This window comes from Virgibacillus sediminis, from assembly GCF_042643265.1.
GTDB classification, from domain to species: domain Bacteria; phylum Bacillota; class Bacilli; order Bacillales; family Amphibacillaceae; genus Virgibacillus_O; species Virgibacillus_O sediminis.
Genome location: NZ_JBHRRZ010000014.1, coordinates 57,496 through 115,166, shown reverse-complemented (window position 1 = coordinate 115,166; position 57,671 = coordinate 57,496). Strand labels below are relative to the sequence as shown.

Sequence of the window (57,671 nt, the reverse complement as noted above, 5' to 3'; positions counted from 1 at the left end):
CATGAAGGAACTTGGACAGGAAACTGCCAGCGTTACCAAAACCTTGAACAACAACCCGGGCTCCTTTTACATCAAGCCCTTTCTTTTTAGCAGCCTCATTGATACAGATGGTAACACCCTTGGCTGTTGCAGATTCTCTTCCATGTGAACCTCCCAGCACAATAGGTTTACCCGTGATAAAGCCAGGATTATTGAATTCATCGATTCTGCTATATTCATCCATCATCCACGCCATAATCTGGGAGTTAGTGAAGACATCCGGCGCCGGAATATCTTTGGTTGGGCCGACGATCTGACTGATGGCCCGGACGTAACCTCTGCTTACTCCTTCTAATTCTCGGAAAGACATCTCCCGAGGGTCGCATACAATGCCGCCTTTACCCCCGCCATATGGGAGGTCTACAATCCCAGCCTTCAGACTCATCCATATAGATAGCGCTTTTACCTCTGTTTCCGTAACGTTAGGATGGAATCTTACTCCGCCTTTTGTGGGACCCACAGCATCGTTGTGCTGTGCCCGGTATCCGGTAAATATTTTAATTGAACCATCATCCATTCGAACCGGAATTCTGACCGTCATCATCCTTACTGGTTCTTTTAATAGTTCATAGACCTCCTCAGGGTAACCCAATTTTTCCAACGCGGTTCTAACAACAGTTCGTGTTGAACTTAGAACATCCATCGTTTTATTTTCTTGGGTAGAATCTGCTGTTTTATCGGCTACCATGAATTTACCTCCTAGAATATCCATACGTGTTTTAATATAGCTGTACTCAGAGATTAGTATACACCTTAGCCGTAAATATGCAATAAAATGTAACTGTTTACTTATACAAAAAATTGATCTTGGAACTCCATTTCCTTCATAATAACTGCTCTTACGTCCATCTCTTTTCAGCTAGATTATCTGCTTAATAAAAGACTTTGATGATCTCCTTCACTGCATCCGATTTGAATATCTCCTTTCCGTATTCTTTGAGCCTATGGGAAGTTATAATACTCGGTATTGAGAATTCAGACATCACAGCAATAACATTTTCTTTATCCTGCTGAGAGAGATCTTCTTCGCTCAGCAGCATATAGTACAAATCATCCATGAAATAGACTTGGCCTCCCTCAATTGACAAGGAAGATAGGTAGGAGGAAACCTGTATTATATCCTCAAAGGCATCAAAGGAAAATATCAACTCTTCACTTTCATCCAAAGTAACTTTCATCTCAATATAATCCTCTTCCCACTCCTGATTTTCGAAATTTTGAGTTACCATGACATGCATACCCTGTGCTTGCATTAAATAAACATGAACAAGAAGCATTCCTTCCAATTCAAATCCCAATTCGGAGCTTGCCTCATAAAGCATATCACTAAACAAATTCCGGACACTTAATGCATCGTGCCACAGCTCTTCCTTGGTAAACCCTCTTTCTACCAAGTCATCAAATGTTAAAAAAATCGCAAATTGATTTTCGGACATCCGTTCAATACGCATCCAGCGTCCCCCCTCTAAACTTACGATCCGGCTCAAGTCCATATTTAATCAGCGAACTGAATGGAGTATACAAAAATTACTTAATACACTATATGCTTATTATAGAATTGTTGAACTTACATAAGGTGATTATCATGCAGAAAACATAAAAATGGGGCAAATATGGTTAAATTATTCCCTCTCCCTCTGCCCAAAATAGGCCAGCAGACAAAACAAGGATCAGAAGTATCACCACGATCAACCTGATCAAGGGTGCACTCATTTTCCAGCGGGTCCTGCTTTTACCAGACCCATGCACCTCTCTCCTGGGAGGCAGTTCCAGAATATCCATATCCCTTTCCTGTTCTTCTGTTAGATCAGAATGCTCTTTCTGTTTATCTTTTATTTGCTCTTTATTAGCATGAACATTTTCACTCAATGTTAACAGCACCTCACTTTTGGAACCGGATAACCAATGCAAGCAAAAAATCCACAGTAAAATGAGCCGTAATGGAAACTGCAAGATTACCCGTAAGTTCGAACATATAGCCTATATAAAAACTTATAAATAGTACAGAAATAAGGAGTACTGGTTTATTTAAATACCTGATATGTACTACTGCAAATATAATACTAGCCGTGACATAACCGAAAGCTGTCTGAAGCACTCCCCTGAACAGCATTTCCTCAGCCAGTGCAATCAGTGCCACCAGGCCGATAATAGAAGTTAATGATTGCCCTTTGAAAATCCGTTCATTAATCCCGCCGTCATCATACCAGCTTTTAGGGAGAGCGTACATCAAAAGCAAATCAGCGATAACAATGATCAGCCCGGGTACCAACCCGTAAAGGAGAATTTCCCTGCCGTCCCATTGCCAATAAGCGAACCACTCAGCATAACTGTCATGAAAGAAGAAACTTAATATGATCCCTGCAGCCAAAAGGAGATATTGGGATATAAAAACCTGCTTTCTTAATTCCTTATCCGTCAACGCATTGGCAATCTCACTTTGTTTCATCTTGCCCAACCAACAGCAAATTCTTCAACCTATCCTCCCAGGCGCCTCTCTGGGTATCCTTTAGCCTCTTTTCTTCCGGTTTCCAGTCAGCAAAAGAAAAACCACAATTACTGCAACAATGATAGGCTGCTTCACTGAATGATGGCTGAAAACTCTTGTATAAATGTTTGCGCAGGCACTCGGTGGTATGGATCCAATGAATCATTTCCTTCAATTTATTCTCCTTCAAAGCTTTCCTCTCTCTTCGATGAGCATCTATTTGCAGAAAGCTGTTATAAAATTTTTCCTTCTCAAAAAGAATGGTATTATCTTTTAACACGCCATTCTTCTCTAATTGAAACCGTAAAAATCTCCATTGGCTTTCTGTCAATTGGAGGAGATTTTCCGCTTCTGTATCCTCTGTCGGCAACTGCCTATCCGCCTGAGATAAACTCTTTAATATGCTTGCGGCTGCCTTCAGTTCTTCCTCCGATGGAAGTTCTTTTTCGGCTATCCTTTTCGGCAAGAACATATCGTTCTCTCCATAAAGGAGCACACTGACAGAGGATTTTCCATCTCTTCCGGCTCTGCCCACCTCTTGAATAAATGACTCCATTTGCCCTGGCAGATGATAGTGGATGACCAGCCTGATATTATTCTTGTTAATTCCCATTCCGAACGCACTTGTACAACAAATGACATCCAGCTGCTCATTCATAAACTGCTGCTGAATGGCAACCCTGTCACTCTGCTCCATTCCGCCATGGTAAAAAGCAATATTCCTATCCTCCAGACTAGCTGACAAGATTTTAGCGGTATCCTCTGCAGCTTGTCTGCTTGAAAAATAGATTAGAGCCGGTACCCTGAATTCCTTTAACAGACGGATAATATGGGATTGCTTTTCCTTATCGTCCTGGACAGGCTCAATGCAGAAAGCAATATTATTCCGATCCATGGGATATATGTGTTTATGTATCCCCGTCTTACCTAGGGAGGAAATGATATCCTGTTGAACCTGTGGAGTTGCCGTGGCGCTTAAAGCAAGTACTGGAGGGCTGTTTAATTCTTTAATAATATCTCCAAGCTTAAGATAATCCGGCCTGAATTCGTGACCCCATTGGGAGATGCAGTGAGCTTCATCCACAACGAACAAATCTATGGCCAGCTGCCTCAATCGGCCGATTACTTCACCGCTTTGCAGGAGTTCAGGAGAAAGGTATATCAGTTTGTACTGGGAAAGATTCCGAAATACCCTCTTTCTCTCTATCGGACCCATAAAACTATTTAAAGCAACTACTTCCTTGAACTGCATGGCCTTTAATTGCTTGATTTGATCCATCATCAAGGATATTAAAGGGGAAACTACAATGGTTGTCCCATTTAGCATTTTAGCAGGAAGTTGATAGCAAATGGATTTACCAGAACCTGTCGGAAGGATGCCCAACACGCTATTACCCGACAATACATCCAAAATGATTTCTTTTTGGCCAGAGCGGAAGGACGCATAACCGAAATGATGATGCAAACTCTCTTCAAGTGTCACTGGCGATCCCTCCTTTCCAACGATTTTTCTCTTGCTATGAGCAGGCGTATCTGAAAATAGCTCACTTTTTCATTAACCAGCTGCTTTATTTCTTTTAGTTTATGGGTGCCGGCCTTATTCATGGCTTGGATAATTTCTTCCTTTTCTCCATGTGAGAAATAGGAATCAATTGAAAAACCCTCATCCTGTAGTGCTATTTCCACGATATGATCATAAATGGTATTAACTTTTAGTTTCCTCCGACCAGCAATCTGATCTATATCCAACCCCTTTTTCAACAGCTTGTAAGTTGTATTGGCTGAGAAGGATAATCCATAATCATCTTCCAAATCACGAAGCAGCAGCTTCATTAAGGGAAAGGCACCTGGATTATTACGTATCTGATCCATCATACTATGCGTCATAGCCGTGAGCCTTAAGTAAGTATCATCTATAGAAAGCTGGTATTTATCTGCGAGCTGTCCCACACTCATACCATACCTTTTATATCCGGTTAAGCGGTCGGTAAATATTCCTGCTTCATCGTCAGTGAAGTTCTTCAGCAGATGATGAAGCTCTTCATACATTTCTTGGAGTATAGCCCCTTCTTTATCCCGAGCTTTTTTATAGAAGCCTTTCACCCAGGACTCCGTGGGTCCATTATCTACGACCGGTATAAAAGAAAAATAGTTCATTCTGCTGTTGGTCAATGTTTGAATCAATAGAGTAAGCCGATCTGTAAATAAGACTCCAGTTTCATGATATTTTAAGCCGTTCAGTTTATCAAGGCCAAGAATCGGCTCTCGCTCATCCAGCCAACCCAATCCCTCCCTTGTCAGCTTCCAGATGGGCTGCAAATCGGATAATGATTGGATATACTTCATGTAAGACAGCTTGTCAACGATATCGTCAAACTGCCGTTTATCAAGCCGCTTATGAACCCCGAAATAAGGTTCCAACGAATAAATATGGGCGTCCTGCACGGTCTGAATAGATTTCTTCCCCTTTAGCAAATGATAGATAGAGGAAACAGTCCTCTCTCCTCTGAGTTGGTGAATGCTACGGAGTAAAAGGCCTTCAATAATCATTTACTCTCCCCCTATGAAGAGTCTCCTATATTGTTGGTTGCTATATAGTGATAATTTATGTTGAATTTATCAGTAAGACGGCCGAGGATGGTAAGAGCGGGATAAATATATGTACGGAACCTGTTATGGTTCTGATTCAATCATAAATTGCCATTCGGAAAAAGTCAAAATACCAGCAATTGAGAAGGCTGCCGCTATAGGCGGCAGCCTTCTGTTTTATTGATGAATGAGTCAGTGTTTTAAATGATTTTCTATAAATTTCTTGAAATATACACCTATTAAAGGATAGAAAATTAATATGAATATTCCATTTCCTAATGCATGTAACGTGTCAAACGGTAGACCAGCCAAATAATAAGGCAGGAATTGGCCAGTAATTTGATAGGTTGTCAGTGAAACAATGAACCCATATAAATAACCGCAAAATATTGCAAAACCCGCGAGAGCTGCCAATGGCATCCTTTTGAGAAGGTTTCCGATCAACCCGCTAAGCAGACCGATCAAGGACCACGATACCATCTGCCAGACCGTCCAAACCCCCATACCAAGCAGCATATTGGATAAAAATACTGTTACCAATGAAAGCAGTACCGCCGGAAGCGGCCCTAAGAAAATTCCGCATATTATAATGATGGAAGTTACCGGCTGAATATTTGGGAGAAAAGCGAATGCGGCCCTCCCTACAACCGCCAAAGCAGCGAGTAATGCAAGAAGTGTCAGTTTATATGTGCTCAACTAAATCATTCCCATGCCTGAAGATCAAAGGTTACCTCATCACCCGGCTCCAGTTCATATTCCTGAGCTCCTACCATTGCCATTTCTCCATTTACGTAGAACATCCATGACCTTTCTTCTCCTTCTTCCGGTCCAATGCCATTAATAGAAGTAATAAAGCCATTTTCCTCCTCAATATCAAAGTTTTCTTTCATTACATCCATAAGAATGGCATTTTCAGTGATAGTCACTTCTTCCTCGGCGATTATTTCTTCCCCTTCGTTTTCCGACAGAGTAATGTGAACCCTTTCCTCTTTTTCCTCTGCCTGCTGCGTGTTTTCCTGATCCGTGTCTGGAGCCGATTCCTGCTGAGTGGATTCTTCCCCTGTACACCCTGCGAGCAGCCCCATTGCCAACAGCAGGGCTCCCAGGTGCCACAAAATTCTTCTCTTCATCTCTAGTACCTCCCCAATATGTTTTGTAATTTTGAAATATGAGCGATGAACGTCCAACACTTAAAAAAAGCCATCCCTTTAGCAAGAGATGGCTTTTTTCGACAATCGAAACATAATTTTACCCATATAGCATCTATATGTATCCGGTTGTCTCAAACGCTCAAATCCCCGAAGCATTGAAACATCAGAATTTCGGCAGGTCTACTGACTTATGACAGCTTCTTACTCTAAGCCCCTTCCCATATGATGCCCATATAGTGGGTTATTGCTTATTTCATCCGTCAATTACAGTTGCGAGGACAGTTCCAGATTTACACTGGATTCCCTATTAAGCTAAAAGCACCGGAATTCCTTTTCATGTATTCAATTTAATTACTTATTAAATCATATCATATTTGGCTGCATGAGAAAAGATTATGTTTCCAGCGGAATATGGAAGCTGAAAGTAGTTCCTTGATTCTCTATACTTTTGACCTTAATACTACCATTATGGGCCTCTATGATATTCTCTGCAATGGCAAGGCCAAGGCCTGTGCCCTTCTTCTCTTTATTTCTGGTCCTTGATTTATCTGCTTTATAAAACCTCTCAAATACAAATGGAAGGTCCTGTTCAGGTATGCCGGTGCCACTATCTTCTACTTCAGCAGCAAGGCCGCTTTCCGTGCAATCCACGTACACCCGGACAACCCCATTCTCACTTGTATGGCGAATAGCATTGTCAATTAAGTTTGTGAAAACCTGCTCTATGCGGTCTGGATCAAAATAAGCCTGGTTACGGCTGATATTTTTTTCCAGCCTCAATTCGATATGGTTCTCTTCTGCTAGGCCACTAAATTTTTTGATGATCCGGTCAGCATACGTTCCGACGTTGACTTTACTCTTATTAAGCTCGATATGGCCAGCTTCCATCCTCGCCAAATCAAGGAGTTCATTTACTAGTCTTCCCATGCGCAATGATTCTTCATGAATAATTTGGGCCAGCTCATTCTTATCTTCCTTCGACTCTGCTACATCGTCTACGATTGCCTCACTATACCCCTGCATTAAAGAAATTGGGGTACGTAGTTCATGCGAGACATTGGCAATAAAATCCTTTCTTAATTTATCGGAGCGTCTCTCATCCGTCATATCCCTAATAACGGCGACAGCTCCTCTAACATGTGTCTGGTCATATAAAGGGGTCATCAGCATAACCCAATTTCTACCCTGCAGGCTCGTCTCATACAGTTCTTCCCTCTCCCTTTGAACCACTTCTTGAAGGATCTCATGTAATTCATCGGGAAGTCTCCCGTCTTCCTCTTCCGGGCTGCTCCCTTTCTCAAAATACCAGTCTTCCAGGAATTTCTCTGCCGGCGGGTTAATAACAATCATTTCACCATTGCGGCTTAAAGTGATCACACCATCTGCCATCGAGCTTACTATACTGGAGAATTGCTCTTTTTCCTGCCGCAGAGCATTTATATGGAATTTCAGCTGTCTCCCCATGCGGTTAAACGCAATAGCCAGCTCTCCAATCTCATCATGAGTCAATATAGGAACCTTAGTATTAAATTCCCCTCTGGTTAGATCGAAAGCAGCTTCCCTCATTTTTATCAGAGGAGAGGTTATCCGTGACGAAAGGAACACGGCGAATACGATGGTCAATATAATTGCAATACCTGCCGCCAAAAGGATAATCTGGGTTGTCTCTTTTTTTGTCTGTTCAATGACATCTAAAGATTGATAAACAAACACGCCTGCCTGAGTAGTGGATACAGGCGCCCCTGCAATCATTGCTTCAATGCCACTCTCAGGAAGCACCATTTGCTGTTTAATTTCGGCGTCATCAGTAATCACCCTGGCAAGCTTGTTATCCATATCGAGCCAAGACATTTTGAACTCTGACAATTCTTCATTGGAACTGTCCGACACCCAGACCTCTCCATCCCCAAAAACAATAGCAATTCTTGTATCCAAGTCAGCGATTCGTTCCGTTGTTTCCTTAATTAGTGCCCGGTCCGGGTGCTGTTCCACAAGCACGGAAACTTTCGTGGCCGTCTGCATCATTGCCTTTTCAGCTTCCTGGATATGGAAGTTTTCAAAAAACTGGAGAAGCAGTATGGTTAATATAAATAATACAAAAGAAACCAACAGCAGGATAGTTGCCGCCAGCTTCCCTACTACGCTGCGCCAAAACATTATGCGTCATCTACCTCGAATTTATAGCCGACACCCCAAACGGTGACAATCATTTTCGCTGCCTCTTGGGAAACATTGTTTAACTTCTCCCTTAATCGTTTCACATGTGTATCCACGGTTCTCAGGTCCCCAAAAAATTCATATTCCCATACTTCCTTCAACAGCTGCTCCCTAGTGAAAACTTTGTCAGGTGACTTGGCCAAAAAACAGAGCAGCTCATACTCTTTAGGAGTAAGGGTCACTTCCTTACCATCCGCAGTCACTCTGTGTGCATCATGGTCAATGGTTAGATTTGGAAACACCAATACGTTTTTAGAAGTCTCTTCTTTATGATTGAAATCAGAAGTAGACACCCTGCGGAGCAATGCTTTTACCCGAAGAACGACTTCCCTCGGACTGAAAGGCTTTACTACATAGTCATCAGCTCCCGCCTCGAACCCTTGAACTCTGTTTGCCTCTTCTCCTTTTGCTGTCAACATGATAATGGGTGTGGTTTTCTCCTTGCGCAGCTCCTGGCTGAACTCTATTCCATCCATTTCCGGCATCATAATATCAAGCAATATAACATCATAATGGTTATTCAAGGCTTTATCCAATGCATCTTTACCATTCTCAGCTTCATCCACTACGTAATTTTCTCTCTCTAGGTACATACGGGTTAGCCGTCGGATCCTTTCTTCATCATCGACAACTAGTATGATAGCTTCTTTATCCATATCAATTCCCCCTTCTCACGAATATATTTTGAGTATAAACCAACATTCTTAAAATGTGTAAGAAAAGAAGACACCGTGTAAAGTTTACACCAGTGCCTTTTATATTAAATGTCCTTATGCATAAGAATGCAGGCCTGCCAAGACTAGATTGACTACAATCAGGTTAAACATAATAATTGCAAACCCGATTACAGCGAGCCACGCAGATTTCTCACCATGCCAGCCTCTCGAAAGCCGCAGATGCAAGAAGGCAGCGTAGAAAAACCATGTAATTAGGGCCCATACTTCTTTCGGATCCCATCCCCAGAAACGATCCCAGGCAATCTGTGCCCAAATGGCTGCGAAAATAAGCCCTCCAAGTGTAAAGAGAGGAAATCCGATTGCTACTGCCCGGTAATTGATTTCGTCCACCAGATCCGGTTTCACATTTTTAAGATATGGCTGGATGAATGCACCTATTCTTTTACGGAGGAGGAGACGGACAAGACCATAAAGAATGGTTCCTGTTAATACCGACCAAATAACGGTATTGAATTTCCTTCCAGCATCCGCTCCGTGCATCCATTCTGGTGCCTCGAACCATGGCTCCATTACATCCTCCGAAATAAGCGTTCCTTCATTAGGGGCAGCAATGGCAGGCAGATGGTATTCAGTTGTTACATTGGCTCCTTGTTCGGTATATTCAAACGTTGCACTGTAGTCCATTAAATTGAATACGGTCGTACTAACAATAAAACCGACAAACAGAAATAAGGAATAAAGTACAATTTCCAGCCATATATTACTTTTATTCCGGACAGTTTGATCAACCTGTCGGATTAAATAGATCAGCCCAGCAACAAAGCTGATAGAGAGGATCCCTTGTGCAAGTGATACAGTGGTCACATGAATATATAACCAATGGCTTTGCAGGGATGGCACTAATGGAGCCACTTCAGTAGGGAACATACTGGCATAGGCAATGATGATCATTGCTACAGGCAGGGCGAAAAGCCCAAGCACTGTCACTTTGTATATAAAGTAGATCACAATAAAACCAAACACCAGACACATGCCCAAGAAAGTCATGAATTCGAACATATTGCTTACAGGTGCATGCCCGCTTGCCATCCACCTTGTTATAAAGTAAATGGTTTGGGCGGCAAAGCCAATGATTGTTATTGTAATGCCTATTACCCCGGCCCTTCCTTTTGCCGTGGAAGTCCTTTTATCCCTGATGGTAAACCCAAAAAAGAAGGTTGCAACCAAATAAAGGATAAACGCCGTGTACAGCATGGTACTGCTTACTTCAATTAAACTCATATATTACCCTCCGTATTGTTAGATGGCACAGGTTGGAGAAGAGGAAATTCCATCATCCTTCATCCAATTCCTGCTGGTCAGTCACCATTGTGATATTTGTGCCTTCTATTGCTTTTTCGATGTCTTTTTGGACACCAAACCAGTTTTTATTAGTATGGGCAGCCATGAGGATACCATCATCTTTAGGGTGGAGCCAGATCCTTCTGTGATGCCAGTACATTCCCTGAATCACACCGATCATAAATATAGCAGCACCCAGTCCAAAAAATGGAAGAGTATGGTCCACTCTTACCGTTAAACCACTGACATCTCTTGTATCAAAGTCCGTAATCCCGATATTGTAGTCATTTTCGCCTGTAGGATCCAAATTTCGTCCAATCCCAAGGAAGCTTACTTCAGGTTCTTCTCCGTCTGGCGGATGGACAACCATTACAAAGGCTGGGTTTCGGGGATAATTTGTCTCCGATGCTGGTTCGCCGTCATCGCCCAGATAATAATCAGGAAAATATTCGGCTATTTCCACACGGAAGCCATTTTCCAATTGATACTCACTTTCCGGGGAGGTTAAGTCCACCTCGAAATTGGCAAGGGCTTCTTCTTCCGGATCATCCACTTCATGAATCTTGAAGCTCATAGAAGAAAATTCATTCGTCTGATAACCTGCCTGATATAGGGAATATTCGTCGAATTTAGCCGGATGGTTCAATCGGATTTCCTCTTCCTGGATAGGCTCCAGTTCCGGCTCTTCTCCTGCAACTGAAGATTCTTTTGCCCGATAGATGACTGCATTGGTCTGAAAATTACTGAACACTTCCCCTTGTTCAGCGATAGCCTCTTTGAATCTTTCATCATTCTCATCATGGGTTTCAATCAGCAATTCTTTATTTTCAATATAATATTCACTATTAGTTCCGGGAATTACTGTGGTCTCTCCTTCTCTAACCCATACATATTCATCCAAGTACAGGACATCAGAGAACCTGAGGATTGCTGCCACCAGGATAATAATAAGACCGATATGATTTACATATGGCCCCCATCTGGAGAACCTATTTTTCTCAGCCAGGATATGGCCGTCTTCTTCTCTGATACGATACCTCTGTTTTTTCAGCCGTTCTTTTACTGTATCGATTTCTTCCCCTGTCACGTGATCTGTTTCACTATACAGCCGCTGCCGGCTGATAAACGATTTATGCCTCTTTGGTTTCTGAATCTTCAAAGCCTTGTACAATGGGACAACCCTATCAATACTGCAAATCACCAAGGAAATTCCTATTAAGGCAATCAACAGCATGTACCACCAGGAACTGTACAAATTATGTAAACCTAACTGATAATAAATCAACCCTAGAATGCCGTATCGATCCTCATAGAAGACGGACGGATCGCGGTTTTCAGCATCAGCAGGAATATACATCTCCTGCGGGAAGATAGAGCCGATCGCCGAAGCTATAAGTGTAATGACGATCAGCCATACACCCACTTTTACTGAAGAAAAGAAACTCCAAGTTTTATCAATGATTGTTTTGTTATACGTCTGAGATCTGCGGGCACTGCCATCGTAACGCATATTCAATAATTTCTTATTATCGTTTCCTTCAATATGCTGGTTCTTTTCGATGGGTTTCCCGCAAGCTTCACACAGTACTGTTCCTTCCGGGTTAACGTGTCCGCATTCACATTTTATTTTGTTCATTCCTATCCCTCTCAGTTATGGCTTGTTCATGTCTGCGGCTGTATGCTTTGCAAATGCCCCTCGATACTTTCCAGTGTCAAACCGCCTTCAACTACCTCTTCTATCTCCCCGTCCGGATTAATAAAGAAAGTGGTCGGCAAGGGGCCGACTTTATAAAGGTCCATTACCTCTCCAGTAGTATCGTGGGGAACAGGAAAAGTAAGGTCATATTTATCAATGAACCGGTGAACAACCAGTTCAGTGGCATCCAGACTTACCGCTACAATTTCCACACCTTTTTCCTTATATTCCGGGTACAAATCTTCCATGTATGGCATTTCCTTCTCACAAGGAGGACACCAGGTACCCCAGAAGTTAAGCATGACTCCCTTTCCTCGAAGATCGCTGAGCTGGACCGTTTCCATTTCATTATTTTTGTTTATTTGAGTTAATTGGAAATCAGGTGCCTCGTCTCCCTCACCGTAGACGGTGTTGTCACTTGTCAGGTTGGAAACTAGGGCATATGCGACAGCAGCCAGTAAAACTCCGATAGTAGCTGTTCTGAAGATGAGTCGCTTCTTCTTTTTATTGCTTTTTTTCTTTTTGGCTTCTTCCAAACTCATATGGTAATCACTCCCCATTGAAGTATATCATCAAACCAAACGCCAGAATTTGACTATTTTTCAACATTCTTTACGGCTAGATTCCTCATTTGTTTAACTTCCTTGGGGTTTAATGGGCGGAAGCCGCCGGGCTGAAGGCCTTCCAAGGTCAATACACCATACCTCTCCCTTTTCAACTTCTGCACCGGGTAACCGAGAACATCCATCATCCTTCTGACATGTCTATTTTTACCCTCGTTCAGTGTCAGTTCAAGCAGCATGGAATTTTTCTTCCTGTCCACGGAAAGAATTTTATACCTTAGTGCTTTGAGAACATCATTCTCCGACTCGACGCCCTTCCTCAACCTTCCAAGTTCCATCTTATCGGGTATACCTTCCAGTTTTGCGACATATACTTTTTCCACCCCATATCGGGGATGCATTAATTGATTAGCAAATTCTCCATCGTTGGTCAGCAGGAGGATTCCAGAGGTGTCATAGTCGAGCCTCCCTACTGGATAGACACGTTCTTCAATCTCTCCAATCAAATCGGTTACAACTTTTCTGCCTTTATCATCTTTCAGGCTGGAAATTACACCCCTCGGTTTGTACAGCAGGTAGTATACCGGTTTTTCCTTTTCAAGAGGTACACCATCCACTTCAATCCTATCATTGGGAGAAACCTTTGTTCCTAATTCGGAAACCACTTTGTCATTCACTTTTACTTTTCCATCAGCAATCAGCTTTTCAGCCTTTCTTCTGGAAGTAACACCGCTTTGTGCGATTACTTTTTGAAGCCTGTCTAATTTATCGCTCATTTTATCATCCAATCCTGAATAGTTATTTTCATACATAATAATAGCGCTAACTATATGTTAACGCCACTAAACAGTTTATCCGAAAACTAGTGTTACAATAATTATTGAAGCAATTATACCAATAACATCTGCTATCAGTCCAACTTTCAACGCATAACTCATTTTCTTTATGCCAACAGCACCGAAATATACAGTCAGAATATATAGTGTTGTATCAGTGCTTCCCTGCATGGTGGACGCCAATCTTCCAATAAATGAATCAGGCCCGTGGCTGCTGATCAACTCGGTGGTCATCCCTAATGCTGCTGTTCCGGATATAGGACGGACGAGTGCCAATGGTATAATATCGGGAGGAACCCCAACCGCGATTAAAACAGGGGAAATTAACTGAATAAAGGCCTCCAGTGCGCCAGAACTCCGCAAGATGGAGATAGAAACAATCATCCCCACTAAAAAAGGAAGAAGGGAAAATGCCATTTTGACTCCTTCCTTCCCCCCTTCCACAAACATTTCATATGATGGAACTTTCCTCCATGTGGCAACAGACAGAACTAACAATATAAAGCACGGTATGAACCATGTGCTGACTGCAGTTATTACACTCATCTCAATTCCCCCGGATACTCTTATAATAGTAGAATCGATCCACCAATACGGCGCTGACCGAAGAAACCAATGTTGCAAGGATGGTAGTTCCTACAATTTCTGTAGGTGAGACGGAATCATATTGCATGCGGATTGCAATAACAGTGGTTGGTATGATAGTTAAACTGGAAGTATTTAAGGCTAAAAAGGTAATCATCGAACGAGAAGCTGTTTCATTACCACTAAGCTGTTTCATCTGTTCCATTGCCTTGATGCCCATCGGTGTAGCTGCGTTGCCCAAACCGAAGATATTTGCCGCCATATTGGATAAGATGTACCCCATTGCCGGATGATCTGGGGGGATTTCGGGGAATAATTTGCTGACCAGCGGACGCATAAGTCTGGTAAGCACTTTAAGAATCCCTGCTTCTTCAGCTACTTTCATGAGTCCGAGCCAGAATACTAGTACACTTATTAAGCCAATCGACAGAGTGACTGCTTCTGCCGCCCCTTCGAATACTGCCTCATTCACCTGATCCATCGTCCCATTGGCCATGGCGTACAAAATACCAATAACAGCCATAAAAGCCCAAATTAGATTAACCAACTTTAACGGCCCCCCAGAATCTGCCCGTATATAGACAAGGCTTGTGAAACGAGGCTCTCCGATTCTTCGCTTTTCCTCTCTGCATAGATAGCTGCCTCTGCAATCTGATCCCCTTTAAGGTGGAATATCGTTTTGCCGATTCTCCCATCCATGTCAGCATTACCACCTTCCAGTAGATATGTCTGCCTTTCCAATTGTTCATATTCTCCATCCCTAAGCGGGTATATCAAGTCATCATGCAAATAGCCTGACTGCAGGTCTCTTGTATTGTTTAAACGGTAAAGCTCCGATCCCTCTTCAGCTAGATTCGTCAGTTCATAGTTATCAAACCCCCATTCATAAAGGCTCATGTGGTCCCTCCAGTCATCGGGGGCATTCAATGTCACAGCAATAAGGGTCATTCCATTCTTTTCTGCAGATGATACCAATGTTCTTCCGGCTTTTTTTGTGAAGCCGGTTTTTCCACCTGTAGTATGTTCATAATACTCGGTGAGTAATTTGTTTTTGTTTCTCCAACTGTATGAACGGTTTTCGGACAAGTATGATGTTTCTCCTGTTATTTCCCTAAACACGGGATGGTTCATTGCATATCTCATTAGCAAAGCCATGTCATAAGCCGTCGAAAAATGATTGTCTGCATTCAGCCCGTGTGGGTTTGCAAAACTGCTATTGGTCATGCCGAGCCAATCCGCCTTTTCATTCATTAAATGAACAAACCCCTCTTCACTTCCTCCTATGTGTTCAGCGATTGCTACAGCTGCATCATTTCCTGAACGGAGCATCAGCCCATAGACGAGGTCTTTTATACTAATTTTCTCCCCCTGCTCTAAATAGATCGAAGAACCCTCCGTATAGACCGCTTTCCTACTGACCGTCGCCGTTTCGTTCATTTTGCCGGATTCCACAGCAATGATGGCTGTCAGGATTTTGGTAATGCTTGCAATCAATTCTTTCTCATGAGCCTGTTTCTCATAAAGGACCCTTCCTGTGGACTGCTCAATCAAAATGGCATTATTGGCAGATATTGATGGTGCAGCTTGTCCTGTTGCAGGATAAATAAAAAAACAACAGAGCAATATGCATAGTAGTGAGACCGCTCGTTTCATAGCATGCTTCCTCCCGCAGATTTTCTATCTCTAAAGCATATGCACCAAAAAAAGTGTTATGCCTGAAGAGCAACGGATCTGCAGGAGGAGCTGTTGGTCAAACCTTCAATTTAGCTGCTTTAAGCCGTTCATTTACATCTTGCCAGTTGACTATGTTCCACCAGTTATCTATATATTCATCTCTATCTGTTTGATATTGGAGATAATAAGCATGCTCCCAGACATCCAACACCAGCAATGGTATTCCTGCTGCCAATTGAAATAATTGATGTTTTTCAAACGATTGAACAGCAAGCCTGCCGCTAGCCGGCACCCAAAGCAGAACTGCCCAACCAACACCCTCGACAGAAGATGCTGCCTTCGAAAATAACGACTTGAATTCTTGCCATCCCCCGAAGTCTTTATCTATCTGTTGGAGAATCTCTCCTTCCGGTTTTCCAGATGAATCGGGTGTCATATTTTCCCAGAAAATGGAGTGCAGGTAGTGACCGGAACCATTAAAAGCCTGCTCCCGAAGCCAATGTTTTATCATATGATCCGTTGAATTTTTATTATAAAGTTCATTCTCCGCCTTATTCAGACCATCTACATAGGACTGATGATGGACCAGATGATGCAGCCGCATGATATCCTCACTGATATATGGTTCTAGTGCATGGTAGGCGTAGGGCAATGGCGGAAGTTCATGCTCTCCGAATGGTACTTCATTCCCTCCCATGTTTGCCTTCCACTTTTTTATATCTTGAAAAATTCGTTTCCCTTCTTCATTAATTTCGTCCATTTCCTTTGAGGTCAACTCTCTTTGCTCATGAAGCAGGTCTTGAATCTTCAACTGCCAATCATCCAGTTGATTGATCCATTGCTTCATTTCCGACTCAGGCAATGAAGAGGCTGAAAGAGACTCCTTTGTTTCTTCTCCCCAATAAATAAGATCCTCCAAGTATGATTTCCATTTATCATCCATTCGATCACCTCCACATCAGCCTATGCAAGCAATCAAATATTGGTGTAAACAAAGGAGATCAGGACCTGACAGCACTCACCCCCGACGCTTATAACGGATGGAATGTATGGACCTTTTTAAGGCAGCTAGCCATCATACTTCTATTGCTGATGGAAACTTTTGACATAATAAAACCCCAAAAATTAGAGTTTCCTCCAACTTTTGGGTTACACTTAAGTATTTCATTTCCTACTCCATTTCAAATCTTTCAAAGAACATATCCGCTTCTTGTTCAAATTCATCAGGATCTTCGGGAAGCGGTGGCAGTTCGTCTAAAGATGTCAGACCAAAATAAGTAAGAAATTCCTTTGTAGTAGAAAATAATACAGGGCGCCCAACACTGTCTCTCCGACCGGCTTCCTCTATTAGAGATCTGGCCAGCAGGGTTTGTACAGGCCGGTCGCTCTTCACCCCTCTTATTTCTTCGATCTCCGTCCTCGTAATAGGCTGCTGATAGGCAATGATGGCAAGAGTTTCCAGAGCTGCCTGCGACATTCTCGATGTCTTGGGAGTTTCCATCATTTTTTTATAATAATCACTATGCTCCGGTTTAGTTGTAAGGTGATACACCTCATGTGACTGCATCACCATGATCCCTCTATCTTCATTTTTCAAATCATCTTTTAACTCGATCAGTAAATTTTCCACCTGCCATTCAGGGATCTCCAAGATCTTGGATAAATGCTTGGCCGTTATTCCCTGCTCTCCACTAGCGAATAACAGCCCTTCAATTACAGGCTTCCATTTTTTTACTTCCACACTTATTCCTCCATGCTATAGATATATAACGTGTCAAAGTGTTTAGTTTGTTTACAGTACACTTGATTACTTTTCATCAGTTCCAGAAGGGCCATAAAAGTGACCACTAGCTGTGAACGGGAATGCGGGGTGAAAAGCTGATCAAACGCCAACCCTTCACCTGATTGCTCAACCATTCTCCGTATATCATCCATTCTTTTCTCAATTGGTATTTCTGTACGCTGCACTTTCGTTTCCAATGGTGTGTTCCATTTTTTTCTTCTCAGCATCTTTCCAAAGGCACCGAGAACATCATATAGGGTGACCTCTCCAGCAGCAAGCCGTTCTTCATTATCTTCATCTTCAAAATTGACGGGTTCCCTTGTAAAGATCTGGTTGGCATCCATTTCTTTTTCCTTTAACGTTTCGGCGGCTTCCTTGTATTTTCTATATTCGATCAACCGTTGCATCAATTCTTCTCTCGGATCTTCTGTATATTCCTCTTCTGGATCCAATTCCGGTTCCCGATTTGGCAGCAGCATTTGACTCTTAATCGCAACCAGGGTGGATGCCATTACCAGATATTCGCTAGCCATATTCAGTTCCAAGTGCTGCATGGCATGAATATAATTCATATACTGATCCGTTATTTGTGCAACCGGAATATCGTATATATCTATTTCATATCTGTTGATCAAGTGCAGTAATAAATCGAGAGGTCCTTCAAAGGCCTCCAGTTTCACCTGATATGGCTGATTCATGACTTATCTCCCCCTGGTCTGTGATGCATTTGCAGGATATCCTGGTTTCCCTTTTACTCTCTCCACTCTTAAAAAATCTCCCGTGTTGTGGCATAGATGCCCATACAGTGGACCACATTCTAACATAGGTTATTAACGTAAGATAAATGTTACCACAAAACATTTATGGAAAGTACAAAAAGGAGGCATGTCATCATGAGTGGTGGTTACAACGGAGGCTTTGCGTTACTTGTTGTATTGTTCATTCTCTTGATAATTGTAGGAGCTGCTTGGTACTAAATCATCAGAATAGTTCATCACCTTTAAAAAACCAGCCCCTTATCGGGCTGGTTTTTTTTATCCTTCTTCCACTTCTGCGCACCTTTGGTAAAACTCCTCTATCTCATCTATCGTGCTAACTACATATTTGGTTTGATACTGCTCTTTAACCTCATTGATCATCCTCTTGCCAATCCCACAATTCCGATAGGAGGGATTAACAGAAATATGCTGGATGATTGCATTGATTCCATCTTCCACTCTCAAGCCCACTGCACCAAGGATATCTTCTTCCTTCCACAGGTAGAGATGCCAATCCGGATTGGACTCATATTCTTTAATTGTTTCCTGAAGTTTCTTTACGTCCTTCTTTTCTTCCGGCATAAAAGAAAGAAGGCCCATTGCAATCTTTTCCAGCGATTTTTTATATCGAATTAACATAGTTACCCCTCATTAACAAAATCTACATCATAATTTTATGCTTCCCGAATACAATGTAAGTTTGTATATATATTTATGCAGTATAGATGCTGATATGTCAAACCCAGCATTTGCTGTAACAGCATGACCAACATTCTATGTAAACATACGGCTACTTATGCCTGAATTTAGAAAGGGCTCTGTGTTTTGCTATGGTTGTCCAGATAATATAGCCATCTGTCTCTTTCCCCCTAAACTTGAACGGAAGAATATTTACAGCAGCAAGCCATAAATTGAACAAAGCAAACAAGTGAAGATACTCATTGCTTCCGGTCATAGCAAGAAAGGCCAGGAATGCAGAAAAGGCACTCGCCAAAGGCCCTGCTAAAGAAATCAAAACTTTTTCCCGCCCCTTCAAAGTGTTATTTCCAACACTTTGGACGACACCGCCAAGGAAATAGCAGACATGGATGTTGATCCGGATTCCTGCCGCTTCCAGCGAACCGATTTCTTTCCCGGAACCAATCGATAAGCTTACATCATCCACTCTTAATAATCTTGCTGCTGCAGCATGGCCGAGCTCATGAATCATTGTACTTAAAGGCGCAGCCGCAAAAATCAGATATAGAAGTAAGTTAATATTCTGCACAGTTTATTTCCGTAACAGATCAGCCTTCTGTCTCGACTTTCACCTCTTTCATTACATCCCCGTTTCTCATAGCCTTTGCATGCTCGAGACCTGATGTAACTCTGCCGAAAACAGTATGAACACCATTAAGATGCGGCTGAGGCTCATGGACAATAAAGAACTGGCAGCTTCCTGTATCTTTTCCCGCGTGGGCCATGGATAAAGAACCTGCTTCATGTTTATGTGGGTTTCCAGCTGTTTCACACTTTATCGTATACCCGGCATTTCCTGTACCGTTTCCGCGAGGACATCCGCCCTGGCTGACAAATCCGTCGATTACCCGGTGGAATGTCAACCCATCATAGAAATCTTCATTGGCCAGTTTTTCGAAGTTCGCTACGGTGTTTGGTGCAGCTTCAGGATATAATTCGAATTCAATCTTATTTCCATTTTCCATTAAGATATAGCCTTTTTTGCTCATTCTCTTATCCCCTTTAATTTTTAATGGCAACCTTTGTACATTTTATCATTTAATCACAGAAGTTTAAATAATCTAGACCAGTTATTCATAGGAAAGGTCATTTTTCACAACATCTTCATAGGATTCCCTTTGGACAACCAATTTATCCTGGCCATCTTCCACAAATACAACGGCCGCTTTAGGAATCCTGTTATAGTGATTGGCCATGGAATACCCATATGCTCCTGTCGAAAAGACCGCCAATATGTCTCCAGTCTCCGCTTCTGGCAGAGGAAGATCTTTGATCAGCATATCGCCCGATTCACAGCATTTTCCTGCTATGGATGCTTGCTTGCTGGGTTCCTGATTGGCTTTATTGGCTATTACAGCTTCATATTTAGCTTGATATAAAGCTGGCCTTAAATTATCCGTCATCCCGCCGTTAACAGAAATATAGTCACGGACCCCAGGTATATTTTTCATGGACCCTATTGAATACAGGGTAATCCCCGCATTTCCGACAATAGCCCTGCCAGGCTCAATCCATATTTCCGGCATCGGTATTTCCAAATCCGCTGCGAAATCAGCTACCGCAGCACCAAGCTTTTCTGCATACTTATTCAAAGGGAGTGGTGTATCCTCCCCGGTATAACGGATGCCGAATCCTCCTCCAAGATTCAGTACTTCTGGAATGAAGCCATACTTATCATTCCAGACAGCAATCTGTTTAAATAACACCTCTGCAGCCAGCAGAAATCCTTCCGTTTCAAAGATTTGGGAACCAATATGGCAATGCAGCCCCTTGAAATTAATGGACGGATGTTTATACAGCATATGGAAAGCTTCCTCCGCTTGTCCATTCTGCAGATTAAAGCCAAACTTGGAATCTTCATTGCCGGTCATGATATATTTATGGGTTTTGGATTCAATTCCCGGAGTGACCCGCATAAGGACATCCATGTTCTTCCCGTACTTTTCCAACAGTCGGCCAATCATTTCAATTTCAAGGAAGTTGTCAACCACAATACAGCCAATGTCATGCTCGATGGCCATGGAAAGCTCCTCTATACTTTTATTGTTCCCATGTAAATGTATTTTCTCTTTAGGAAAACCAGCTTGAAATGCAGTATATAATTCCCCCTCGGACACTACATCAAGGCTAAGGCCTTCCTGTTTCGCTATCTGCACCATTGCAATGGAGGAAAATGCCTTGCTCGCATAGGCGACCTGAGCTTTAATATCAAGCTCTTCAAATGTCCGAACGAACGCCCGGCAATTATCCCTTATTGTCTTTACATCATATATATATAGCGGTGTACCATATTTCTCAGCTAAATTAACTGTATCGATCCCGCCAATTTCCAAATGTCCTTGCTCATTCACTTCATATGGATGATTATCGATAATCATGATTATTCCCTCCGCAATTGCTTCAAATAATATAAAAACTTTAACATATTGAAGTAAAAAACAAAAGAGCCAACCACTAGATCAGCTCTTTTTCACGGGTTGTTTATAATTATTTTTTGGATGGACGATGCTCGGCCTTCTATTTGTATAAGGAACTGGTATGCGCAACAGTACATGCAGAAATGCCATTGCATTGAATGGGATGAACGGCCATAAATAGGGAGTCCTAAGAGAAGTAATGCTTATTAGGAGAAGCAGATGGGCAACAATTCCCACCACCAGTCCAACCAGGCCGAACAGTCCTGTCACTATGACCAATGCAAGGGCCAGTATTTTATTGGCGACACTCAGTTCATAACTCGGAGTGACATATGACCCAATAGCACTTATGGCTACATACAAGATAACTTCCGGAGTGAACATTCCTACATCGATGGCTATCTGCCCAATAAGCACTGCAGCAATAAGGCCCATCGCGGTGGAGAGAGGTGTCGGTGTATGGATAGCTGCCATCCTTAGAAATTCAATACCTATTCCTGCCAATATAATCTGTACGGTGATTGGTATATTTCCTACGTCGTTCGGTCCTATAAATGCCAAATTTTCTGGCAGGAGTTCCGGTTGCAGGACAAACAGCAACCAGAGCGGCAAAAGGTACATCGATAATGCCACTGCCAAAAACCGGATCCACCGGATGAAAGTTCCTACTGCGGGGGCTTGGCGATACTCCTCTGCATGTTGTAGGTGGTGGAAGAAGGTTGTCGGCATAATAATGGCACTGGGCGAGGTGTCTACAATGATCATTACATGGCCTTCAAGCAAGTGAGTGGCTGCCACATCGGGCCTTTCCGTATACCTCACTAAAGGGTATGGGGTCCATTTCCGGTCGATGATAAACTCTTCCAACGTTTTATCCGCCATGGAGATTCCGTCTATCTCTACCTTTTCAATCTTCTCTTTAATAAGTTTCACGAGTCCCTCGTCGGCAACATCTTTTATATAGCTGATGCATACATCCGTTTTGGAGCGTTCGCCTACCTTGAGCATCTCATGACGAAGCCTGGCATCCCTGATTCTTCGGCGAGTCAATGCGGTGTTTTCAACTACATTCTCTGTATATCCGTCTCTTGACCCTCTGACAACACGCTCTGTATCCGGTTCTTCTGGCGTTCTCCCCGGATAATGCCGGACATCAATAACGAAGCCCCGTTTCTCTCCGTTGATAAACAGTACAACTAAACCGGATAGAATTTGATCGACCGCTTCATCCATGGTTTCAACCCTTTCTATCTGCTGATGGACAAGACGGTTTTCAATAATTTCCGGGAGTTTCCGAGTATTGCTTTCATTGTCATTGATCCTGATCAGCAGCTTGAGCAGCTCTTGAATGATGGCACTGTCACAAAGGCCGGTGACGTAATACAGTTGGACCTCTTTCTTTAGTAAGACAAGCTCACGAAAGCCTAGATCATAGGATGTATCCAATCCAAGTCTTTTTTGCATGTATGCTTCGACATCCGTCAATCTTCCGGGAATAGGCTGCTTATTCTTCATTTCTTCTGCCATAAATTAACCACTCCATACCTCAAGATGCTGTTACTTCACGAAATACAACCATTGAAACAGGGAACCTGCAATTTTTCCCAATACGATGGCCATAAGGAGCCATAATAGGTGCATTTCCATTCGGATCCTTCTTGAAAGAATGGGAAACACATTAAGAGCTTCTGTGAGCCCTGCTGCAAGCATCCCATTAAAAACCCCATGACATATCCCCCAAACAACCAATAAGACGACTGGCTGCTCCCATGTAACATTTGTAAAAGAAAGATATGTCCCAAATAAGGAGCCTGTAATTACACATGCCGTATAAACGGGTATAAATCGTTCCGACTTGGTCAATTGCACAAGCCTGGGAATTACTCCCAAAACAGTCAAAAATGCCACATATCCTGCCCCGACAGCGAAACCTCCAGCAAGACCAATGACCACTTGCGCTAAATTAAGGAGAATTTCCTGGATCATTCAATCTGTTTTCATGGTGGTTTACATAATTGTCGAGGTCCTGCTGGTAGTTGTATATTTCCACTTCCAAGGGGCTTGGTTCTTCATTCAACCGTTTCTTGAACCAGTGGTTAAAGAAAAGGAGCATACCGGCACCCAGTCCAAAAGAATATGGGATTTGAATCCATAAAGGAAATTGGTTCTCTTCTCCTGTCAGCAAGAAGTGGAGTTTCTGATGGACTTCTTGCATACTTACATCGTAATGGAAATTCATGATTGTCATTGCCATTCCTACGAACAGAAGAAGCCAGACAACGGAAACAATCAGTATTGGCGGCTCTTTCTTCTTTGTTTGTATTCGTATGATTGTCTGAGAAGGCCCAACCATTTGGAATTCCAGATGAGTATATATTTTGTTAAGATGTTCAATAATCATGAAACTGTCTATCACTAAGATATTTTTATCTTTTTCTGTCACTCTATAGATGGATGTGTTTTCCAACTCCTTCTTTATTCTTTCAGGAGCTGAAACAGATGCTACATCTTTCAGTACAATTTCCTGCATATGATTAATTTCCATGTTCTTCTTCATGCGTACATATACAACTTCAGTCATCTGAACCGCCCTTTTCCTATTCTTATTCCTAGTATGGAACATAGGCAAGGTTTTTATGATAAGGAAAAAGGACATCACCTGTTAAGTGATGTCCTCATTTACGAATCAATATATTTCTTTATATCTTCCAATATTTTTTTCTCCAGCCGCGATACTTGTACCTGGGAAATGCCAAGCCGCTCTGCAACCTCTGTTTGTGTCTGATCTTTATAATACCTTAGATAGACAATCAGCCGTTCACGGTCATTGAGATCCCTAATAGCTTCCTGCAGGCTTATTTTATCGAACCAGCCTGTGTCATCCTCGGCAATTTGATCCAACAAAGTAATTGGATCTCCATCATTTTCGAATACTGTCTCATGGATAGAATGTGGTGACTTTGAAGCTTCCTGGGCATGGACTACTTCCTCTGGAGAGATGTCCAGTTCTGCAGCGAGTTCGGTAACAGTCGGCGACCTCCCAAGCTTCTTGGTGAGTTCATCCTTCTTCTTTCTAATTTTATTGTTTGTTTCCTTAAGTGACCGGCTGACTTTCACACTTCCGTCATCCCTGATGAAGCGTTTGATTTCTCCGATAATCATCGGGACAGCATATGTAGAAAAGCGGACATCATAAGATAAGTCAAACTTATCTATAGATTTTATCAGCCCTATGCTGCCAATTTGAAATAAATCATCGGGGTCATACCCTCTATTGATAAACCGCTGGACGACCGACCATACTAATCTTATATTCCTCTCGACCAGGATGTTCCTTGCTTCCTTATCTCCTTGCTGACTCCTCTGTATATATTCCTTGACCTGTTCATCCGATAAAGCATCATTCCGATTATTATTTTTCACATTGACATCCATAGGCACGGCCCCTAATTATAAACCGTTTTACTTTTCGTTAATTGTTTCGTCATGTGAACGGTTGTCCCTTTTCCAGGATTTGATACAACCTCTACCGTATCCATAAAGTTTTCAATAATTGTGAAGCCCATGCCGGAACGCTCCAGCTCAGGCTTGGATGTATATAACGGCTGCCGCGCCTCATCAACATCCGAGATGCCTATTCCCTCATCCTTTATGGTAAGGGAGACTTCCCCTTCATAAAGGGCACATGAAATAGAAATTTTATGGTATGCCTCGTTGTTATACCCATGAATAATCGAGTTGGTAACAGCTTCTGAGACAACTGTTTTGATTTCTGTGAGTTCTTCCATTGTCGGATCCAATTGGGATATGAAAGCCCCTACCGTCACCCTTGCAAATGCTTCGTTCTCACTCACACTGGAAAATTCAATAAACATTTCATTTTTCATGAAGCCACCCCCAGAGTTTCCAAAGCAAATGCTTCATTTTCCTCCAACCTGACAATCTTGAACATCCCCGACATTTCAAACAAACGTTTAACCGGAGGCGATATCGAGCAGACGACCATTTCTCCGCCAAGCTGCAATACTTCTTTATAGCGGCCCAGAACCACTCCCAAGCCTGAACTATCCATAAATGTAACATCTTCCAGGTTGAGAATTACATGTTTAACTGTATTCTCATAAAGCCTATCTTTCCATTCACTACGCAATGCTTCCGCTTCGTGATGATCCAGTTCCCCGGAAAGTCTGACAATCAGTACATCTTGCTTCACTTCAAACAGGGAATAGAGTCCCATAAACATTTCCTCCTCATCAGTACATGGTATATTCTTTTTCTCTATGTAGGCAGGGGATTCCTGCCTGTTGACAAAAGAAGAAGCAGTTCGCCTTTATCAGGCCAATTTAGTTATGTTTCGTCAATTTCTCCCATGCCCGTTTCCATAATGTCAGGTAACCCGCATTATCAACATCGCTCTCGACAATCAATTCGGTTTCGGAGAGCAGCTCATTTTCATTTTCGATGATCAGGGTGCCCACTTGATCCCCCTTCTTCAATGGCAAAGTAATGTTTTCATCTATTTTAACCTTCGTCTTAATATCCTCTGGCGCTTGGCCCTTCTCATGGAGAGTGCTAATAGACTGGGACGTTATTACATTTATGTGGTCGTTCTCTGCTTTCAACAGGTTCAGTGATGTAATGCTATCTCCTTTATCGAACAATTTGGTTGTTTCATAATGGTTGAAAGCATAATCCAGCAGGCCGGAAACCGCAGAATTTCTCTCTTTAGGTGTATCTGCACCCATTACAACAGCAATTACACGCATGTCATTTTTTTTAGCTGTTGCAGTCAAGCAGTACTTCGCCTCGTTGGTAAAACCTGTTTTCAGCCCATCCACTCCTGGATAAAACCGGACCAGCTTATTTGTATTTACCAGCCAAAATTCGTTATCTTCTCCTTTGCGGAGATAGTCCTCATAGATGGATGTATAATCGGTAATTGACTCGTATTTTAACAATTCCTTGGCCATGATTGCCATATCGTAGGCAGTGCTGTAATGGTCATCTGCAGGCAGGCCGGTCGTATTCTGAAAATGGGTGTTTTCCAAGCCAAGCTCTGCTGCTTTCTCATTCATTTTTTTGACAAATGCCTCTTCGCTGCCGGCTATCCGCTCTGCCAAAGCTACACTTGCATCATTGCCAGATGCTACAGCTATCCCTTTAAGAAGGTCCTTTACAGCCATTTCTTCTCCTGCTTCCAGAAATATTTGCGATCCTCCCATGGAGGCTGCCTTATCACTAACTCGGACCATTTCTTCCAAATCAAGCCCGCCGTATTCCAATTCTTCCATAATTAGCAGCAGGGTCATAACCTTTGTCATGCTTGCAGGCGGCAGCTGTTCATGCGCATTCTTGTCAACCATAACCTCTCCTGTATCACGCTCCATTAAAACTGCTGACTTAGCCTCTTCTGCAAGATCAGTTTCCTGTTCACTCTCCTCTGCATTGGCTGGATAAGCCCATGTCAAAGCAAAAAACAGTATGGTTGTAAATAAAGCAGATTTTTTCATAGTTTTACCTCCACCAAAGATGATACCCATAGGTTTGCCATTTGCATGGCAAACTATACTCCGCATTTACAAGCATAGAAAATAAAAAAAGAGTACACAACATACTGTGTACTCGCTAAAAGCTATTGACTGATTTTGTCATGAACTAGAGAAGGAGCTTTCTGATCACTATCTGAAATTTTAATGCTTGCGTATAACTTATCTCTTACCTCATCCACTTTTTCCTGGTTTGAATGAATGGTAAGCAGTGGTTCCCCTTCTTTTACATAGTCACCTATTTTCTTATGGAGAACAATACCTACAGCAAGATCGATCTTTGATTCCTTGGTTGCCCTTCCGGCTCCAAGCATCATCGCGGAGGTCCCTACTTCATCTGCAACAATTTCGGAAATCGTTCCTGTTTTAACGGCTGGCAGCTCGACTTGATATTCTGCCTGCGGTAATTGATCAGGGTTGTCAGCGACAGCGGGGTCACCACCCTGGGATTCAATGAACAACTTGAACTGCTCAAATGCTTTCCCCGACTTGATCGCTTGCTCTAGCTTCGCCCTAGCTTCTTCCATATCTTTCGCCTCATCAGCAAGTAAGACCATCTGGCTTCCTAAGGTAAGACACAGTTCTGTTAAATCTTCTGGCCCTTGGCCTTTAAGGGTATCGATCGCTTCTTTCACCTCTAAAGCATTACCCACCGCAAATCCTAATGGCTGACTCATGTCAGAGATGACTGCCATGGTTTTTCGCCCCACTCGGTTACCGATAGATACCATCGCTTCTGCCAACTCTTTTGCATCTTCCAGCTCTTTCATGAATGCCCCAGCTCCTGTTTTGACATCCAGGACAATTGCATCGGCACCTGAGGCAATTTTTTTGCTCATAATAGAGCTGGCAATCAACGGGATAGAGCTGACTGTAGCAGTCACGTCCCGCAAACTATACAGCTTTTTATCGGCTGGGGTCAGATTGCCGGATTGCCCGATTACAGCCGCTTTATTTTTATTTACAAGATTGATAAATTCCTCATTGCTGATTTCCACATGGAAACCGGGTATAGACTCAAGCTTATCAATCGTCCCACCAGTGTGGCCTAGTCCCCGTCCACTCATCTTGGCAACCGGAACACCTACAGAGGCAACCAGAGGAGCGAGAACTAATGTGGTGGTATCTCCTACGCCTCCAGTTGAATGCTTATCAACTTTTATGCCTTCAATGGCAGATAAATCAATCTGATCGCCAGATTCCACCATGGCTGTAGTAAGTTCTGCACGTTCTTCGGTTGTCATATCACGAAGATAGATGGCCATCATCAATGCACTTGCCTGATAATCCGGAATCTCGCCATTTGTATATTTCTCGATGAAATAGTGGATTTCTTCCCGGCTCAGTTCCTTTCCATCTCTTTTCTTTTCGATAATGTCATACATTCTCATAAGTGAACCACCTTCTCCATTACATTTATTGTGGTAAAGTGCCGATGATTTTCCTAACAAACTTTAAAAAATCTTCTCTTACTTTTTCCGTTGTTTCAATTACTTCGGTATGGGTAAGAGGTTGATCCAATATTCCAGCCGCCATATTAGAAATGCAAGAAACCCCCAATACCCGCATTCCGGCATGCCCGGCCACAATTACTTCCGGTACCGTGGACATCCCCACCGCATCACCGCCGAAGGAACGCAGCATTCTTATCTCAGCTGGTGTTTCATAGATAGGGCCAGGATTGCCCACATAAACTCCCTGTTGTACCGTCATTCCTAATTCTTTAGCGCAATTTTGTGCATGATGAATAAATTCTCTGTCATAAACCTTGGACATATCCGGAAAACGAACACCCAAAGCATCTTCGTTTTTACCAATCAATGGGTTATCCCCCATGTTGTTGATATGGTCTTCAATGATCATCAAATCACCTGGATTAAAGCTTTCATTGATCCCCCCAGCAGCATTGGTCACCACCAAGGAATCAATGCCAAGGTGCTTCATCACTCTTACCGGGAAGGTCACTTGCTTCATTGTGTAACCCTCATAGTAATGAAAACGTCCCTGCATAGCAATTACTTGTTTCCCTTCTAGGATGCCAGCAACAAGCTGTCCTTTATGTCCGGCAACGGTGGATTCCGGGAAATGAGGGATCTCTGTATAAGGGATTGTAATCTGGTTCTCAATTTCATTGCCTAGTACGCCCAAGCCGGAACCGAGTATAAGCCCAACTTCCGGTTTTTCTGTTATTTTATCCTGTATATATTTTGATGCTTCTATTATTTCTGATTGATTCACCGCTTCTCTGTCCCTTCTTAATTAATATCCGATAAAAAGCTTGTGCCGAATTCAGGCATCTTCACATTGAAGTTTTGCGCTACGGTAGCTCCAATATCAGCAAATGTTTTCCTTATGGGCAATTCTTCTCCACTATCTATCCCTTTATGATGAACAAGCAAGGGAACAAACTCCCTGGTATGATCAGTGCCGTGATGTACTGGATCGTTCCCATGGTCGGCAGTAATGATAAGAAGGTCTTCCTCCTGTAATTGTTCAAATACCTCCGGCAGCCTTGCATCGAAAGCTTCAAGGGCATTTCCATAACCCTGAGGATCACGGCGATGGCCATATTTTGCATCAAAATCTACCAGATTTAGGAAACTAAGCCCTGTAAAGTCCTTTTTCATGGAAGCCACAAGTTTAGACATCCCGTCTTCATTATCAGCTGTTCTAATTGCCTCCGTCACACCTTCTCCATCATAGATGTCGGAAATCTTTCCGAGAGCAATTACATCATACCCACCATCTGCCAATTCGTTCATCACAGTTCTGCCGAATGGCTTAAGAGCATAATCATGCCGGTTGGATGTCCTTTGAAAAGCACCCGGGTTCCCCACGAACGGCCTTGCAATTACCCTGCCTACCATATATTTTTCATCAAGTGTAAGCTCTCTTGCCATTTCACAAATACGGTATTGCTCTTCAATTGGTACAATTTCCTCGTGGGCTGCAATCTGCAAGACTGAATCAGCAGAAGTATATACAATCAGGGAACCTGTTTCCATGTGCTCTTGTCCCAATTCTTCTAGAATGGCAGTGCCGGAAGCCGGTTTGTTGCCGATGATTTTCCTGCCTGACCTCTCCTCCAATTCTTGAATTAACTCATTTGGAAAACCGTCCGGGAATGTCCGGAAAGGCTGTTCAATATTAAGCCCCATAATTTCCCAATGCCCTGTCATAGTGTCCTTGCCATTGGATGCTTCTTCCATTTTCGTAAAATGGGCTTTTGGTAAATTAGCTTTATCTATTCCTTGGATTTCTCTAATATTGCTTAACCCGAGAGCTCCCATATTAGGCATATTCAACCCGCCCATATGCTCTGCAATATGGCCAAGTGTATCTGCTCCCTTATCATTGAACTTTTCTGCATCCGGAGCTTCGCCTATGCCTACAGAATCCATTACTACTAGAAAGATGCGTTTATAATTTTTCATTGTTAAAACCTCCTATAACTATATTCCCACTATCTCCCATTACTATGTCTGCTTTTTTAGGTTGTAGGATGTCAGACAACTATTCGTAAAAAAATTATGCTCTTGGATGAAAGGTTTTATATACATCCGTTAATCGTGATTTAGTTACATGTGTATAGATTTGTGTGGTTGAAATGTCTACATGCCCGAGCATTTCTTGAACAATCCGGAGATCGGCCCCATTTTCCAGCAGATGGGTCGCAAAGGAGTGCCTCAACGTGTGGGGGGTAATGGTCTTTTTGATGCCTGCTTCCCTTACCGCCGCCTTTAGGATCTTCCAGAATCCTTGCCTGGACAATGGCTTGCCATGCTGATTTACAAATAGAATATTTTCCCCCGGCCTCCGCTTGATCAACAAGCCACGCGACTCCTCTAGGTACTGGCGGACCGCTTTTTCTGCCGTTTTCCCGATAGGAACGATTCTTTCCCTTTCCCCTTTACCGAGGCACTGGACAAATCCCATGGTCAAATGAAGGTCACTTACTTTTAATGTGATTAACTCGCTGACACGCAATCCAGTTGCATACAGCAGCTCCAGCATCGCCTTGTTTCTGATAGCTAAAGGTGTGCTGCCGGGTATAGAAAGCAGTGCATCGACTTCCTCCATGGACAGTACATCAGGAAGTTTCCTCTCTTTCCGAGGCGTCTCAATATGTAAGCTTGCATCCTGATTGACCAGCTGCTCCCGAATCAAGAACTGATGGAAGGACCGAATGGAAGATACATGTCTGGACATTGTTGCAGAAGACTTCCCACTATCTTTCAACCAATGCAGAAAACCGATAATATCATTTCTGGTTACATCATCCCAGGATGACTTCTGTTCCACATTCTTTACGTATCTAATATATTTATCGAGATCACGTCGGTAGGAATTCAACGTATTTTCCGATAAACCCCGCTCAATTTGCAAGTAATGAAAAAAATCGTTTAATGCATCCGTCAACATAGCCTACTCTCCTAACCGAAAAAACAGATTCAATCGGTCGAGAAAATCTCCTTCTTCCTGAAACACCTTTACTGCCGGCCCTTCAGGCGGATCGTACCGATGATAGTTTTCATATTCAGCATGCATCATCTGCAAACCAAAATAAAATAAAAATGTACAGGCTGAAAAAATGATGAAAACCTTGAATGTATCCCAAATTATCCGCTTCATTAGGTATGGCTCCTCTTCTAATATTCTATCCTATTAAAAGATATGCCAAAAAAGAAACACATTATACCTTAAACATTGTATAAATTGGAAATACTGGGGAATTATATTTCATTTTAAATGTAACCTTTTTCATTTCATTTGTAAATAAAAACGGAACTGCTTTTCTTGCACCATTAATAAAAGCCCTTTCCGGCAGAAAAAGGCTTTTACTGGGTAGCTTTAACTGTAGCTTCCTGGCATTGCTTGCAAATGCCGTGAAACGTTAAGCGATGGTCTTTCACTTCGAAGCCCCAGTCATTTTGCACAATCTCTTCCACATCCTCCAATAGATCTTCCAAGATTTCTTCTACAGAACCACACTCAGTGCAAACTAGGTGATGATGAAAGTGTTTTGCCCCTTCTTTTCGAAGGTCATAATTGGACACGCCATCACCGAAATTGATCTTGTCGACGATCTTTAATTCTGAGAGCAGATCCAAAGTACGATAGACGGTGGCCAAGCCGATTTCCGGGGCTATTTCTTTCACCAGCAAATAAACTTCTTCCGCACTTAGGTGTTCCTCTTCCCTTTCTAGTAAGACACGTACAATGGCTTCCCTTTGCGGAGTGAGTTTATAGCTCTGGGCGTGCAGCTGCTTTTTTATCCGATCAATTCGATGTTCCATGGCTAATAACCTCCCTCATATCCCACCTTTATTATATGCACGGTTGAAGGCTGTGTCAAAGTATTATTTCTCATTTTATATTTAGACTAATTATAACTTAATATTATTTATTGATAAAGGGATTTTATCCATGCCTCCATTGCTTCGTTTGCTACATACGCTTCCAGGACAGCCGCCAAGAAGGCAACCCCCAGTAGGCAGAGGAAAAAAAACATATATCTGCCAAACGGCTGAAAAACAGGCTGGGAAATTTTCCGTGTGAATAGTTTTCCCAACAAAGTAAGGGAAAATATCATCGATACACTCCCGGCAGCTATATAAACGGGAATGATGAGAATGTTTTGTGGAGCTATTGCCAACGAAGCCAAAAGCATGCCTTCCGTTCCCAATTGATTTACAATGAAGCCTACTGAGAATCCTACCATCATACCTTTTGCGAACAGCAGCACCCAGACTGCAGGCAGACCTATTACTGAGAGTCCCAGTAGAAACAACAGCAGTAAATATTTAAGATGATAGGATAGACTATTCCTAAGAATTTCCGTATTGGCCATTTGCTGCCCGTCGATTATTTGCCCAAAAAATCGTTCCATATAAAAGAATAAATCTTGTTTCTGCACAAAGCTCATACTGTTTACCAGAATGGCACCGAAAATAATGCCTGTCAGAAACAAAATTGTCATGAAAAGATAAATGGTTGCGTGTTCCTTGAAATGATTAATCGTAAGCATACGGTTTTTATACAATGGAATCCCCCATTCCGGCTAGGTTCTATTACAAATCTATGAGGGATCCCCTACAAAAATACCATATGGTTGATTCTTCGTTATTTTTTAATATCTACTGTTCCATACTTTCCGCCGCCACCGGCCTTTATGGATAATTTACCCTCTCTCATTTGGATGATCATTTCCGCTAGAGTTACAGGAACTACTTTTTGAAGTTCATTCAGACCAGCCTGGTGAATCACATGCATTTCCGTGCCAAATCGGAGCAGCAATTTCTCAAAGGTCTTTGGCCCCAGTCCCGGCAGGTATTCCAGGGGGACTTGATACAGATAAGGTGGTCTGTCGACTGCTTCCTTTTCTGTATCCTTCAGTTCAGCAATACGTTCTGCAACCCCCTTGACAACCTTCATCGATCCGCATTCAGGGCAATGTTCGGATTTAGGGGATAAGTTGGACAGACAATTGCTGCAAACTGTCGTATGATATTTACCCAGCCTGGGATTCATACCATAATTTTCCACAATGGCTCTGCCGTTCACTCCATGAAGAGCCCAGTTGAATTCTTTGAAAGAGGGTTCTTCCATGGAGAATTTTTGATATTCCCTCCCTATTTTCGCCAGGGAGTGGGCATCGGAATTTGAAACAAAAGAATATCTATGCAGTTCGCCGATCTGATAGGCCATATAGGTGTCGGAACTTAGGCCAAGCTCTATTGCGTCGATCAAATCCGCATCCAGGACCTCACGAAGGGAACGGACGACTCCTTTTCCATATAGGCTTTTAAAGGGAGTGAACACATGAGCAGGAATGAAGAGCCCTCCGAGTTCTTTAGTTTTATATTGCAACGCTCTTGCTGTACCGTAATACCGCTGGGAACTCAAGTTAATGTTCTTCATGCGTCCGGACAGCCAACGGGAAAATTCATCCATCTTATCAAGTGTGTCAAAATAACACAATACATGAATCGGGCCACGGCAATTTTCGTCATAGATTTCAATTTCTGAACCAGGTATTAACGTCACACGTTCAAAGCGGATACCACCGTCTTCCAATTCATAAGCATGACCTTGGTCGATAAGTTTTCTAATTTCCTGCTGGACAGCCGGTGCATGGCAGTCTATCACACCTAATAGTTCGATCCCTTTCCTCCTGCTTGCTTCCTTTAAAATATTAGTAAGTGTAAGGTTCTTTGAACCAGTTATCTTTACAGGACGGCCATTGATATCCCTGCCAATATGGATATGCATGTCCGCAAAAAAATCACGGAGCATTTACATCCTCCCCAGTGCATGCAGATAAAGGACCGCATAATTTGTTTTTGCATCCTGGATGAGCCCCTCTTCCACATATTGTTTCGCCTCATCCAGTGTCAGTTCCACCAACTCTACGAACTCATCTTCGTCTCCAGCTGGAGGTGTATCCAACTTTTCTAATTGATCGGTAATATAAATATAAAGAAGTTCATCAGCGAAACCTGGGGATGAATAGAAATTAGCCACCAATGAAAGCTCTCCTGTTGTATAGCCTGTTTCTTCCTCCAGTTCTCTGACAGCAGTTGTTTCAGGCGCCTCCCCTTTTTCCAATTTCCCTGCCGGAATTTCTACCAAAGTTTTTTCTAGGGGTTTCCGGTATTGTTTTACAAAAATGATTTTATTGTCTTTGGTGATAGGTATAACTGCTACAGCCCCTGAGTGTTTGACGAGTTCCCGCTTAGATGTCTTTCCGTTTGGCAACTGGACATCATCCACCTGCACTTGTATGACCTTGCCATCATAGATGGCTTCTGTTTTTATCGTCTTTTCTTCAAATTTATCCATTTTCATCCACCCTTACTGCTTTAAGTTCATTTCTATCTTAGCATATTATAAGATGGTTTTTTACCATTTGTATTATGCAGAATCCGACTCTACAATGATAGATGGATACTTATAGATGGAGGAGATGGACGATGAAGAAAAGACAAATCGGAACATCCGATATTTATGTTTCTGAAATGACATTGGGATGCATGTCACTCGGAACAGACATTAAAAGGGCAACAGAGATCATTGATGCAGCTCTTGACGCTGGCATTAACCATTTAGACACTGCCGACCTTTATGATTTCGGGTTGAATGAGGAAATCGTCGGTAAAGCTATTCAAAATAAAAGGGATCAAGTCATCTTGACCTCAAAGGTAGGCAATCACTTCGACAAAAAACGGCAGGACTGGTTCTGGGATCCATCCAAGGATCATATTAAAAAAGGATTGAAGGAAAGTTTGCTTCGGCTGAACACAGATTACATTGATTTTTATATGTTGCATGGCGGAACGATAGATGACCCAATGGATGAGTCGATTGAAGCCTTTGAGGAGTTGAAGAAAGAAGGTCTGATACGGGCGTACGGCATTTCATCCATCCGGCCGAATGTCATCCGTGAGTACGTAAACCGTTCGAATATAGATGGGGTGATGATGCAGTACAGCCTCTTGGACCGACGGCCGGAAGAAGAGATACTTGATCTCCTTCATGCCCAGTCCATCAGTGTGCTGGCAAGGGGCCCGGTTGCAAAGGGGATTTTGACAGGTTATGGCGAAAGAAAAATAGAAGAAAAAGCTGCGGAGGGATATTTGGATTATTCATATGAAGAGCTTGTCCAAATGGAGAGGCAGCTGCATAGTGTACTTGGCAAAATTCCTTTCCATGAAGCAGCTTTTCGATATATATTGAAACATCCGGCTGTGGCAAGTGTTGTTTTCGGAGCCAGCACGAAAGAACAGGTACTGGCCAACACAGAGATCGACCTTTCGGAGTTACCAAATCATATGTATATGAAACTTAAGGATATTACAAGACCGATAAAATATACGAAACACAGGTAAAGCCGGGGTCCCCCGGTTTTACCTGTGTTTCTTACTGTTCGAATAGCTGCTGTTGCGATATAAAGGGATTCAACACACCCTCCGGACTGGAAAGGCGGAAAGAGCCGTTTCTCACGTCAAGCTTCATGTTCTCTTCAAAAAATACAGCTTGATCCTGATCAATGATCACGGGATAGCCATTGCTTTCAACATCCATAGACCTGCTGCTTTTTTCATTGGTAAACCGAATGCTCGGCAGGCCATTGACTGCACATCCGCAACCATCAGTGTCATACCACAACTTTAAGTAGTTTTCCCCATTCCGATTCAGCTGTTTTAGAGAAGAAGCCGCTTCTGGTGTGATAGTCAGTTCCATATATGCACCACTCCTTTATCTCTTACTAAAACATGAACATGCACTGAAAGACCGATTGCCAAATGATCCTTACTTTTTATTGAACTGCTCTTTTAAAAGGGTCTCCATCGTCCCAGGAAACTGGTGGTAAAATCTACTTCCTACCTCCATCCACCATGGCATATTAATTTCCCTTTTGTTGGTGAATAAGTGTTTAATAATTTTGTCCGCTACCTTGCTTGGTTCGAGCATATAACGCTGAACACTTTTTACATAACTGCCGTCTGGATCAGCCGTCTTAAAAAAACCGGTCGAAACCGGACCTGGGTTTACCGCGGTGACATGGATGCCTTGATCCTTCAATTCTAACCTCAGGGCATTGGTATATCCTAAAACAGCATGCTTACTTGCAGCGTAAACCGCAGATTTAGGGGTGGCTATTTTCCCGGCCTGGGATGCAATATTAATAATATGCCCCTTGCCTAGTGACTGAAAGTGAGGGAGAAGCGACTTAGTTACTCGCATAAGAGAAAGCACATTCAGCTCAACCATATATTCTGCCTCTTCCATTTCCATGTCCTCCATTAGCTGGAAAGATCCTATACCCGCATTGTTGATTAGCCCTTCCAAGGTCGGATGGCTGTTTACAATAGCTTCTAGAACCTCTTTCCCTTTCTCCCGGTCAACTAAATCAACAGGATAAAAATGGCTCACTGCTCCCAATTCCTTATTCATGCTTTCAGCCATTCTTTCCAGTTTATCGGCCGATCGAGCTGCCATTATAGGAACCGCTCCATGTTCAGCAAGCTTCCATGCAATCGCTGCACCAAGTCCGCTTGACGCCCCAGTAATCAATACTTTCTTGCCTCTCAATCTATTTTGCATAAAACACAGGCCTTCCATTCCTAAAAATCTTCCCGGTCTTCCCTGAATCCTCCAGGTAATCCAATTGGGCAATCGTTTCGGACATCGTCAAGTCTATCTGTATTTCGTGTTGGGCTGGAAATAAGTTTCGGCATATCTCAAAAGGAGTCATTGGCTCCTTCTGAAGAAGCCTGTATACATGATTTGCACGCTGTTCCTGTTTATCCAGCCTTTTTTTGATGATCTCCTCCACATTGGAGAAAACCGGCCCATGTCCAGGATATACTTTTTGGACCTCAAGCTCCATACATTTATGTAAACTGCTTCGGTACTGCAAAATAGGCTGGGCTCGTTCCTGTTTACTTTGTTGAGGAGGTTCGATAATCGGGTTGGGGGATATATGATATAAAAGATGGTCCCCTCCTACCAGCACCCGGTCAGAATCTCTCAAAAAAGACAGATGGCTTTGAGCATGGCCCTTTGTCTCTATAACTCTCCATTCTTCATGGCCTGGCAACCCGCCCCCTTCCGATAGAAAGTTCGTTATTGTCCCCCTGCCCCCATAGTTCAGAACGTCAAGCAGATTAGCCGACGCTTCACCGAAATATACCTCCGGAACACTCCAGGTTCTATAACAGTTCAGGAAAAACTCCTCACATTCTTGGAAAAACCGTTCATTCCCTGTTACCCATCTTTCCGCATTTTCATGAGCAGACAACATTTGAGCTCTGGGAAAGTCATCTATTAGGCCGGTATGGTCAGGATGGTGGTGGGTTAGTATAATTTGTTCTATATCGATCGGAGAATAATTCAATTCCTTCAGCTGTAAACGCATCGCATCACTTGCATCCTTTGTCCGGACTCCTGCATCAATGAGCGTAAGGACCTCCCCCTTCAGCAAGTATGCATGTACATCCCCTACAGAGAAAGGTGTGGGAATGGTGAATTGTGTAACTGTATCGTCTAGTACTTGCATAGTAGATCCCCTCCAAAAGTGAACCGTCATTCATTTCCTTCATTGTACTCCTTTGGCCTCCTCTTGTCATCCGCATTCTCATTTCTCCTGTATAGTAAATTGACTTTTTACGCTAAATCACACACAATCAATAAGGAGGTGTATACATTGAAAACAGCCATTTTTGCACACCGCGGTGCGAGCGGCTATTCACCGGAAAATACCATGCCAGCCTTCCAGCTTGCCTATGAAATGGGCACAGATGGAATTGAAACAGACGTACAGCTTACGAAGGACGGAATCCCTGTATTAATACATGATGAGCAAGTAAAGCGCACCACAAACGGCAGAGGATATATCAAAGACCTAACCTTTGAGGAAGTGAAAAGGCTTGATGCAGGAAGCTGGTTCTCCAGTAGGTTCACCGGTGCTTCCATCCCGAGTTTGGAAGAGTTTCTGGAATGGATAGAAGACAAACCATTATATTTAAATATTGAATTAAAAAATAATAAAATAGAATATAGTAATCTGGAAGCCATTGTATATGATATGGTGTTACGATACGGACTGCAACAGCATTGCACCCTTTCCACATTCAACCCCGAGAGCATCAAAAAGATAAAAAAGATCGGCACCAGCATCAGTGCTGCATTGCTCACTTCCAAAGCGGAAGTAAATCCTGTTACATTTGCAGGCAATTTAGGTGCAGATGCCATCCATATAAAATATCGGCTATTTGATGAGAGTGTGGTAAAAGAAGGCAAGACAAAAGGAATGCCTGTGCGGGTGTATACTGTTAATAAAAGCGCACATATATTAAGATGCTTAAAACTCCAGGCGGACGGAATTTTTACTGACTTGCCTGATAAAGCAATTGAACAACGTCAATCTTTTTATAATAATAACGGTAATTGAAGGAGGATACATATGTCAAAATTATTCACCCCCATTACTATGAAAGAGGTCACTTTGAAAAATAGAGTAGTAATGTCACCAATGTGCATGTATTCGTGTGAGCAGGAAGATGGAAAGGCAACACCCTTCCACTTAACTCATTATCATTCACGTGCTGTTGGCCAGGCCGGCTTAATTATGGTAGAAGCCACGGCTGTACAACCGGAAGGAAGGATCTCTGCTAAGGATCTCGGTATCTGGAATGACGACCATATTGCCGGCCTTAAAGAAGTAACGGAACAAGTGCATGCAAACGGGGCTAAGGCTGCCATTCAACTGGCACATGCCGGCAGAAAAGCTCAACTGGACACGCCTATATATGCCCCTTCCTCCCTGAAATTCAATGACTCTTTTAAAGAACCGGTAGAAATGACCAGCCATGATATCGAAGAAACGATCGATTCGTTCAGAAAGGCTGCCAAAAGGGCCAGCCAGGCTGGTTTTGATATCATTGAAATACACGGAGCCCACGGGTATCTGATCAATCAGTTCCTCTCCCCTTTGACTAATCGGCGAGAAGACAGCTTTGGGGGAAACCGGGAGAACCGTTACCGTTTTCTGGGAAGAATCATTGATGCCGTAAAAACCGAATGGGACGGCCCTATATTTGTACGGATTTCCACCGATGAATATGATGAGAAGGGAAACACCATGGAGGATATCCTCTACTATACGAAACAAATGAAAAACGACGGGGTTGATTTGATTGACTGCAGTTCTGGAGGAGTTGTCCCAGCATCCATTCCTGTATATCCCGGGTATCAGGTAAAACGATGCGACCATATTAAAAATACCGTGGGCATTGCTACCGGTGCGGTCGGCTTGATAACAACCGGCATTCAAGCGGAGGAGATTCTGCAGAACAATCGTGCCGACCTCGTCTTTATTGGTCGTGCTATGCTCAGGAACCCCTACTGGCCAAAAGTCGCTGCTGATGAACTTGGTGAAGACCTGGAAGCCCCGGTACAATACAAAAGAGGCTGGCAGTGATTGGAGGGATTTTTTATGGAATTAGTGTTTTTAGGTACAGGTGCCGGCGTTCCTTCTAAGTCGAGGAACGTTTCCGCTATTGCTCTTAAATTACTCCAAGAGCAGAACAGCATATGGCTATTCGATTGCGGAGAGGCCACGCAGCACCAAATTCTTCATACCTCCATTAAGCCGCGGAAGATTAACAATATTTTTATCACCCATATGCATGGTGACCATATTTTCGGCCTGCCCGGTCTGTTGAGCAGCCGTTCCTTCCAAGGAGGCGACAGCCTTTTGAATATTTATGGCCCGGCAGGACTTAAAGAATTTATTGAAACGAGTCTCCGGACGAGTGGCACACATTTGACCTATCCTCTTTCCATCCATGAAGTAGAAAAGGGACAATGTTTTACAAAAGGGAACTTTACCATTGAAGTAGAAGAATTGGAACATGGTGTCCCGAGTTTTGGATACCGCATTACCGAAAAAGATAAACCTGGTGAGTTACTTGTAGATAAATTAAAAGAAAAAGGTATTATGCCAGGGCCTATCTATCAGCAAATCAAAGAAAATGAGACGGTTGAAACAGAGGAAGGTGAACTGCTGAGCCGCAAGGAATTTATCGGAGAAGATAAAAAAGGTCGGGTTGTTACGATTTTCGGTGATACCCGATTACCAGAAAAGTACCGGGAATTTGCTAAAAACTCGGATGTTCTTGTCCATGAGGCGACCTTTGAACATGGCAAAGAAGAAATGGCAAGACAATACTACCACTCAACCACGAAACAGGCGGCAATGCTGGCAAAGGAGAGCAACTCAAAAAAACTGGTAATTACCCATATTTCTTCCCGATACCAGACCGAGGATGACTTTCGACTGTTAGAGGAGGCCCGGAATATCTTTCCGGCCACAGAAATGGCCACCGACCTGTTCCAAGTTAATATAGAGGCGTTATAGAGGAGAGATTTACTTGAATCCAATTGAAGCATTAGTGGACGATCAACGTGCATATTTCCAGCACGGAAACACACTGGGCTATGAAGTACGTAAAGAACATCTGCAAAAATTAAAAACAATGTTAAAAGAATTTGAATCGGAAATCTATCAGGCTCTTAAAAACGATTTGAATAAATCCAGACATGAGACGCTGACCACAGAACTCGGTTTCCTTTACACAGAAATAGACTTCGCGATAAAGAATTTAAGATATTGGATGGAACCTATAAAGGCTCCATCTCCTCTTACACATAAAGGAAGCAAGAGTTTCATTTTGTCAGAACCGTATGGCGTAGCCTTGATTATTTCACCATGGAATTACCCGCTTCAACTGGCACTTTCCCCTGCGATTGGGGCGATAGCCGCGGGAAACTGTGTGGTAATCAAACCCTCAGAGTTTGCCGGGGAGACGTCTTCCCTGCTAGGGCGTATGATTAAAAGCACGTTTAACCCTGCTCATATCACTGTAGTAGAAGGAGCAAAAGAAACCAGCGAACAACTGCTGAAACAGAGGTTTGATTATATCTTTTTTACGGGCAGTACAGAGGTAGGAAAGAAGATAATGAAAGAAGCAAGCATGCATTTGACACCAGTAACATTGGAACTTGGTGGCAAAAGCCCTGTCATTGTCGATAAAGATGCGAATATCGCCCTCGCAGCAAAACGAATTGTGTGGGGGAAATTCACCAATGCCGGTCAGACTTGTGTAGCGCCAGATTATCTATATGTTCATGAAAAGGTTAAATTCAAACTTCTCAAAGCAATGAAAAAGCAAATCAAAAACTTCTATGGCAAGGAACCTTTGAGAAACCCGGACTACATACGGATCATAAACCATAAGCATTTTTCACGGCTTGAACAGTACCTTTCGAACGGGACAATACTCCATGGAGGAAACACAGATCCAGAAACACTTACCATTGAACCTACTATTCTGGACAAAATAACCTGGGAGGATCCGGTTATGAAGGAAGAAATCTTTGGCCCAATTCTTCCAGTACTTGCCTTCTCCAATGTGGAAGAGGCAGTAGAAGCTATCAGAGGCCAGGAAAAGCCGCTCGCATTATACTATTTTAGTGAGAATGAAAAATCCCAGGAACAAATTATCAGATACCTGTCATTCGGCGGTGGGTCTATCAATGACACTCTCTACCACCTAGCCAACCCCCACCTTCCTTTTGGAGGCGTTGGAGCCAGCGGCATGGGCAGCTACCATGGGGAATATAGTTTTCAGACCTTCTCCCATAGCAAGAGCATACTTAAGCAGAGTACAAAGTTTGATATGCCATTCCGCTATCCTGGAGGAAAATTATCCCACCAGGTAATCAAGAAAATCATGAATTGACGAATCCGGCCCTGCGCGAATGAATGAAGAATTACGATAAAAACGGCTTCACTTCAGTACTATTAGAGGAGGAAGCCGTTTGTTTTTAAAATAGAACCACTTTTTTAGAGCATTGACTTTTTTATCCATTATAACTTCCTCTTCTTAACCCAACATTTTTGGTTTCCTTTTAGTGGCTGCAGGCGGCCATATCAGTGGAAGTTGTGTCTATCTGGAAGAGGAATACTATCATCTATATAAGTTATTTCCTTCTATTTATTTTAAAGTCATCCAGAAAGTCTTTCTGAAAGCTCGTTCCCGGCTGAAGAATGCTTTCCTCTATAGGTGTTTGGCTCTGCTCAAAAAGATTTCGTCCATATTTCTCCGTCAATTCATCCATTACTTGATAAAGTTTCTCCTTTCCCGCCTCTTCTTCGTACGTAAAAATATCCAATTGCTTTCCGATTCTTTTTTTCTCCTCCACATTTTGTAAAGTAACACCTAAAAGACGAATTGGTTCTTGATCCCAATGCTTAGCCAGCAACTCCTTTGCAACTTGGACAATTTCCTCCTTTCTCTCCACATAATCATGCAATTTCCTGCTTCTTGTTATGGTTTTTCTATCATGGTATCTAATCATCAGCTGCACGTTCTTGCCAGCCGCCTGCTTTCTCCTCAGTCGGCGTTCCACATTTTCGGCCAGCGTCTCCAGCAATTTATTTATCTCCCTTTCATCCACCGTATCATGGGGAAGTGTCTGGGAACTGCCAATGCTTTTAAACTCATGAACTGCCTCTGGGTCTACTGGCCGCTGATCGATTCCGTTCGCCCTGTCTCTGAGTCTTACACCATTGATCCCTAGCAGCTGTTTTAATGCATAAGTATCTTTGTTTGCCAGGTCCCCGATGGTGTAAATGGATAACTCCTCCAGCTTGGACGCTGTTTTTTCACCTACGCCATGCATTTTGGCAACGGGGAGAGGCCAGAGTATTTTGTCTACCTCTCTTTTTCGAAGAACCGAGATTCCTAAAGGCTTTTTCATATCGGAAGCCATTTTAGCCAGAAATTTATTGGGTGCAATTCCTATGCTGCAGGGCAAGTCCAACTCTTGAAGAATTCTTGCCTGCAGAGTTTCTGCTAAATGGATCGGATTATCAGACCAGTCAGCATCCGTAATATCCATATAGCCTTCATCGATGGAAACCGGCTGGACAATGGGGGTTATTTCTGCAAGCATTTGAAATATCTGTCTAGAGGCTGCACGATAACGGTCAAAGTTTGGACGCATGACAATCAGCTCAGGGCAGATTTTCCTTGCCTGCCATAAGGGCATCGTTGTTTTAACCCCTTTTGCCCGGGCTTCATAGCTGCTAGTCACAATGATGCCTTTTCTCTCCTGCGGATTGCCGGCGATAGCTAAGGGTTTTCCTTTCAAGTCAGGATTATAAGCCATTTCTACTGATGCATAAAAACAGTTCATGTCTAAATGAAAAATAACCCTTCTCTTTTTTACAGTTTCCTTCCCCATTCATAACACCCTTTTAAAAACGTATGATCGTATTTTACTATTATAGCATATGAAAAGGGCCCTGCAGAAAGAAGGGCCCTTTATTACTTTATTTTATTGTCTGTCTGATAATTGCGGTGACAAGCTCGGTCACTTTCACCAGTTCCTCCACCGGAATACGTTCATTCGTTGTATGGATCTCTTCATAACCTACTGCAAGATTTACTGTTGGGATACCAAAGCCTGCTATAATATTGGCATCACTGCCACCGCCACTTTTTAACAGTTTACTTTCTCTTCCAATGGTCTGAGCGGCTTTTCGGGCTGTTTCAACCACCTTATCACCGGCTTCCTGTCTGTAGCCCGGATACATTACCTTTACGGTGACCTCCGCCGATCCGCCCATTTCATGTGCTGTTTTCTCGAAAGCATCCTTCATTTTAGCAGCTTGTTTTTCCATTTTTTCAGGGGTCAGTGACCTTGCTTCCGCCAGTATCTCCACGTGGTCGACTACAATATTAGTCTGCTTGCCGCCTTCGAATCTCCCTATATTAGCCGTTGTCTCCTCATCAATACGGCCATGAGGCATTTTAGCTATAGCTTTGGCGGCAATAGTAATTGCAGAAACTCCCTTCTCGGGAGCAAGACCAGCATGTGCTGTCCTCCCTTTTATAACTGCATTGATCTTAGCTTGTGTCGGTGCAGCCACTACAATATCCCCTACGTCTCCATTGCTGTCCAGGGCATAACCGTACTTTGCATGGATGAGTGACCGATCCAGAGCTTTAGCTCCTACTAGCCCTGATTCTTCTCCAACGGTAATGATGAATTGGACATCTCCATGGGGAATATCATTTTCTTGTATAGTACGGACAGCTTCCAGCATTGCCGCAAGTCCTGCTTTGTCATCTGCACCTAAAATCGTCGTGCCATCTGAAACAATGTACCCATCCTTTATTTGCGGTTGAATTCCCTTCCCGGTAACTACTGTATCCATGTGGGAGGTGAAATAAATTGGATCGGCCTCTGCTGAGGTTCCCTTCCAAGTACACACTAAATTGCCTGCCCCGTGCCCGGTTTGTTCCTTAGCAGAGTCCTCAATCACTTCAACTCCAAGGTCCATGAATTTCCTTTTTAATACTTCTGCGATTCTCGCTTCATCCTTCGTTTCTGAATCAATTTTCACCAGATCAAAAAATTCTTCAATTAATCTTTTTTCATTGATGCTGATCATTTTAATTTTCCTCCATACTTGATGAATTACAGTGGTATATTACCATGTTTCTTGTGCGGGCGTTCCTCCTGCTTATAATGCAGCATTTCCAAGGCTTGTACTAGCTTTATGCGTGTTTCCTTAGGATCGATTACATCGTCGACCATTCCAAGACGTGCAGCGATATAAGGATTGGCAAATTTCTTACGGTAATGTTCTATCTTTTCCTGTCGAGTACGCTCAGGGTTTTCGCTTTCCGCTATCTCCTTGGCAAAGATGATATTTACTGCTCCTTCAGGCCCCATGACAGCTATCTCCGCATTTGGCCAAGCATACACCAGATCCGCCCCAATCGATTTGCTGTTCAGGGCCACATATGCCCCACCATAGGCTTTCCTGATGATAACAGTAATTTTCGGCACAGTAGCCTCCGAATATGCATAAAGTATCTTCGCTCCATGGCGGATAATGCCACCATGTTCCTGCTTAACGCCCGGGAAAAAACCAGTGACATCTTCAAAGGTAATTAGCGGGATATTAAAAGAGTCACAGCAGCGGATAAACCTAGCCGCCTTGTCACTCGAATCAATATCAAGCCCCCCGGCAAGATGCTTCGGCTGATTACATACCAAGCCGACAGTTTCTCCTTGGATGCGGGCAAAGCCAACTACAATATTTTTTGCAAAATCCTTATGGATCTCGAAAAAACTGTCTCGATCAACTACCTGATAAATTACTTTTATTACATCGTATGGGCTTCTGGAATTATAGGGCACAATGTCTGTGAGGCCTGGGCGGAGATGATCCGTGTTATCAAACGTTTGCTTTTCAGCTTTTTGCTGGTTATTTGCCGGAAGGTATTCCACCAGGCTGCGTACGGCATCCAGTGCATCTTCCTCACTGGCTGCCTTGAGGTGGGCATTTCCGCTCTTGGCATTATGTATCTCAGCCCCACCGAGAGCTTCAGAAGAAACTTTTTCACCGCTCACTGTTTCGATCACTTTCGGTCCAGTAATAAACATTTGCGATGTTTTTTCCACCATGATGACAAAGTCTGTTAACGCTGGTGAATAGACTGCCCCCCCTGCACTAGGTCCCATGATAACAGAGATTTGAGGGATTACACCAGAATAAATGGAGTTCCGGTAGAAAACCTGTCCATATCCATCCAGTGCGGAAACCCCTTCCTGAATCCTTGCGCCGCCTGAATCATTCAACCCAATGAATGGAACACCATTTTTTGCGGCAAGATCCATAACAGCAGCTATCTTTTTACCATGCATTTCTCCAAGCGCACCGCCATATACGGTAAAATCCTGCGCAAAGAAATAGACCTGCTTGCCAGAGATTTTTCCATATCCGGTAATCACGCCTTCTCCCTTGGTATTTTCCGTACCCATTCCAAAATCAGAGGTGCGGTGCTCAATGAAAGAGTTCAATTCGACAAATGATCCTTCATCCAATAAATAGTCAATCCGTTCTCTGGCAGTCATCTTCCCCTTCTCATGCTGCTTCTTAATCCGTTCATCTCCCCCACCCAACTCTATCTGCCGACGCTTATCATATAAATCATTGATTTTATCATAAATATCCATTATTCTCCCCTTCCTTCTGGCGGCTGGCAAAGCTCGAACAGGACACCATGGGCTGCTTTAGGATGAACAAAAACAACTTGGCTGTTATGAGCCCCGGGTTTGGACTCCATGTCAATCATCCGAATCCCCTGATCGCTTAATTGGCGCAATCTTCCTCGGATATTCTTTGTTTCAACGGCAATGTGATGAATCCCTTCTCCTTTCTTATCAAGAAACTTTCTTATCGGAGACGAATCTTCCAGAGGCTCCAGCAATTCAATCCGCGATTCTCCGATCTTCAGAAATGCAACTTTTACTCCCTCTGTTGGCACTTCCTCCACTACTTCCAGTTCCAGCCCTAAAGAATCGGAGTAGAACGAAAGCGCCGATTCGATATTCTCAACTGCTATCCCTATATGTGATATCTTCTCCGGCCGGGCTCCACTGAGACTATCCGGTTGAACGAGTTCTTGAATGTATTTCGCTAAAGCCTCTGTGGAAGAACCACTAGTAAATATCTTCTTCACACCCTTTTCTAGAAGAAAAGGAATATCCTCACTCGGGATTACTCCGCCGCCTACGACTGGGATGTCACCTGCATTTCTTTTATCTAATTCTTCTATGACCTTTGGAAACAGGGTATTATGCGCCCCTGACAGCGATGATAGACCTATCACATCTACATCTTCCTGAATAGCAGCCTCGGCTATTTGGACAGGAGACTGTCGAAGCCCCATATAAATCACCTCCATGTCGTGATCTCTTAATGCCTGTGAAGTCACTAATTCACCTCGATCATGCCCATCAAGGCCGGACTTTGCTACCAATACTCGAACTTTCCCCATATTCACTCCACCTCAATATACCTGTATACTTTCCAAACTCTTCCCTTAATAAGTGAACAATATCCACTACAGTAGCATAAACCCTGATTCTCTCCAGAATATACGGATTTAGATTTGCTCTGATCAAGGAAAATGAACGTGTTGATTGATTCGTAAGCGCTGTCAAAATTGGCATACTAATGGCTGGTCCATTTTCTGCTGTATTCATTGTGTGTAAGGGTGTCCCTAGATGTCCAAGTTCATGTATATAGCACTTCTATATCCGAGGAAGTAGTAAATGGGGGTTAACTATGGAAACACTCAATAGACAGGTTATTCTAAATTATCTTTTTGCACTTTGTTCTTCTTAGCAGGATTTACTCATCCCCTTAGTATTGATACATAAAATTCATCATTAATTCTCATGTTAAATATTTCTTCCTACTTGTCCATTATTAATTTTAAAGTTAAAATACAAATAGCAGATGGGTAAAAGGGGGTTTTTACTATGGCAGCTAAGCCTAAAAAGTCCAAACGTGAACGCAGGGTTAAATTCATGGTATATATTATGATCATTGCAATGCTACTTTCCACATTCACATATGCATTTTCATTATTCATCTAAACGAAGGATGGCTTGGGCATACACGTCCCAGTCATCCTTCTGTACTGTTCCGTAGCCTAAGATGGCAAGGATGGCACGTACCGGAGCATGCTTACCCTCTTACTATTTTCTTCCCCGTGCTTACATCGCTCTTTTTGTATTTTTTCTTCAACAACAAGTAATCTTCTATCTCATGCAGAAGTCTGAAAAGGTTCGCCCTTATTTCAAACTCTTCCCTCGTTGTTGGAAGATCCTCATCGGCAAATTCCTGTTTAAGTTCGTCAAGCTCTTTCAAAAAAATAGAAGCCCTGTTTGCCGGAGTTACATTTTCGGCTAATTTTTCAAAAAATGAAGCGACCTTTTCGGAAGTAATCACCTTATTTGGCAGTTTTGTAACCAATGGCAGCATACGCTGCAGGAGTTCGAACTGCCTTGCCCTCATCCGGAAATACTCCCTATAGGGATGCTCACTCCTCAACAGGTGATTTTCTTTGTCACGTTCTACCAGATCCCAAGCTTCCTCCAGGAGCTTCTCCGTTTCGGTTATCTCCTTACCATCCCAATCGATATCTTTATTGCGGACATAGAGGGCTATTTCATGCAGAATGACTTGGAAATTTTTCTCGAGCTGCTTCTGCTTCTCGTTCAGTTCATTATCCAGACTCGGCATATATACATTCAGGACTAAAGCAGTCCCAATACCAATAAATATCAAAAGAAGCTGGTCCAGGACGAAATCATACGTCATAGCATTACTTGCATAGAGATTTAATATGATGACAGAACTCGTCGCAATACCGGGAGTTACTCGGAAATAAACGGTAGTCGGAATAAATGCCAGCAGCATAAGCCCTACTGATATAGGATTATAGCCCAGAACTTCAAAGAAAACATAAGAGAATACAATGGCTAACAAACATGCCAACAAGCGGTGCCATGCACTCAAATAAGAACGTTTCCTCGAAGGCTGAATACATAGAATTGTCAATATACCGGCCGAAACAAAGTTTGAGACACCAAATAATTGAGCAATGGTAATAGCTATAGGTGTCCCTGCTGCAGTCTTAATTGTCCGGTATCCGATCTTCACATTAATATCTCCTTCATCCAAAATAGCTGTTTATAAAAAGGAGGCCGCCTCACTAGTTAGAGGCAGCCTCCTGGTAATGGTATATCCGGGGCATCTGCCAGCCCTTCGTTGATTAAACCACTTTTATTTTACAATTCTTCACAATGCTCATCGTAAAGTTTCTGAAGTTGGCCTACAACATCCATTGTAGAATGGCCTTCTATATCATGACGTTCCAGCATGGTTACAATCTTTCCATCCTTCAACAGTGCAAAAGATGGTGAGGAAGGCGGATACCCTTCAAAATATTCCCGCGCCCTTTCCGTTGCTTCGCGGTCCTGTCCAGCAAATACGGTGACAAGATGTTCCGGGCGCTTATCGAAATGTATGGAATTGGCGGCGGCCGGACGAGCTACGCCTCCTGCACACCCGCATGTGGAGTTAACCATAACAAGAGTAGTTCCTTCGCGTTTGAAGGCTTGGTCCACTTCTTCAGGTGTAGTAAGTTCTTCAAAGCCGGCTTCCTGAATATCCTTGCGCGCTGCGTCCACTATGTCATTCATGAACAAATTAAAATCCATAGGACAAATCCCCTTTTATTAGACTGGTGTTCTTATTGTATAGCTTAACAAGTTTAACCTTGTTTTTCAATTAAATGACAATATCCACTAATAGAGACTGGTAGAATTCTCGTTTATGTTCTCAATTATTTCTTTCACCCTGTTCAAAAAACGTCCGCATATAAGGCCATCCAAGATGCGATGGTCAAGTGACAATGAGAGATTCACCATGTCCCTGGCTGCAAACATATCATCTATGATAACCGGCCTCTTTACAATCGACTCTACTTGAAGAATAGCTGCCTGTGGGTGATTAATAACACCCATGGAGGAAATAGAACCAAAAGACCCAGTATTGTTTACCGTAAAGGTGCCGCCTTGCATATCTTCTGAAGCCAGTTTTCCTGCACGCGCTTTGCCGGCAAGATCATGAATTTCCCTTGCAATTCCTTTAATACTTAGTTCATCAGCATGCTTTATGACCGGCACGAAGAGTTCCTCGTCTTTGGCGACTGCGATGGATAAATTAATGTCTTTCCGTTGGATGATCTTATCTTCCGCCCAAGTGCTGTTAAGTTGAGGGAACTCCTTGAGCGCCTGTGCAACAGCCTTCACAAAGAATGCAAAGAAAGTGAGACTATACCCTTCATTTTGTTTGAATTCTTCTTTGTTTTTGTTCCGGAATCGGACCATTTCCGTAGCATCCACTTCTACAGTCATCCAGGCATGAGGGATCTCCTGGGTAGATCGTGTCATATTCTGAGCGATTGCCTTTCTTACCCCGGTAACAGGTATCTCAATATCACCATGCCCAGCTTTCTGGGGGGAATCTACACCCTTAGGTTTCCGGGCCATAGAGGCATCCTCCTGCTCAGCAATCCCAGGGTCCACCTGTTTATCTTTGGAGACGCTCGTCTCAGAAATTACTTTTTCCATATCTTTCCGAGTAATTCTCCCCTGCCTTCCGGTCCCTTCCACTTGTTCCAAGTCTATATTGTTTTCTTGAGCAAGTCGAAGAACAGCAGGGGAATAGCGCTTTTTCATCGATTTCCCTTCATCAGTTGCGGACCTCTCCTCCGGTTGTTTTTCTCGCGTTTCACCTGCGGACCCAGACGGATTATCTGTGTTTTGCCCTTCTGTATCTATGTAGCATATCAGGTCCCCAACCTCAATGGTATCTCCTTCCTGAGCAACAAGCTCTTTAATTATACCGGAATAAGAAGAAGGTACTTCAGCATTTACCTTATCGGTCATCACCTCGGCAATCGGGTCATATTTGTTCACCTTATCCCCAGCCTGAATGAGCCAACTGCTGATTGTTCCCTCTGTCACACTTTCTCCTAATTGAGGCATAGTAATTTTTTCTGTAGGCATTTCGTTCCTCCTTTTAATGCTCAGTGCCAGCCGCCGGAGCGACTCGTTTCACTGAAAACTTTAGATTCACCATCCTCCTGGACACATTACAATTGAAGAATAGGGCGGCTCTTCTAGAATTCGGCTAGATCCCTGATTGCCGCCTCCACTTTATCCGGATTTATCATGAAATATTTTTCCATCGGAGGGGCGTATGGCATAGCTGGCACATCTGGCCCGGCAAGCCTACGGATTGGCGCATCCAAGTCAAACAGGCAGTTTTCGGCAATGATGGCTGAAGCCTCTCCTATTATACTTCCTTCTTTGTTATCTTCGGTGATCAGCAGCACCTTGCCTGTTTTCTTTGCTGCAGTTATGACAGCCTCTTTATCCATAGGGTAAACGGTACGTAAGTCGAGGATATGAACATCTATCCCTTCCTCAGCCAGTTTCTCTGCAGCCTGCATTGCAAAGTGTACAGCCAGGCCGTATGTGATAACTGTCACGTCGCTTCCATCCCTCTTTATATCAGCCTTGCCGATCGGGAGAACATAATCTTCTTCAGGAACTTCTCCTTTAAGAAGACGGTAGGCACGTTTATGCTCAAAGAATAATACCGGATCGTTATCGCGAATAGACGCCTTCAATAGCCCCTTCACATCATACGGTGTTGAAGGCATAACAATCTTTAGGCCGGGCTGATTGGCAAAAATCGCTTCTACGGACTGGGAATGATAAAGGGCTCCATGAACGCCTCCTCCGTATGGAGCTCGAATAGTGATTGGGACATTCCAGTCATTATTAGAGCGATACCTCATTTTAGCAGCTTCAGAAATAATCTGATTGACAGCAGGCATAATAAAGTCGGCGAACTGCATCTCTGCTACAGGACGCATCCCATACATAGCCGCTCCGATTCCTACCCCAGCAATGGCAGACTCTGCAAGAGGGGTGTCCAGGACCCGTGCTTCGCCAAATTCTTCATAAAGCCCATCCGTCGCCCGGAAGACTCCCCCTTTTTTCCCTACATCTTCGCCGAGGACAAATACTTTCTCATCACGTTGCATTTCTTCCCGTAAAGCAGCAGTTACTGCCTGAATATAAGACATTACCGGCATTTTCTGTCTCCTCCCTACTGTTCATATACAAAATTCAGAGCAGATTCCGCTTCTGCATATGGTGCATCTTCCGCATAGTCTGTCGCTTCATCCACCATACTTTTTATATTATCCAGAATCCCTTCCTCAATTTCGTTCGTCAATATTCCATGTTCAGTCAGATATGCAGCAAATGTGATTAAGGAATCCTTCTTCTTTGCTTCCTCCACTTCTTTGCTCTCCCTATATGTTCGGTCGTCATCATCACTAGAATGAGCAGTAAAACGGTAGGTGACAGCTTCAATCAGCGAAGGGCCCTCGCCTTTAACAGCTCGATCCCTCGCTTTTTTGACCGCTTCATATACGGATAGAGGATCGTTGCCATCTACCTTTATTCCAGGCATTCCATAACTGCCGGCCCGTTCTGCTACACTATTGCTTGCAATCTGCTTCTCAACAGGTACCGATATCGCATACTGATTATTCTCTACCATTGTAATTACAGGGAGTTTATGCACTCCTGCAAAATTCAAACCTTCATGGAAATCCCCTTGGTTGGAGGACCCTTCTCCAAGTGTGGCAAAAGATACAATCTCTTTATTTTCCATTTTTGCTGCCAATGCCACACCTACTGCATGTGGTACCTGAGTGGTTACCGGTGAAGACCCAGAAAGAATCCTGTTTTTCTTGTGGCCAAAATGTCCAGGCATCTGTCTGCCGCCAGAGTTAGGATCTTCTGCTTTAGCAAAGCTGGAGAGCATTAGTTCCTTCGCTGTCATACCAAAAGCCAACACTACACCCATATCACGGTAATAAGGAGCCACATAATCTTGCTCTCTGTCCAGTGCGAAAGATGCACCAATCTGTGCAGCCTCCTGTCCTTGGCAGGAAATAACAAATGGTATCTTTCCTGCACGATTCAACAGCCATAATCTTTCATCTAATTTTCTGGCCAGAAGCATCGTCTTATACATCTCAAGAACCGTTTCATCTGTTAAACCTAAGGATATATGTCGAGCTGTTGCCATTTTCGAAAACCTCCTTGTATATCAACCATGAATTTCCATACCGTCAACAGCCAGCGCTGCTTCCCCTATCACTTCGGCAAGGGTTGGGTGGGGGTGGATAGCAGAGCCTACTTCCCATGGTGTAGCGTCCACTATTTTTGCAAGGCTTGCTTCTGAAATCATATCCGTCACGTGGGGTCCAACCATGTGAACCCCTAGAATGTCGTCGGTCGCTTTGTCAGCAATAATTTTTACAAAGCCATCTGTATCGCCGTGGACCAATGCTTTTCCTACAGCCTTAAATGGAAACCTTCCTATCTTAATATCAAACCCTTGGTCTCTGGCCTGTTTCTCCGTCAAACCTATACTTGCCGCTTCCGGATGAGAATAGATGCAGGAGGGAACCTGACTGTAATCGATTGGCAAGGGGGCCTTTCCAGCCATATGCTCTACAGCTGTGATTCCTTCATGGGATGCAGCATGGGCTAATTGCATCCCGCCAATCACATCACCAATCGCATAAATATGTGACTCTTTTGTTTGATAATATTGATTAGTTTCTATGAATCCTTTCTCTATTTGGATATCGGTATTTTCCAGGCCGATATTGGAAGTGTTCGCTTTCCTGCCAACAGATATCAGCATTTTCTCCGATTGGAATAAATTTGTAACCCCCTCTTTTTCTGCCTCTACGGAGACACCATCCTTGATTTGAAGTGTCTCCGGAAGAACCTTGCTTCCTGTTACAAAAGTGACTCCTTTTCTTGTTAACTGCTTTTCTATTTCCTTGGCCACTTCCTCATCTTCAGATGGCAAAATTCGGTCTAAGTATTCTAATACAGTCACATTGACTCCGAAATCGCAGAGCATGGATGCCCATTCAATACCGATAACTCCACCGCCTACTACCAATATCGATTCAGGGAGTTCTTCCATGGACAGAGCTTCATCAGAAGTCATCACATGAACTCCATCGACAGATATTCCGGAGAGTATGTTAGGACGGGAGCCCGTGGCAATCAATACATTCTTCGGAACAATCATGGTATTTTCTTCTCCATTGTCATACTCGATTGAGATTGTCCCCGGTATAGGTGAAAAAATGCTTGGACCCAATATACGGCCAAATCCTTGGAAAACATCAATTTTCCCCTTTTTCATCAGGGCCTTTACTCCATTGTGAAGAGTATCTACAATCTTTTGCTTGCGCTGCTGTACCCGGTCGAAATTCAGTGAAGCGGCTCCTGTTTCCACACCATACTCATCAGCTTTTTTAGTTTGCCTGAGCACCTCGGCACTGCGCAACAATGCTTTTGAAGGGATACAGCCCCTATGCAGGCAGGTACCCCCCAGGTCTCCCTTTTCCACTACCGCTACTTGCATCCCAAGCTGGGAAGCTCGGATGGCAGCAACATATCCTCCGGTACCTCCTCCAAGTACGACGAGATCATAGTCTTTTGTCATATGTAGTAAACTCCTTTACCGATTTAATTATTCCGGATATACTTTTGCCTGCTCCTCCCCATGCAGGACCCTCAGGACCCCTTCATTAAGAGCCTCCAATTCATTTTCACCTGGATAAGTGAGTATATCTGCTATCCACTTCACCCTTTTAGTAATCAGATGGATCAGCAATTTGCTGTAAGCGAGGCCTCCTGTTAATACAATGGCATCTACTTTCCCTTCAAGTATGGCTGCCATTGCACCGATCTCCTTGGCTATTTGATAAGCCATTGCCTCATATACCTGCTTTGCCAGCCTATCTCCATTCTCTATCCGTTTTTCCACTTCCATAGCATCATTTGTCTGAAGATAGGCCATTAACCCTCCTTCACCCACCAGTTTTTTCATTACTTCATCCCGATACAGTTCTCCAGAGAAGCATAGTTGGACTAGATCCCCTGCAGGCACTGTTCCAGCTCTCTCAGGTGAGAATGGGCCATCTCCATGCAGGCCGTTATTAACATCGATAACTCTTCCATACCGGTGGGCCCCTGTAGTGATGCCTCCTCCCATATGGGTAACTATCATAGATGCATCCTCATAAGCTGTACCCAGCTCCGCCGCAGCCTTTCTGGCCACTGCCTTATGATTCAAAGCATGGAAAATACTCTTGCGCGGAATATCCGGAAATCCAGAGAACCGAGCGATATCCTCCAGCTCATCCACCACGACGGGATCTACAATAAATGCAGGAATATTTAAACCAAACGCAATCTCATGCGAAAGGATCCCACCCAAATTGGAAGCGTGTTCTCCATTTAAGCCGATCTTCAAATCATGCAGCATGGATTCATTGACTGCATAAGTACCACCCTCGATCGGCTTCAGCAGACCTCCGCGTCCGCACACCGCATTTAACTTGGATATGTTGATGCCTTCATAGTCCAAGTTTTCCAAAATGACATTTTTACGAAAGTCATACTGGTCAATGATACGGTTAAATTGGTTTAATTCCTGGGGGTCATGCCGGATCGTTTTCTGAAAAACACAGATGTCTTCATCAAAAACACCTATCTTTGTGGAAGTGGAGCCAGGATTGATGACGAGTACCCTGTTACTTCTCCGCACCATACAAACCTCCATTACTATCTATTATTAAATTTCCTGCTCAAAATATGGTGATTGTTGAGCAGAAACTGATTCCTGGATTTCCTGACCGATTGGATTCTCTCTTCAGCCATACGATCTGCCGCAATGTTCGTTGGAATATTATCCCGTTCTGAAATTTCGAAGACTCTGGTGAGGCTGTCATAAATGGTCTCTACCTTCTTCATAGCCCTTTCTGGATTATAGCCCTGAAGCTCATCGGCCACATTAATGACACCGCCAGAATTTATTACATAATCAGGAGCATAAATTATACCCTTTTCATGAATAATTCTCCCATGTTCGGAATTTTTAAGCTGATTATTGGCAGAACCGGCAATCACTTTAGCTTTCAGCTTTGATATTGTATCATCATTTATGGTTGCGCCCAGGGCACATGGAGCATAAATGTCGCAATCCAACTCATAAATATCCTGTGGATCTACTGCCTTGGCCCCAAATGCCTCAACCGCACGATTTACTGCTTCCTTATTAATGTCGGTGACAATTAAATTTGCGCCTTCTTCATAAAGGAATTCACAAAGTTTGTAAGCTACATTCCCTATCCCCTGTACTGCGACCGTCCTCCCTTGAAGAGAGTCGTCCCCATAGGCGGCTTTGGCAGCAGCTTTCATCCCTTTATATACACCATAAGCAGTGACAGGCGAAGGGTTGCCAGAAGAACCGGATGTTTTGGAGACGCCCGTTACATAGTCCGTTTCCAAGTGGATAAGATCCATATCTTCTTCGGTGGTCCCTACATCCTCTGCTGTAATATACCTGCCATTCAGCCCCTGGATATACCGGCCGAAAGCCCTGAACATTTCCGGATTTTTATCCGTTTTAGGATTCCCTATTATAACTGTTTTACCGCCTCCCAAATCGAGACCAGCTGCAGCATTCTTATATGTCATTCCCTTAGCCAGCCGCAAGGCGTCTTCAACAGCCTCTTCTTCCGACTGATATGTCCACATCCTAGTCCCGCCAAGCGCAGGTCCCAGAGTAGTGTCGTGGATTGCAATAATAGCTTTCAACCCAGAATTTTTATCTTGGCAGAACACTAATTGCTCATAATCAAATTTTTCCATGTAACTGAATATCTCCATCATTATTGCCTCCTATGTTTTGTTGGCGACCGCCAAACCTAACGTTAACGAATGTAATTTACTATCAGCAGAATCCGCCCGGGAAGTAAGCACAACGGGAGCTTTTGCTCCAGTGACGATTGATGCTACCTTTGCTCCACCCACATAAATGAACGATTTATAAAGCATATTACCAGCATCTATAGTTGGGACAACCAGTACATCTGCCATGCCGGCAACTTCTGAATCTATACCTTTCTGCTCTGCTGCTTTTCGTGAGATCGCTGCGTCAAAAGCTAGCGGACCGTCGATTATACAACCGGAGATCTGCCCTCGTCTATTCATTTGAGTCAACATTGCAGCATCCATCGTAGATTGCATCGACTCATTAACAGTTTCTACTGGAGCAAGTAAAGCAATCCTAGGAATGGGAATCCCAATCGCTTTGGCTGCTTCCTTAGCATTTTGGATGATGTGCTGTTTTTCTTTCAAATTTGGTTGGATATTCAAGGCAGCATCACTTAAAAGTACTAGTCGATCTAAGGCAGGAATTTCAAACAATGCCAAATGGGACAGTATCTTTCCAGTCCTCAAGCCGGCATCCTTATCCAATACTGCACTCAATAAATTTTTAGTTGGCAGATTACCCTTCATTACTAATTCAGCTTCCCGGTTTTTCACGGCAGCCACAGCTTCTCTTGCAGCCTTATCAGTATCGGCCATATGCCTTATTTCAAGACCTGGCTGCATAACATCCAACCCTGCATGTAGAGCAGCGGCTGAGATATCTGTTTTATTACCTAC

The 57,671-nt window shown here is 43.2% G+C and carries 63 protein-coding genes and 1 riboswitch (2 of these 64 only partly in view); of the genes, 7 read left to right on the top strand and 56 right to left on the bottom strand.

Going from position 1 to position 57,671, the window contains the following annotated elements; all coding sequences use genetic code 11:
- The 20 genes from ACFODW_RS08040 to ACFODW_RS07945 form a co-directional block, all read right to left on the bottom strand.
- A protein-coding gene (locus ACFODW_RS08040) for a Glu/Leu/Phe/Val family dehydrogenase (RefSeq protein WP_390305082.1) crosses the window boundary here: on the bottom strand, positions 1-727 show its 5' portion. The gene continues 551 nt to the left of window position 1, outside the view; the window shows 727 of its 1,278 coding nt (coding positions 1-727); it begins with the start codon at positions 725-727; the stop codon falls past the left edge of the window.
- Between the two features lie 184 nt (positions 728-911).
- A complete protein-coding gene (locus ACFODW_RS08035) occupies positions 912-1,490 on the bottom strand; it encodes a genetic competence negative regulator (protein WP_390305079.1) in 579 nt (192 codons plus the stop codon).
- Between the two features lie 166 nt (positions 1,491-1,656).
- Positions 1,657-1,908 (bottom strand): hypothetical protein, encoded by a 252-nt coding sequence (locus tag ACFODW_RS08030; protein WP_390305077.1) that lies wholly within the window; start codon positions 1,906-1,908, stop codon positions 1,657-1,659.
- Between the two features lie 13 nt (positions 1,909-1,921).
- Complete coding sequence (locus ACFODW_RS08025) at positions 1,922-2,488, bottom strand: CPBP family intramembrane glutamic endopeptidase (protein ID WP_390305075.1); 567 nt, start codon at positions 2,486-2,488, stop codon at positions 1,922-1,924.
- Positions 2,475-4,010 (bottom strand): RecQ family ATP-dependent DNA helicase, encoded by a 1,536-nt coding sequence (locus tag ACFODW_RS08020; RefSeq protein WP_390305073.1) that lies wholly within the window; start codon positions 4,008-4,010, stop codon positions 2,475-2,477. The genes ACFODW_RS08025 and ACFODW_RS08020 overlap by 14 nt, the downstream gene beginning before the upstream one ends.
- Positions 4,007-5,077, bottom strand: coding sequence for a helix-turn-helix domain-containing protein (locus ACFODW_RS08015; RefSeq protein ID WP_390305070.1), 1,071 nt, complete (start codon positions 5,075-5,077; stop codon positions 4,007-4,009). Before ACFODW_RS08015 ends, ACFODW_RS08020 begins: the two co-directional genes overlap by 4 nt.
- A gap of 231 nt (positions 5,078-5,308) precedes the next feature.
- Complete coding sequence (locus tag ACFODW_RS08010) at positions 5,309-5,812, bottom strand: ECF transporter S component (protein ID WP_390305068.1); 504 nt, start codon at positions 5,810-5,812, stop codon at positions 5,309-5,311.
- A 5-nt stretch (positions 5,813-5,817) separates the two neighbouring features.
- The gene (locus ACFODW_RS08005) at positions 5,818-6,246 is read right to left on the bottom strand and encodes a DUF4430 domain-containing protein (protein WP_390305065.1); all 429 of its coding nucleotides are present in this window, start codon (positions 6,244-6,246) and stop codon (positions 5,818-5,820) included.
- A 177-nt stretch (positions 6,247-6,423) separates the two neighbouring features.
- Positions 6,424-6,608: riboswitch (cobalamin riboswitch) on the bottom strand.
- Positions 6,609-6,660: 52 nt separating this feature from the next.
- Entirely contained in the window at positions 6,661-8,424 is a 1,764-nt protein-coding gene (locus ACFODW_RS08000; RefSeq protein ID WP_390305062.1) for an ATP-binding protein, read from the bottom strand.
- Positions 8,424-9,140, bottom strand: a complete 717-nt coding sequence (locus tag ACFODW_RS07995) for a response regulator transcription factor (protein WP_390305060.1) — start codon at positions 9,138-9,140, stop codon at positions 8,424-8,426. Before ACFODW_RS07995 ends, ACFODW_RS08000 begins: the two co-directional genes overlap by 1 nt.
- A gap of 114 nt (positions 9,141-9,254) precedes the next feature.
- A complete protein-coding gene (ccsB, locus tag ACFODW_RS07990; RefSeq protein ID WP_390305058.1) occupies positions 9,255-10,442 on the bottom strand; it encodes a c-type cytochrome biogenesis protein CcsB in 1,188 nt (395 codons plus the stop codon).
- Between the two features lie 52 nt (positions 10,443-10,494).
- On the bottom strand, positions 10,495-12,138 hold the full coding sequence (resB, locus tag ACFODW_RS07985; protein WP_390305056.1) for a cytochrome c biogenesis protein ResB: 1,644 nt from the start codon (positions 12,136-12,138) through the stop codon (positions 10,495-10,497).
- A 26-nt stretch (positions 12,139-12,164) separates the two neighbouring features.
- Positions 12,165-12,740 (bottom strand): thiol-disulfide oxidoreductase ResA, encoded by a 576-nt coding sequence (gene resA / locus ACFODW_RS07980; RefSeq protein ID WP_390305054.1) that lies wholly within the window; start codon positions 12,738-12,740, stop codon positions 12,165-12,167.
- A gap of 53 nt (positions 12,741-12,793) precedes the next feature.
- On the bottom strand, positions 12,794-13,537 hold the full coding sequence (locus ACFODW_RS07975) for a pseudouridine synthase (RefSeq protein ID WP_390305052.1): 744 nt from the start codon (positions 13,535-13,537) through the stop codon (positions 12,794-12,796).
- Between the two features lie 75 nt (positions 13,538-13,612).
- Positions 13,613-14,143, bottom strand: coding sequence for a spore maturation protein (locus ACFODW_RS07970; RefSeq protein WP_390305050.1), 531 nt, complete (start codon positions 14,141-14,143; stop codon positions 13,613-13,615).
- Position 14,144: 1 nt separating this feature from the next.
- Positions 14,145-14,729, bottom strand: coding sequence for a nucleoside recognition domain-containing protein (locus ACFODW_RS07965; RefSeq protein WP_390305048.1), 585 nt, complete (start codon positions 14,727-14,729; stop codon positions 14,145-14,147).
- A 2-nt stretch (positions 14,730-14,731) separates the two neighbouring features.
- Positions 14,732-15,835, bottom strand: coding sequence for a D-alanyl-D-alanine carboxypeptidase family protein (locus ACFODW_RS07960; RefSeq protein ID WP_390305046.1), 1,104 nt, complete (start codon positions 15,833-15,835; stop codon positions 14,732-14,734).
- A gap of 97 nt (positions 15,836-15,932) precedes the next feature.
- Positions 15,933-16,799, bottom strand: a complete 867-nt coding sequence (locus ACFODW_RS07955) for a superoxide dismutase (RefSeq protein ID WP_390305043.1) — start codon at positions 16,797-16,799, stop codon at positions 15,933-15,935.
- A 228-nt stretch (positions 16,800-17,027) separates the two neighbouring features.
- Positions 17,028-17,597, bottom strand: coding sequence for an SMC-Scp complex subunit ScpB (gene scpB / locus ACFODW_RS07950; protein WP_390305041.1), 570 nt, complete (start codon positions 17,595-17,597; stop codon positions 17,028-17,030).
- 2 nt (positions 17,598-17,599) lie between these two features.
- Positions 17,600-18,337: a segregation/condensation protein A gene (locus ACFODW_RS07945; RefSeq protein ID WP_390305039.1), complete on the bottom strand. Its 738-nt coding sequence runs from the start codon at positions 18,335-18,337 to the stop codon at positions 17,600-17,602.
- 195 nt (positions 18,338-18,532) lie between these two features.
- Between ACFODW_RS07945 and ACFODW_RS07940 the strand changes: the two genes are divergently transcribed.
- Positions 18,533-18,616 carry a YjcZ family sporulation protein gene (locus ACFODW_RS07940; protein ID WP_390305228.1) on the top strand — a complete coding sequence of 28 codons (84 nt, stop codon included), beginning with the start codon at positions 18,533-18,535 and terminating at the stop codon, positions 18,614-18,616.
- A gap of 57 nt (positions 18,617-18,673) precedes the next feature.
- Here ACFODW_RS07940 and ACFODW_RS07935 read toward each other — a convergent pair whose 3' ends face one another.
- The 20 genes from ACFODW_RS07935 to ACFODW_RS07840 all read right to left on the bottom strand — a co-directional run bounded on the left by ACFODW_RS07935 (position 18,674) and on the right by ACFODW_RS07840 (position 34,940).
- Positions 18,674-19,036, bottom strand: coding sequence for a GNAT family N-acetyltransferase (locus tag ACFODW_RS07935; RefSeq protein ID WP_390305037.1), 363 nt, complete (start codon positions 19,034-19,036; stop codon positions 18,674-18,676).
- A gap of 151 nt (positions 19,037-19,187) precedes the next feature.
- Positions 19,188-19,664, bottom strand: coding sequence for a site-2 protease family protein (locus tag ACFODW_RS07930; protein WP_390305035.1), 477 nt, complete (start codon positions 19,662-19,664; stop codon positions 19,188-19,190).
- A gap of 19 nt (positions 19,665-19,683) precedes the next feature.
- Positions 19,684-20,124 (bottom strand): peptidylprolyl isomerase, encoded by a 441-nt coding sequence (locus ACFODW_RS07925; RefSeq protein ID WP_390305033.1) that lies wholly within the window; start codon positions 20,122-20,124, stop codon positions 19,684-19,686.
- Positions 20,125-20,205: 81 nt separating this feature from the next.
- A complete protein-coding gene (lysA, locus tag ACFODW_RS07920) occupies positions 20,206-21,513 on the bottom strand; it encodes a diaminopimelate decarboxylase (protein WP_390305031.1) in 1,308 nt (435 codons plus the stop codon).
- An 81-nt stretch (positions 21,514-21,594) separates the two neighbouring features.
- Positions 21,595-23,079 carry a spore germination protein gene (locus ACFODW_RS07915; protein WP_390305029.1) on the bottom strand — a complete coding sequence of 495 codons (1,485 nt, stop codon included), beginning with the start codon at positions 23,077-23,079 and terminating at the stop codon, positions 21,595-21,597.
- Between the two features lie 30 nt (positions 23,080-23,109).
- Positions 23,110-23,538, bottom strand: a complete 429-nt coding sequence (locus tag ACFODW_RS07910) for a stage V sporulation protein AB (protein WP_390305026.1) — start codon at positions 23,536-23,538, stop codon at positions 23,110-23,112.
- Positions 23,516-24,133, bottom strand: a complete 618-nt coding sequence (locus tag ACFODW_RS07905; protein WP_390305024.1) for a stage V sporulation protein AA — start codon at positions 24,131-24,133, stop codon at positions 23,516-23,518. The genes ACFODW_RS07910 and ACFODW_RS07905 overlap by 23 nt, the downstream gene beginning before the upstream one ends.
- Before the next feature lie 98 nt (positions 24,134-24,231).
- On the bottom strand, positions 24,232-24,987 hold the full coding sequence (gene sigF / locus ACFODW_RS07900) for an RNA polymerase sporulation sigma factor SigF (protein ID WP_390305022.1): 756 nt from the start codon (positions 24,985-24,987) through the stop codon (positions 24,232-24,234).
- A gap of 11 nt (positions 24,988-24,998) precedes the next feature.
- The gene (gene spoIIAB, locus ACFODW_RS07895; protein WP_390305020.1) at positions 24,999-25,439 is read right to left on the bottom strand and encodes an anti-sigma F factor; all 441 of its coding nucleotides are present in this window, start codon (positions 25,437-25,439) and stop codon (positions 24,999-25,001) included.
- A complete protein-coding gene (gene spoIIAA / locus ACFODW_RS07890; RefSeq protein WP_390305018.1) occupies positions 25,436-25,789 on the bottom strand; it encodes an anti-sigma F factor antagonist in 354 nt (117 codons plus the stop codon). The genes spoIIAB and spoIIAA overlap by 4 nt, the downstream gene beginning before the upstream one ends.
- 106 nt (positions 25,790-25,895) lie before the next feature.
- Positions 25,896-27,062, bottom strand: a complete 1,167-nt coding sequence (locus ACFODW_RS07885; protein WP_390305016.1) for a D-alanyl-D-alanine carboxypeptidase family protein — start codon at positions 27,060-27,062, stop codon at positions 25,896-25,898.
- Between the two features lie 122 nt (positions 27,063-27,184).
- Entirely contained in the window at positions 27,185-28,489 is a 1,305-nt protein-coding gene (locus tag ACFODW_RS07880) for a pyrimidine-nucleoside phosphorylase (RefSeq protein WP_390305014.1), read from the bottom strand.
- Positions 28,490-28,514: 25 nt separating this feature from the next.
- Positions 28,515-29,336, bottom strand: a complete 822-nt coding sequence (locus ACFODW_RS07875; RefSeq protein ID WP_390305011.1) for a purine-nucleoside phosphorylase — start codon at positions 29,334-29,336, stop codon at positions 28,515-28,517.
- Positions 29,337-29,353: 17 nt separating this feature from the next.
- Positions 29,354-30,532, bottom strand: coding sequence for a phosphopentomutase (deoB, locus tag ACFODW_RS07870; RefSeq protein WP_390305009.1), 1,179 nt, complete (start codon positions 30,530-30,532; stop codon positions 29,354-29,356).
- A 94-nt stretch (positions 30,533-30,626) separates the two neighbouring features.
- Positions 30,627-31,520: a site-specific tyrosine recombinase XerD gene (gene xerD, locus ACFODW_RS07865; protein WP_390305007.1), complete on the bottom strand. Its 894-nt coding sequence runs from the start codon at positions 31,518-31,520 to the stop codon at positions 30,627-30,629.
- A 3-nt stretch (positions 31,521-31,523) separates the two neighbouring features.
- Positions 31,524-31,730, bottom strand: a complete 207-nt coding sequence (locus ACFODW_RS07860; protein ID WP_390305004.1) for a YqzK family protein — start codon at positions 31,728-31,730, stop codon at positions 31,524-31,526.
- Positions 31,731-31,936: 206 nt separating this feature from the next.
- Positions 31,937-32,395 (bottom strand): ferric iron uptake transcriptional regulator, encoded by a 459-nt coding sequence (fur, locus tag ACFODW_RS07855; protein ID WP_390305001.1) that lies wholly within the window; start codon positions 32,393-32,395, stop codon positions 31,937-31,939.
- Between the two features lie 107 nt (positions 32,396-32,502).
- Complete coding sequence (gene spoIIM, locus ACFODW_RS07850; RefSeq protein ID WP_390304998.1) at positions 32,503-33,141, bottom strand: stage II sporulation protein M; 639 nt, start codon at positions 33,139-33,141, stop codon at positions 32,503-32,505.
- 80 nt (positions 33,142-33,221) lie between these two features.
- The gene (locus ACFODW_RS07845; RefSeq protein ID WP_390304996.1) at positions 33,222-34,394 is read right to left on the bottom strand and encodes an endonuclease Q family protein; all 1,173 of its coding nucleotides are present in this window, start codon (positions 34,392-34,394) and stop codon (positions 33,222-33,224) included.
- Positions 34,395-34,940 carry an NUDIX hydrolase gene (locus ACFODW_RS07840; RefSeq protein ID WP_390304994.1) on the bottom strand — a complete coding sequence of 182 codons (546 nt, stop codon included), beginning with the start codon at positions 34,938-34,940 and terminating at the stop codon, positions 34,395-34,397.
- A 131-nt stretch (positions 34,941-35,071) separates the two neighbouring features.
- Between ACFODW_RS07840 and ACFODW_RS07835 the strand changes: the two genes are divergently transcribed.
- A complete protein-coding gene (locus tag ACFODW_RS07835; protein WP_390304991.1) occupies positions 35,072-35,986 on the top strand; it encodes an aldo/keto reductase in 915 nt (304 codons plus the stop codon).
- Positions 35,987-36,017: 31 nt separating this feature from the next.
- Here ACFODW_RS07835 and ACFODW_RS07830 read toward each other — a convergent pair whose 3' ends face one another.
- From ACFODW_RS07830 to ACFODW_RS07820, 3 genes are all read right to left on the bottom strand, one after another.
- Positions 36,018-36,341, bottom strand: a complete 324-nt coding sequence (locus ACFODW_RS07830; protein WP_390304989.1) for an iron-sulfur cluster biosynthesis family protein — start codon at positions 36,339-36,341, stop codon at positions 36,018-36,020.
- Positions 36,342-36,410: 69 nt separating this feature from the next.
- A complete protein-coding gene (locus ACFODW_RS07825; protein WP_390304987.1) occupies positions 36,411-37,205 on the bottom strand; it encodes an SDR family NAD(P)-dependent oxidoreductase in 795 nt (264 codons plus the stop codon).
- The gene (locus tag ACFODW_RS07820) at positions 37,195-38,160 is read right to left on the bottom strand and encodes an MBL fold metallo-hydrolase (RefSeq protein WP_390304985.1); all 966 of its coding nucleotides are present in this window, start codon (positions 38,158-38,160) and stop codon (positions 37,195-37,197) included. Before ACFODW_RS07820 ends, ACFODW_RS07825 begins: the two co-directional genes overlap by 11 nt.
- 147 nt (positions 38,161-38,307) lie before the next feature.
- On the opposite strand from ACFODW_RS07820, the gene ACFODW_RS07815 reads away from it, so the two are divergent.
- The 4 genes from ACFODW_RS07815 to ACFODW_RS07800 are packed head-to-tail and all read left to right on the top strand — an operon-like array spanning position 38,308 to position 42,406.
- The gene (locus ACFODW_RS07815; RefSeq protein ID WP_390304983.1) at positions 38,308-39,054 is read left to right on the top strand and encodes a glycerophosphodiester phosphodiesterase; all 747 of its coding nucleotides are present in this window, start codon (positions 38,308-38,310) and stop codon (positions 39,052-39,054) included.
- A gap of 12 nt (positions 39,055-39,066) precedes the next feature.
- Positions 39,067-40,083: an NADPH dehydrogenase NamA gene (gene namA / locus ACFODW_RS07810; protein ID WP_390304981.1), complete on the top strand. Its 1,017-nt coding sequence runs from the start codon at positions 39,067-39,069 to the stop codon at positions 40,081-40,083.
- A 15-nt stretch (positions 40,084-40,098) separates the two neighbouring features.
- Entirely contained in the window at positions 40,099-41,022 is a 924-nt protein-coding gene (gene rnz, locus ACFODW_RS07805; protein WP_390304979.1) for a ribonuclease Z, read from the top strand.
- Positions 41,023-41,035: 13 nt separating this feature from the next.
- Complete coding sequence (locus ACFODW_RS07800) at positions 41,036-42,406, top strand: aldehyde dehydrogenase (RefSeq protein ID WP_390304977.1); 1,371 nt, start codon at positions 41,036-41,038, stop codon at positions 42,404-42,406.
- A gap of 241 nt (positions 42,407-42,647) precedes the next feature.
- Here ACFODW_RS07800 and ACFODW_RS07795 read toward each other — a convergent pair whose 3' ends face one another.
- The 4 genes from ACFODW_RS07795 to mce form a co-directional block, all read right to left on the bottom strand.
- The gene (locus ACFODW_RS07795) at positions 42,648-43,913 is read right to left on the bottom strand and encodes a DNA polymerase IV (protein ID WP_390304975.1); all 1,266 of its coding nucleotides are present in this window, start codon (positions 43,911-43,913) and stop codon (positions 42,648-42,650) included.
- Between the two features lie 88 nt (positions 43,914-44,001).
- Positions 44,002-45,126: a M20/M25/M40 family metallo-hydrolase gene (locus ACFODW_RS07790; protein WP_390304973.1), complete on the bottom strand. Its 1,125-nt coding sequence runs from the start codon at positions 45,124-45,126 to the stop codon at positions 44,002-44,004.
- A gap of 26 nt (positions 45,127-45,152) precedes the next feature.
- On the bottom strand, positions 45,153-46,700 hold the full coding sequence (locus ACFODW_RS07785) for an acyl-CoA carboxylase subunit beta (RefSeq protein WP_390304971.1): 1,548 nt from the start codon (positions 46,698-46,700) through the stop codon (positions 45,153-45,155).
- Positions 46,700-47,524: a methylmalonyl-CoA epimerase gene (gene mce / locus ACFODW_RS07780; RefSeq protein WP_390304969.1), complete on the bottom strand. Its 825-nt coding sequence runs from the start codon at positions 47,522-47,524 to the stop codon at positions 46,700-46,702. Before mce ends, ACFODW_RS07785 begins: the two co-directional genes overlap by 1 nt.
- Positions 47,525-48,011: 487 nt before the next feature.
- Here mce and prli42 point away from each other — a divergent pair, with 487 nt between their 5' ends.
- Complete coding sequence (gene prli42, locus ACFODW_RS07775) at positions 48,012-48,128, top strand: stressosome-associated protein Prli42 (RefSeq protein WP_390304967.1); 117 nt, start codon at positions 48,012-48,014, stop codon at positions 48,126-48,128.
- 91 nt (positions 48,129-48,219) lie between these two features.
- On the opposite strand, the gene ACFODW_RS07770 is transcribed toward prli42, so the two are convergent.
- The 9 genes from ACFODW_RS07770 to ACFODW_RS07730 form a co-directional block, all read right to left on the bottom strand.
- Complete coding sequence (locus tag ACFODW_RS07770) at positions 48,220-49,197, bottom strand: aromatic acid exporter family protein (protein WP_390304965.1); 978 nt, start codon at positions 49,195-49,197, stop codon at positions 48,220-48,222.
- A gap of 128 nt (positions 49,198-49,325) precedes the next feature.
- Positions 49,326-49,757 (bottom strand): BrxA/BrxB family bacilliredoxin, encoded by a 432-nt coding sequence (locus ACFODW_RS07765; protein ID WP_390304963.1) that lies wholly within the window; start codon positions 49,755-49,757, stop codon positions 49,326-49,328.
- Positions 49,758-49,844: 87 nt separating this feature from the next.
- On the bottom strand, positions 49,845-51,110 hold the full coding sequence (locus ACFODW_RS07760) for a dihydrolipoamide acetyltransferase family protein (RefSeq protein WP_390304961.1): 1,266 nt from the start codon (positions 51,108-51,110) through the stop codon (positions 49,845-49,847).
- A 113-nt stretch (positions 51,111-51,223) separates the two neighbouring features.
- On the bottom strand, positions 51,224-52,207 hold the full coding sequence (locus ACFODW_RS07755) for an alpha-ketoacid dehydrogenase subunit beta (RefSeq protein ID WP_390304959.1): 984 nt from the start codon (positions 52,205-52,207) through the stop codon (positions 51,224-51,226).
- A gap of 14 nt (positions 52,208-52,221) precedes the next feature.
- Positions 52,222-53,214 (bottom strand): thiamine pyrophosphate-dependent dehydrogenase E1 component subunit alpha, encoded by a 993-nt coding sequence (locus ACFODW_RS07750; RefSeq protein WP_390304957.1) that lies wholly within the window; start codon positions 53,212-53,214, stop codon positions 52,222-52,224.
- Between the two features lie 21 nt (positions 53,215-53,235).
- Positions 53,236-54,657 carry a dihydrolipoyl dehydrogenase gene (gene lpdA, locus ACFODW_RS07745; RefSeq protein WP_390304955.1) on the bottom strand — a complete coding sequence of 474 codons (1,422 nt, stop codon included), beginning with the start codon at positions 54,655-54,657 and terminating at the stop codon, positions 53,236-53,238.
- Positions 54,658-54,684: 27 nt separating this feature from the next.
- On the bottom strand, positions 54,685-55,767 hold the full coding sequence (gene buk / locus ACFODW_RS07740) for a butyrate kinase (RefSeq protein WP_390304953.1): 1,083 nt from the start codon (positions 55,765-55,767) through the stop codon (positions 54,685-54,687).
- Positions 55,768-55,781: 14 nt separating this feature from the next.
- Positions 55,782-56,888, bottom strand: a complete 1,107-nt coding sequence (locus tag ACFODW_RS07735; protein ID WP_390304951.1) for a Glu/Leu/Phe/Val family dehydrogenase — start codon at positions 56,886-56,888, stop codon at positions 55,782-55,784.
- 12 nt (positions 56,889-56,900) lie between these two features.
- On the bottom strand, positions 56,901-57,671 hold the 3' portion of the coding sequence (locus tag ACFODW_RS07730; RefSeq protein WP_390304949.1) for a bifunctional enoyl-CoA hydratase/phosphate acetyltransferase. It continues 135 nt past the right edge of the window; 771 of the gene's 906 nt are visible here — the last part of the coding sequence; its start codon lies beyond the right edge, outside the window — the gene reads right to left on this strand; it ends in the stop codon at positions 56,901-56,903.

Coding starts and splice junctions, on each gene's coding strand:
- rnz (WP_390304979.1), top strand. CDS start 40,099: ATGGAATTAGTGTTTTTAGGTACAGGTGCCGGCGTTCCTTCTAAGTCG.
- ACFODW_RS07910 (WP_390305026.1), bottom strand. CDS start 23,538: ATGATCCAGGAAATTCTCCTTAATTTAGCGCAAGTGGTCATTGGTCTT.
- resB (WP_390305056.1), bottom strand. CDS start 12,138: ATGAACAAAATAAAATGTGAATGCGGACACGTTAACCCGGAAGGAACA.
- lysA (WP_390305031.1), bottom strand. CDS start 21,513: ATGATTATCGATAATCATCCATATGAAGTGAATGAGCAAGGACATTTG.
- ACFODW_RS08000 (WP_390305062.1), bottom strand. CDS start 8,424: ATGTTTTGGCGCAGCGTAGTAGGGAAGCTGGCGGCAACTATCCTGCTG.
- spoIIAA (WP_390305018.1), bottom strand. CDS start 25,789: ATGGGACTCTATTCCCTGTTTGAAGTGAAGCAAGATGTACTGATTGTC.
- sigF (WP_390305022.1), bottom strand. CDS start 24,987: ATGGATGTCAATGTGAAAAATAATAATCGGAATGATGCTTTATCGGAT.
- ACFODW_RS07845 (WP_390304996.1), bottom strand. CDS start 34,394: ATGCTCCGTGATTTTTTTGCGGACATGCATATCCATATTGGCAGGGAT.
- spoIIAB (WP_390305020.1), bottom strand. CDS start 25,439: ATGAAAAATGAAATGTTTATTGAATTTTCCAGTGTGAGTGAGAACGAA.
- ACFODW_RS07790 (WP_390304973.1), bottom strand. CDS start 45,126: ATGATCAGCATCAATGAAAAAAGATTAATTGAAGAATTTTTTGATCTG.
- ACFODW_RS07840 (WP_390304994.1), bottom strand. CDS start 34,940: ATGGATAAATTTGAAGAAAAGACGATAAAAACAGAAGCCATCTATGAT.
- ACFODW_RS07995 (WP_390305060.1), bottom strand. CDS start 9,140: ATGGATAAAGAAGCTATCATACTAGTTGTCGATGATGAAGAAAGGATC.
- ACFODW_RS07915 (WP_390305029.1), bottom strand. CDS start 23,079: ATGGCAGAAGAAATGAAGAATAAGCAGCCTATTCCCGGAAGATTGACG.
- lpdA (WP_390304955.1), bottom strand. CDS start 54,657: ATGACAAAAGACTATGATCTCGTCGTACTTGGAGGAGGTACCGGAGGA.
- ACFODW_RS07970 (WP_390305050.1), bottom strand. CDS start 14,143: ATGAGTGTAATAACTGCAGTCAGCACATGGTTCATACCGTGCTTTATA.
- ACFODW_RS07765 (WP_390304963.1), bottom strand. CDS start 49,757: ATGGATTTTAATTTGTTCATGAATGACATAGTGGACGCAGCGCGCAAG.
- ACFODW_RS07860 (WP_390305004.1), bottom strand. CDS start 31,730: ATGAAGCGGATAATTTGGGATACATTCAAGGTTTTCATCATTTTTTCA.
- ACFODW_RS07940 (WP_390305228.1), top strand. CDS start 18,533: ATGAGTGGTGGTTACAACGGAGGCTTTGCGTTACTTGTTGTATTGTTC.
- ACFODW_RS07825 (WP_390304987.1), bottom strand. CDS start 37,205: ATGCAAAATAGATTGAGAGGCAAGAAAGTATTGATTACTGGGGCGTCA.
- resA (WP_390305054.1), bottom strand. CDS start 12,740: ATGAGTTTGGAAGAAGCCAAAAAGAAAAAAAGCAATAAAAAGAAGAAG.
- ACFODW_RS08005 (WP_390305065.1), bottom strand. CDS start 6,246: ATGAAGAGAAGAATTTTGTGGCACCTGGGAGCCCTGCTGTTGGCAATG.
- ccsB (WP_390305058.1), bottom strand. CDS start 10,442: ATGAGTTTAATTGAAGTAAGCAGTACCATGCTGTACACGGCGTTTATC.
- ACFODW_RS07945 (WP_390305039.1), bottom strand. CDS start 18,337: ATGAATCAGCCATATCAGGTGAAACTGGAGGCCTTTGAAGGACCTCTC.
- fur (WP_390305001.1), bottom strand. CDS start 32,395: ATGGAACATCGAATTGATCGGATAAAAAAGCAGCTGCACGCCCAGAGC.
- ACFODW_RS07735 (WP_390304951.1), bottom strand. CDS start 56,888: ATGGAGATATTCAGTTACATGGAAAAATTTGATTATGAGCAATTAGTG.
- ACFODW_RS07755 (WP_390304959.1), bottom strand. CDS start 52,207: ATGCCGGTAATGTCTTATATTCAGGCAGTAACTGCTGCTTTACGGGAA.
- ACFODW_RS07785 (WP_390304971.1), bottom strand. CDS start 46,700: ATGGATATTTATGATAAAATCAATGATTTATATGATAAGCGTCGGCAG.
- ACFODW_RS07835 (WP_390304991.1), top strand. CDS start 35,072: ATGAAGAAAAGACAAATCGGAACATCCGATATTTATGTTTCTGAAATG.
- ACFODW_RS08025 (WP_390305075.1), bottom strand. CDS start 2,488: ATGAAACAAAGTGAGATTGCCAATGCGTTGACGGATAAGGAATTAAGA.
- ACFODW_RS08015 (WP_390305070.1), bottom strand. CDS start 5,077: ATGATTATTGAAGGCCTTTTACTCCGTAGCATTCACCAACTCAGAGGA.
- ACFODW_RS07885 (WP_390305016.1), bottom strand. CDS start 27,062: ATGAAAAAATCTGCTTTATTTACAACCATACTGTTTTTTGCTTTGACA.
- ACFODW_RS07750 (WP_390304957.1), bottom strand. CDS start 53,214: ATGGCAACAGCTCGACATATATCCTTAGGTTTAACAGATGAAACGGTT.
- xerD (WP_390305007.1), bottom strand. CDS start 31,520: ATGTTGACGGATGCATTAAACGATTTTTTTCATTACTTGCAAATTGAG.
- ACFODW_RS07935 (WP_390305037.1), bottom strand. CDS start 19,036: ATGTTAATTCGATATAAAAAATCGCTGGAAAAGATTGCAATGGGCCTT.
- mce (WP_390304969.1), bottom strand. CDS start 47,524: ATGGGGAAAGTTCGAGTATTGGTAGCAAAGTCCGGCCTTGATGGGCAT.
- ACFODW_RS07820 (WP_390304985.1), bottom strand. CDS start 38,160: ATGCAAGTACTAGACGATACAGTTACACAATTCACCATTCCCACACCT.
- ACFODW_RS07760 (WP_390304961.1), bottom strand. CDS start 51,110: ATGCCTACAGAAAAAATTACTATGCCTCAATTAGGAGAAAGTGTGACA.
- ACFODW_RS07795 (WP_390304975.1), bottom strand. CDS start 43,913: ATGGGGAAGGAAACTGTAAAAAAGAGAAGGGTTATTTTTCATTTAGAC.
- namA (WP_390304981.1), top strand. CDS start 39,067: ATGTCAAAATTATTCACCCCCATTACTATGAAAGAGGTCACTTTGAAA.
- ACFODW_RS07905 (WP_390305024.1), bottom strand. CDS start 24,133: ATGACTGAAGTTGTATATGTACGCATGAAGAAGAACATGGAAATTAAT.
- deoB (WP_390305009.1), bottom strand. CDS start 30,532: ATGAAAAATTATAAACGCATCTTTCTAGTAGTAATGGATTCTGTAGGC.
- ACFODW_RS07880 (WP_390305014.1), bottom strand. CDS start 28,489: ATGAGAATGTATGACATTATCGAAAAGAAAAGAGATGGAAAGGAACTG.
- ACFODW_RS07960 (WP_390305046.1), bottom strand. CDS start 15,835: ATGAAACGAGCGGTCTCACTACTATGCATATTGCTCTGTTGTTTTTTT.
- ACFODW_RS07955 (WP_390305043.1), bottom strand. CDS start 16,799: ATGGATGATAAATGGAAATCATACTTGGAGGATCTTATTTATTGGGGA.
- prli42 (WP_390304967.1), top strand. CDS start 48,012: ATGGCAGCTAAGCCTAAAAAGTCCAAACGTGAACGCAGGGTTAAATTC.
- buk (WP_390304953.1), bottom strand. CDS start 55,767: ATGGTGCGGAGAAGTAACAGGGTACTCGTCATCAATCCTGGCTCCACT.
- ACFODW_RS07975 (WP_390305052.1), bottom strand. CDS start 13,537: ATGAGCGATAAATTAGACAGGCTTCAAAAAGTAATCGCACAAAGCGGT.
- ACFODW_RS08035 (WP_390305079.1), bottom strand. CDS start 1,490: ATGCGTATTGAACGGATGTCCGAAAATCAATTTGCGATTTTTTTAACA.
- ACFODW_RS07830 (WP_390304989.1), bottom strand. CDS start 36,341: ATGGAACTGACTATCACACCAGAAGCGGCTTCTTCTCTAAAACAGCTG.
- ACFODW_RS07925 (WP_390305033.1), bottom strand. CDS start 20,124: ATGAGCAAAAAAGGCTATATCTTAATGGAAAATGGAAATAAGATTGAA.